Source organism: Rhodanobacter lindaniclasticus (genome assembly GCF_004799035.1).
Lineage (GTDB): Bacteria > Pseudomonadota > Gammaproteobacteria > Xanthomonadales > Rhodanobacteraceae > Rhodanobacter > Rhodanobacter lindaniclasticus.
Genome location: NZ_MWIO01000027.1, coordinates 54601 through 111624, shown reverse-complemented (window position 1 = coordinate 111624; position 57024 = coordinate 54601). Strand labels below are relative to the sequence as shown.

The following is a 57024-nucleotide window of genomic DNA, read 5'->3' as shown; positions in this document are numbered from 1 at the left end:
GCGGGCGGCCAGGCCGCGCAGGATCGGTCCCTTGAACTTGCCGATGTCGGCCCACTTGCCGGTGAGCATCGCCAGGCCGGGGTCGGTGGTGCGCACCACCTCGCCGGTGCTGTAGCGGGTCAGCGTGTACAGCGGCAGATCCGGCGTGCGCCGGCTGGCGTCGGCAATGCCGATGTTGACCGGCAACGCCACCGAGTGGTTGCCGATGTTCGGTGCGTTGTGGCAACTGCTGCAGCTGCCGTGGATGACCGGCACGCCGGTGACGTCGTTGAGACCGGCCACGCCGCTGATGTCGATCGGCATGTGGTTGAACAACTGCTCGCCGCGGGCGATTGCGGCGCGTGCGCGATCACGCGGGTCGCGGCTCAGTGACGCGCGCGGATCGTTCCAGCTGTCGAACAACCGCATGGCGCGCGGGTCGAACGGCTCGCCGGTGGGATCGTTGTCGAGCGTGTCGTTGATGCCGACCCAGAAGCGCTGCTGGGCAAGAATGCTGGCTCCGCCCATGCCGCCATCCTCGTTGAGCTGTCCGGCCTGCCGGTCGACCATTTGCGCGGTGAACAGGTGCGATTCGAACTCGACGATCCGGTCGATGACGGAGGCATCCGGCACCTTGCCCGCCTGCTCGTGACCGAGGATCGCATCGCGCGCTTGCGAGGCCAGACTGGCGTCGATGTCGCCGATGTCGATGCCGGCATCCATCGGTGGCTTGAACGGCGCGAAGGTCTCGCGTCCGTCCCACATCACTGCGGTGTCCCAGATCAGATTGGTGGCCGGCAGCGGGCGACGGAACAGCGACAACTCGCGCGCGCTGGCGTAGCCATAGGGATCGTCCACGGCAGTGAGTTTGAACTCGGCGTGCGCCGGCATCGGCATGCCGATGCGCAACACGCCGCGCTTGAGCAGCATGGCGTAGGCGATGCGCCGCGCGTAGACGCTGGAAACATCCGCCAGCGGGGAGACCGCGCCGTCGACCAGGGCGAAGATCGGGTCGGTGCCGTTGCTCTGCCGGAAGCGCTCGCGTACCTCGGCGGCGGAGATGGTCCAGCCCTCGGCCTGGCGGTGGCAGGAGTCGCACGAGCGTCCGTTGCTGCCGAGGCTGGCGAAGAACGGATTGCCGGTGTCGATGCGGCCGCTGGGCGTGCTGGTCTGCAGCCAGCCGGACGGATTGGCAGTGACGGCGCTGTCTGCTGCAGCCGGCGGCGGGCGGTCGCCATGGGCCGAGGCCGGGCCGGCAAACGCCAGCAGCAGGAGTGCGGCCACGGCAGCCAGCCGCGCGCCCGCGTGAATCGCGTGATGGTGAAACATGAGGGTCAACCTCCCTGGTTGGTCGTGCGCACGCGCGCCCCTTGCGCGAGTGGACACTGCGCAGAACACCGAGGCGGCGGGAATTGCGACATGCGCCAGGCCAGGCGCGCAAACCAAGTGGACCGCAGGTTGCCGAGGGGACGACGGGTTTCCCGTCAGTTCGGCAAGGCGACGCAAGAGGCGATGGATTGACGCAGCATTGCCTGCGGGCCGGCGAACCTGGGATGGGCGGCAAGCCGGTTCGCTTCGATGACCGTGCTGGCCGCTCGTGCCCTGACCGATGCCGCGGCGCAATCGCCCGTGCGCGCCGTTGCAACGGCGAGCCACAGTTGCGCGGCGAGCTGGCGTGGATGGGCCGGCGGCAGTTCGCGGGCGGCGTTGGCGATTGCGGTGGCCAGCTCGGTCCTGGCCAGCTCCGGTTTGCCACGCAGCATGGCGACCCGGGCGCGAAGCGTATGCGCCCACAGCAGCTGCGGATCATGGCGCGAAGCGGCGGTGGCCAGGTCGCGATCGACGCTGGCCTGGAGATCATCGGGACATTCCGCGCCCGGAGCCAAGGTGCAGGCGAGCAGCAACCGCGTCTCGGCGATCAGCGGAGGCATCGGCCAGGAACGCGTGCGCAGACCGGCGATCGCCGCGGGCAGCAACGCGCGGGCCTGTTCGGGATGGCCTTCCAGCAAGTCGATGCCGGCCAGTTCGCTGTCGACGCGGCCGATCCGCATGCGATTGGCCGGGTTGTCGCCGTAGCGTTGGCGCGCGGCGGCGAACAACTGGCGCGCGCCGGCCAGGTCGCCGGCTTCCTCCAGGCCGAACGCGGTGGCTTCGAGCGAATCGCCATGCAGCGCACTGGCTTCCCCGAAGCCGCCCGCCGACCACGCCTGCGCCTGGCGGCAACGCTCCTGCGCAGCGGCACGATCGGCGCGCAATCCCTCCAGCACGCAGGCCTTCTGCGCCGCGTACACCTGGGTGAGTTGCGGCTGGCCGCCATGGCTTGCGTAGATGGCAAGTGCCTGCGTGAAATGCCGGTGCGCCTGCGTCCATTCGCCGGCGCGATATTCGGACGAGGCCAGGCCGGCCAGCGCCAGCGTTGATTCGTTGCTGGACGGACCGAAATGCGCGAGTTCGAACTGCAGGGTCTTGCGCCACATCGGGATCGCCTCGTCGTAGCGCGCCAGGCCTTCCAGCGCGGACGCGACGTCGTTGTAGCCGATGCCGATGCGGGCATCGCCCGGCCCCCAGGCGGCGATCCGCTCGGCCAGGGCTTCGCGGGAAAGTAGCAGCGCGGCGTCGCCGTGCCCTTCGCTGTTTTCGACCGCGGCCAGCGGGCCGAGCAGGTGGATCAGGTCGTCGCCATGGATATCTTGCGTGCGCATGCGCTGGCGGGCCAGGCGCAGGTCGGCACCGCCAGCTGCAAAATCCTCCATGCGCACCTCGGCGTAACCGCGTGCGGTGAGCGCGCGTATCGCCTCGATGTCGGTGGGCGCCAGCGTGCGCGCGGACAGGGCAACGGCCCGGTCTGCCAGCCTGCGCGACTGCGCGGGGGCGCCGAGGTTTTCGTACAGGCGCGAGAACATCGCCAGCAAGTCCACGTGACTGGCGGCGTCCAGTTGCGGCGAGTGGTCGAGCTTCACCACGCCGCGGGCCAGCAGTTCGCCGAGGCTGGGCTGCTTCGCGGCGGTGACTCCGTACTGGATTGGTGCGAACAGGTCCTCGACGAAGTCCCGCATCATGGTGGCGCGGGTGGCTTGCCGGCGTGCGACGTGCGCCTGCCACAGCGCGGTGGACAGGGAAACGAGCACGGCCAGCACCAGCATTGCCGTGATCGCCACGCCGCCGCGGTGCCGGTCGATGAACTTGCCCGCTCGATACCAGCGCGAGGGCGGATGCGCCAGCACCGGCTGCTGGTCGAGGTGGCGTTCGATGTCGTCCGCCAGCGTACCGGCCGAGGCGTAGCGGCGATCCGCATCGATGGCGGTGGCCTTGAGCACGATGTTGTCGAGGTCGCCACGCAGCCGGCGCCGCCACGCCCGGGCAGTGGACGTGTTGCTGCCGTGCGCGATCGTGCCCAGACGTGCGGATGGCGGACCGGTCTCGCCGGCCGAGCGTCGCCGCCCCACCAGCAGTTCGTCGAGCAGGACGCCGAGCGCATACACATCGGTGGCCGTGGTCACCGGTTCACGGGAGAACTGCTCCGGCGCGGCGTAGGCTGGCGTGAGCGCGCGGTGCTGGGTGCGGGTGGCGTCGTCGGTGCGGTCGTCGAGCAGCTTGGCGATGCCGAAATCGAGCAGCTTCACCTCGCCGTCGGTGGTGACCAGCACGTTGGAAGGCTTCAGATCGCGATGCACGATCAACGCGCGATGCGCCGCGGCCACGGCGCGGCATACCTTCAGGAACAGCAGCAGGCGGGGGCGCAGCGGCAGGCGGCAATCGCGCGCGTAGTCGGTGATCGGCACGCCGTCGACCAGTTCCAGCACGATGTAGGCCAGTCCCTGTTCGGTGATGCCGCCCTCGATCAGCCGTGCGATGCCCGGATGACGCAAGCGCGCCAGCGCCTCGCGCTCGCGCCGGAACTGGTCGCGCGCGGAGGGCGTGTACAGGCCGCGGGCCAGCAGTTTGAGGGCGACTTCCTGGCGCACGCCAGCCTCCTGGCGCGCGGCGCGGAACACGGTGGAGGAGCCGCCTTCGCCGAGCACCTCGATCAGTTCGAAGGCGTTGATCCGGCTGCCCGGCGGCATCGCCGCAGCGACACCGGTCTCGCCGATCGCGCGCGCCGCGTCGACGGCGTCGCCGGGCAGCCAGCCGTCGTCGGCGCTGTCGGCGCTGAGCATGCGTTCGATCTCCTCGCGCTGGTGCGGGTCGAGGCAGTGCGCGGCGAGCCAGTCCACGCGCGCGGCGCCGCTCAACTGCAGCGCCGTTTCGAACAACTCGCGCAATGTCGGTGTGGAGTCCATGTAAAGCGCCCCTGCCGGGTGACCTGCCTGTGATTAACCCCGCTGCCCGCCCGATTGCGACGCGACCGGCTCAATCCATGTGCGCCTTGAGGAAGGCGCGGGCGAAGCGCCAGTCTCGGTCGATCGTGCGTCGCGCCAGGCCGAGGGTGTCGGCGATCTGCTGCAGGCCGAGTCCGGCGAAATAGTGCAGTTCCACCACGCGGGCGGCGCGCGCATCGGCCTGCTCCAGCGCGTTCAGCGCGGCGTCCAGGGCCAGCGCCTGGGCGGCCGTGTCCAGCGCGAGCCGGACATCGTCCTCGTCCAGCGTGACCTTCATCCACTGACCACCGGCGCGCAGGCGCAAGCGGTCACGGGCACGGTTGGCCAACAGGTGGCGCATGGCACGCGCGGCATAACTGAAGAACTGCGCCGGGTGTTCGAAGTGCAGCGCTTCGTTCTCGCCGATGCGCAGGTACAGCTCATGCACCAGTTCGGTGGTGTCCAGAGTGGCGCCATGACGGCGATTCAATTGCCGGGCAGCCATCGCCTTGAGACGCGCGTAGACCGCGGCGAACAAGGCGTCCGTCGAACCTTCGGCAAAGGATGAACCGGTCCCCGTCATGCTCTTGCACGCACCGCCCCGATACGGAGCTGGTCGGGCCGATGGTACGCCTGTGCGGGCCGGACAAGAAAAAGGCCGGCACCCGCTGCTGCGGACGGTCCGGCCTCTTGCATGACGTGGTGGAGCGGATGGGGATCGAACCCACGACCTCTACGATGCGAACGTAGCGCTCTCCCAGCTGAGCTACCGCCCCACGCGAGCGGCGAATGTTAGCAGCGTGCAGGGCAGTTCGCCAAGGGTTTGGATCAGGCGGCGCAGCGTGGCCGCCCCACCGCGGTCGAGGGGGAAGTCGTGCCGTTCTGCTAATCTTGAGGGCTGCCGTCGCGCGGTGGTTCGGCGGCGGCCCGTCCCAAAGTCAGCAGAGGATTCCATGGCGCTTACCCCGGCCCGCACCATGCCCGGCGTGCTCGAGCTGTTGCCGCTCGACCAGATCGCGTTCCAGCGCATGCTCGACGTGATCCGTCGCAACTACGAACGTTTCGGCTTCCTTGCCATCGAGACGCCGGTGATCGAGTACTCCGACGTGCTGCTGACCAAGAGCGGCGGCGAGACCGAGCGGCAGGTGTATTTCGTGCAGTCCACCGGCGCGCTGGGCAAGGCCGACGAAGGCACCCCCGAACTGGCGCTGCGCTTCGACCTCACCGTGCCGCTGGCACGCTACGTGGCCGAGCACGAGCGCGATCTCAGCTTCCCGTTCCGCCGCTACCAGATGCAGAAGGTGTACCGCGGCGAACGCGCCCAGCGCGGGCGCTTCCGCGAGTTCTACCAGTGCGACATCGACGTGATCGGCAAGGACGCGCTTTCGGTGCGCTACGACGCCGAGATCCCGGCGGTGATCTACAGCGTGTTCCGCGAACTGGCGATCGGCCCATTCACCATCCAGCTCAACAACCGCAAGCTGATGCGCGGCTACTTCGAGAGCCTCGGCATCCTCGACGGCGAACAGCAGATGCTGGTGCTGCGCGAGGTGGACAAGCTGGACAAGCGTGGCGCCGACTATGTGCGCGACACGCTGACCGGCGAGGCGTTCGGCCTGAGCATCGAGGTGGCGCAGAAGATCCTCGCGTTCGTGCAGGTGCGCTCCACCTCGCTGCAGGATGCACTGGACAAGCTCGATGCACTGGGCGCGGGCCCGGAGGCGATGGAGCAGGGCCGCAACGAGCTGAAGGAAGTGCTGGGCCTCATCCACGCGTTTGGCGTGCCGGAAACCCACTACGCACTCAACCTGTCGATCGCCCGCGGCCTCGACTATTACACCGGTACCGTCTACGAGACCACGTTGAACGACCATCCGCAGATCGGCTCGATCTGCTCCGGCGGTCGTTACGAGAATCTGGCCGGTCAGTACACCAAGTCGCACCTGCCCGGCGTCGGTATCTCGATCGGCCTGACCCGTCTGTACTGGCAGCTGCGCGACGCCGGCCTGATCGACACGGCCAGGAGCACCGTCGACGTGCTGGTGACCCAGATGGACGAGGCGCAACTGCCCGCCTATCTCGCCCTGGCCGGCGAACTGCGCGGCGCCGGCATCGCCACCGAGGTGGTGCTGGAAGGCGGCAAGCTCGGCAAGCAGTTCAAGTACGCCGACCGCGCCGGCATCCGCTTCGTGGTGGTGCTGGGCGAGGACGAACTCGCCCGCGGTGTGGTGACGGTGAAGGACTTGCGCCGCGAAGACCAGTTCGAGGTCGCGCGTGGCGAGCTGGTCAAGACGCTGCGCGTAGAGCTGGAGCAGGCTGCGGCAATGGGGTGAGGGCGCTATTGCCTTTGACGCCGTCATTCCCGTGTTGGCGGGAATGACGGCAACAACGTGGAGCATGACTGCGGTGAGTGAAACGATTCTTCTCGACGGCAGCAGCCTGACGCGCGCGCAACTGGTGGCGGTGGCGCGGCAGGGCGCATCGGTAGCGCTGGATCAGGCACAGCTCAAGCACGTGCAGCGCGCCGCCGATTTCCTGGCCGACAAGGTCAACTGCGGCGAGCCGACCTACGGCGTGACGACCGGCTTCGGCAGCAACGCCGACAAGCTGCTGGGCGCGCACCGTGTGCGCGACGAACTGCCGGGGCATCAGCCCGCCGAAGGCACGCTGATGGAGGAGTTGCAGCACAACCTGATCATCACGCACGCCGTCTGCGTCGGCAAGCCGTTTGCAGCGGAGGTGGTGCGCGCGATGCTGGTGATCCGCATCAACACCTTGATGCGCGGTCATTCGGGCATCCGCGTGAGCACGCTGGAAGCGCTCGCCGCGATGCTCAATGCCGGCGTGGTGCCGGTGGTGCCGGAGAAGGGCTCGGTCGGCGCCAGCGGCGACCTGGCGCCGCTGTCGCATCTGGCGATCGTGTTGCTCGGCGGCGGAGAAGCGTTCCACGAGGGCGAGCGCATGCCTGGCGCGCAGGCGCTGGAGCGCGCCGGCCTCAAGCCGATCCGGCTGTCGTTCAAGGAGGGTCTGGCGCTTAACAACGGCACCGCGCAGATGCTTGCCACCGGCGCACTGGCGCTGGACGTGCTGGGCGATCTGCTGGACGTCGCCGACCTTGCCGCGGCGATGACGCTGGATGCCTTCGCCGGGCGCAGCGGCGCCTTGCGACCGGAGGTGCATGCGCTGCGGCCGCACCCGGGGCAGGTCGATACCGCGGCGCACGTGCGCGAACTGCTGGACGGTTCCACCTTGCTCGACATCCCGTATCACCTGGTGCCGCGCTTCAAGCCGTGGAGCGCCGATGCGTGGAGCGAGCCGGACGACCAGGCGCTGAGTTTCGACATCGGCTGGGACTGGGTGCCGGCCAGCCAGCGCCACGGCCGCGAGGCGTTCTACCAGCGCTTCCTGCCGTTCAAGGGTGGCAAGAAGCACCAGCCGCAGGATGCCTACAGCCTGCGCTGCATGCCGCAGGTACACGGCGCGGTGCGCGATGCCTGGGCGCAGGCCTGCCGCGTGTTCGACATCGAGCTCAATTCGGTCACCGACAACCCGCTGATCTTCCCGGACCACGCGGACGCGCAGTTCATCGAGGAGCAGGTGGTCTCGGCCGGCCACTTCCACGGCATGCCGCTGGCGCTGGCGATGAGCTACGTGAAGGCGGCGATCCCGGTGCTGGCGTCGATTTCCGAGCGTCGCCTCAACAAGCTGGTCGACCCGGCCAACAACGACGGCCTGCCGGCCTTCCTCACCGGCAACGAGGACGGCACCGACTCCGGTTTCATGATCGTGCAGTACACCGCCGCGGCACTGGTCAACGACCTCGCCACGCGCGCGCATCCGGCCAGCGTGTATTCGGTGCCGACCAGCGCGAACGCCGAGGATCATGTCTCGATGGGCGCGAACGAAGCCCGCCACGTGCTGGACATGGTGGAGGACCTGGGCCACGCGCTGGCGCTGGAGTTGTACACGGCGGCGCAGGCGCTCGACTATCGCCAGGAGATGCTCAACGCCGCACGCCGGTTGGCACGACGCGGCGGATGGCAGGCGCTGGCGGCCAAGGTGGCCAATGCGCCGCGGGAAGGCCAGCCGCACCGTGAGCAGTTCGTGGCCGAGGTGCGGCAGCTCGCCGACGCGCTGTGCACCGCCGACGACTTCCATGCCGGTAGCCGGGTGCGCCAGGCGCACGCGATCCTGCGCCAGCACATCGCCTTCCTGCACCGTGACCGCGCGCTGGACGGCGACGTGGCCGCTGTCTGCGCGTTGGTCCAACAGGGCGGCTTCCGCGCCGCGGTTTGAAGCAACTTCCAAGGAGCCGAACATGAGCCTGATCCAGACCCCCGTTTCCTATGGCGAACTGATCGACAAGATCACCATCCTCGAGATCAAGTCGCGGCGGATGACCGACGAAGCCAAGCTGGCCAACGTGCGCAATGAACTGGACCTGCTCAATGCCACCTGGGCCAACGACGCGGCGTCGCGGACCGACATCGGTGAAGAACGCGCCAGCCTGCTGGCCGTCAACGAGGCGTTGTGGGACATCGAGGACCGCATCCGGCTCAAGGAGCGCGCGCAGGAGTTCGACCGGGACTTCATCGAACTGGCCCGCTCGGTGTACTTCCGCAACGACGAGCGCGCCGCGTTCAAGCGTGCGATCAACCTCAAGCTCGGCTCGCAGCTGGTCGAGGAAAAGTCGTACCAGGATTACCGCGCGGGCTGACCGATCGGTTGGGTGCCGGCCGGGCGGACGCTTCACGAAAAACGGCGCCCGCAGGCGCCGTTTTCGTTTGAATGGGGGGCAGGTCAGTGGGGCAGGAATTCGTCCAGCGCCTTGACCAGTTCCTCTTCCTTGATCGGTTTGGTCACGTAGGCCTTGGCGCCCTGGCGCATGCCCCAGACCTTGTCGGTTTCCTGGTCCTTGGTGGTGACCAGGATGATCGGGATGTGCGCGGTGTCGGCGTTCTTGCTGATCGTGCGGGTGGCCTGGAAACCGTTGAGGTTGGGCATGACCACATCCATCAGGATCAGGTCGGGCAACTCGGCCTTGGCCACCTCGACGCCCGCGGCACCATCTTCCGCCGACAACGTCTCATGCCCGAGTTTCTCGACGATCCGCTTGATGCCCAGCAACTGGGAGGGGGAGTCGTCGACGATCAGGATGCGTGCCATGGGTTGGGGGTTCCCTGCGGGTTTCGATGAGTCTAAGGCGTGATGATGGTACTTCCAAGCACGTCGCTGTCAAACCGGATGGTCGACGTGCACCAGCGTGCGCCCGAAGGACTCGCCGGCAAGCATGCGCTCGAACACCTGAGGCAACTCCTCCAGCGCGATGTCGCGCGTGGCGATGCGCTCCAGATGCCGCGGCTTCCAGTCGCTGGCGAGGCGCCGCCAGATCTCGTCGCGAATATCCCGCGCGGTGCCGGCCGAAGCCACGCCGAGCAGGCTCGTGCCGCGGATGATGAAAGGCATCACCGTGCTGTCGAACACGATGCCGCCGGCGTTGCCGCACAGTGCCACGTTGCCGTAGGGCACGATGAGCGGCAGCAGGCCGGCGAGCATGCCGCCGCCGACGTTGTCCAGCGCGCCGCCGAAGCGGGCGGAGTCCATCGGCTTGCCGCTGAAGGCGAGCTGGTGGCGGTCGATGCAGTCCGTGGCGCCGAGGCTGCGCAGGAAGTCGAAGTGGTCCGCCTTGCCGCTGATCGCATGCACTTCGTAACCGGCGCGACTGAAGATGTCGATCGCCAGCTGGCCGACGCCACCGCTGGCGCCGCTGACCGCGATCGGGCCCAGCGCGGGTGTCTGCCGGTTGTCCTGCATGCGCAGCAGCGCGAGGGCCGCGGTGAAACCGGCGGTGCCGATGATCATGCTTTCGCGCAGGCTGAGACCGGCCGGCAGCGGGATGGTCCAGCGCGCGTCCAGCCGTGCGTATTGCGCATAGCCGCCGTCGCGCGTTTCGGACAGGCCGCTGCCGGTGCACAGCACGGCATCGCCTTCCTTGAATGCGGGATCGGTCGAGGCGACCACATGACCGGCCACGTCGATACCGCCGTTGAGGGGATAGGTGCGCAGGATCCGGCCCTTGCCGGTGCCGGCCAGCGCGTCCTTGTAGTTGACCGAGGAGTACGCGACCTTGACCAGCACCTCGCCGGGCGACAGCGCGCCAGTGTCCATGGTTTCGATGCCGGCGCGGTAGCCGGACTCGTCGTTGTGGATGCGGAAAGCGCGGAAACGGGTCATTTCGACCTCCTGCGGAATCAGGCGTCGACGCTGCGGGAGGAAATCCACTTGGGCGTGTAGCTGCCTTCGTAGTCCCGCATCCAGTCGAACAATGCGGCGATGTCGTCGCCGAACCAGATGCTGTCGCGCTGCGCCGCCTTCACGAAGGATTCGTCGACCATGTGCTCCATCAGCGTGCGCAGGTCGCGGTAGTAGCCGCGCACGTCGAGGAAGGCGCAGGGATAGCGGTGCAGGCCGAGCTGGGCCCAGGTCAACATCTCGAACATCTCGTCCATCGTGCCGAAGCCGCCGGGCAGGGCGACGAAGGCGTCGGACAGCTCGTACATGCGCGTCTTGCGCTGGTGCATGGTCTCGACGACCACCAGCTCGCTCAGGCCCGGGTGCGCCACCTCCAGCTCCACCAGCTGGCGCGGAATCACCCCGATCACCCTGCCGCCGCCGGCGAGCACCGCGTCGGCCACCACGCCCATCAGGCCGACCTTGCCGCCGCCGTAGACCAGCGCGATGCCACGTCGGGCCATCTCGCTGCCGAAGGCGTGCGCCTGTTCGGCGTACTCGGGATGCCGGCCGCTGTTGGAACCGCAATAGACGCAGATGGCAGTGGGTTGGGGCATGCGTATTCCTTTTCGTAGGAGCCCGCTTGCGGGCGATGCCGTTGCTTTTGTGAGTCCCGTTGCTCGATTCCCGACAGAAAAGCATCGCCCGCAAGCGGGCTCCTACGGGCAGATGGCAGACGAAGCGGCCCACCCATGTCGCCACGAGCGGGCCGCGTGGATCCCGTGCCGTCGGCCATTCATGGCCTGCACGGAATGAGCCATCCTGCGCTCAGTTGCCCTTGTGGATGGCGCGCTTGTCGACCGACAAGGCGGCTTCGTGCACGGCTTCCGACAAGGTCGGATGCGCGTGGACGATACGCGCCAGGTCCTCGGAGGAGCCCTTGAACTCCATCGCCACCACGCACTCGGCGATCAGCTCGGACACGCCCGGGCCGACCATGTGCACGCCCAGGATGCGGTCGGTCTCGGCGTGGGCAATCATCTTCACCTGGCCCACCGCCTCGTTCATCGCCACGGCGCGGCCGATGGCGGCGAACGGGAAGCTGCCGACCTTGTACGGCACGCCTTCGTCCTTGAGCTGCTTCTCGGTCTTGCCGGCCCAGGCGATTTCCGGCTCGGTGTAGATCACCCACGGGATCGTGTCGTAACTGACGTGCCCGGCCTTGCCGGCGATCCACTCGGCGACCGCCATGCCTTCCTCGAAACCCTTGTGCGCGAGCATCGGGCCGCGTACCGCGTCACCCACGGCCCACACGCCGTCCACGCCGGTGTGGCAATGTTCGTCGACGATGATGCGGCCGCGCTCGTCCAGCTTCACGCCGGTGTCGTCGGCCAGCAGCCCGGCGGTATAGGCGCGGCGGCCCACGGCGACCAGCAGTTTGTCGACGACGAGCTTCTGCTCGCCGTCCTTGTCGGTGTAGACCAGGTGCACGCCGTCCTTCTTCACCTCGGCCTTGCCGAGCTTGGCGTTGAGCCTGATGTCCAGGCCCTGCTTGGCGAACTCCCTCGCCGCGACCTTGGCGACGTCCGCGTCGGCGACGGAGAGGAACTCCGGCAGCGCCTCGATCACGGTGACTTCGGCGCCGAGCCGGCGCCATACGCTGCCCAGCTCCAGGCCGATCACGCCGGCGCCGATCACGCCAAGGCGCTTCGGCACGGCGTCGAGCTCCAGCGCACCGGCGTTGTCGATGATGTTCTTGCCGTCGAATTTCGCGAACGGCAACTCGATCGGCACCGAACCGGAAGCCAGGATCACGTTGGTGGCGGCGATGGTCTGCTTGCTGCCATCGTTGCCGGTGATCTCGACCTGGTTGTCCTTCAACAGCTTGCCGGTGCCGAAGTAGCTGGTGATCTTGTTGGCCTTGAATAACTGGGCCACGCCGCCGGTGAACTGCTTGACGATCTTTTCCTTGCGTCCGATGAAGGTCTTGAGGTCGACCTTGGCATTCTCGACGGTGATGCCGTGCACGGGAAGATTGTGCGCGAGGTTGTAGAACTGCTTGGAGGAATCGAGTAGCGCCTTCGACGGGATGCAGCCCACGTTGAGGCAGGTGCCGCCCAGCGCCTGCTTGCCGTCCTTGCCGACAAAGGCGTCGATGCAGGCCGTCTTCAGGCCCAGCTGCGCGGCGCGGATCGCGGCGTGGTAACCGGCAGGGCCTCCGCCGATGACGATGACATCGTATTTTTCGCTCATGGTTTTCCTCTTTGCTCTTTCCTTCTCCCAGCGGGAGAAGATGGCGCGAAGCGCCGGATGAGGGTGCGGGCGGAGCGAGGCGTTGCGGTATCACCGAACCCTCGCCCCCAACCCTCTCCTGGCGGGAGAGGGGCTCGGGCGGTTACAGCCCCAGCAACATCTTGTGCGGATTCTCCAGCTGGTTCTTGATGTCGACCAGGAACAGCACCGCGTCCTTGCCGTCGATGATGCGGTGGTCGTAGCTGAGCGCGATGTACATCATCGGCGCGGCGACGATCTGGCCGTTCTCGACGATCGGGCGTTCCTTGATCGTGTGCATGCCGAGGATCGCGCTCTGCGGCGGGTTCACGATCGGGGTGGACAGCAGCGAGCCGAAGGTGCCGCCGTTGGTGATGGTGAAGGTGCCGCCCTGCAGGTCGTCCAGCGACAGCTTGTTGGCGCGCGCCTTGACGGCGTAGTCGGCGATGCCTTTCTCGACATCGGCGAAGCTCATGTCCTGCACGTCGCGCAGCACCGGCGTGACCAGGCCCTTGTCGGTGGACACGGCGATCGAGATGTCCTGGTAGCCGTGGTATACCACGTCGTTGCCGTCGACCGAGGCGTTGACGAACGGATAACGCTTCAGCGCCTTGGCAGCGGCCTTGACGAAGAAGCTCATGAAGCCGAGCTTGATGCCGTGTTCCTTCTGGAACGCCTCGCCCAGCGTCTTGCGCATCTTCGACACTTCGCTCAGGTTCACTTCGTTGAACGAGGTGAGCATGGCGATCGAGTTCTTCGACTGCATCAGGCGCTCGGCGATGCGCGCGCGCATGCGGGTCATCGGTACGCGCTCTTCCGGACGCGCGCCCGGGGTCGGCTTCGCCGCCGGCACGGCGGGAGCCGCGGCAGGACGCGAGCCGGCGTTGACCACGTCTTCCTTGATGATGCGGCCGTCGCGGCCGGTGCCGGCGATGGCGGAAGTGTCGACCTTGTTCTCGGTGGCAACGCGCTGCGCGGCGGGCGAAAGCTCGGCGGCGGCCTTCGATGCGGCGGGGGCGGGCGCCGCGGCGGCGGGCGCCGGAGCCGCGGCAGCCGGAGCAGCAGCCGGCGCCGGTGCAGCTGCCACGGCACCTTCCTCGATGATCGCGATGACCTGCTCGCTGTTCACCGTGTCGCCGACCTCGTGCCGGATCTCCTTCAGCACGCCATCGACCGGCGCGGGCACTTCCAGCACCACCTTGTCGGTTTCCAGATCCACCAGGTTCTCGTCGCGCTTCACCGCGTCACCGGCCTTCTTGTGCCAGCTGGCGATGGTGGCGTCGGAGACGGACTCGGGCAGCACGGGGACTTTCAGTTCGATGGACATAAGAGGCTCTTGGGTTTGTGCGACTGTCGATGGACACAAGTAGCTGGGACGGCCAATCGCGGCCATCCCGTTCGAAATGGATTACTCGGCGGCGTGGTCGCTGGCGACCGGCGCGACCAGCGCCTGTTCGACCAGCGCGGTCTGTTCGGCGACGTGCGTGTTGTGGTGGCCGGCGGCCGGCGCCGGCGAGCGCGCGCGACCGGCGTACGACAGGCTGTGCTTGCTGCCCGTGCAGGCTTGCAGGTGATGGCGGATCTGGAACCAGGCACCCTGGTTCATCGGCTCCTCCTGGCACCAGATCACTTCCTTCGCCGACGGATACTTGTCCAGTTCGGCGCTGACCTCCACGCGGGGGAACGGATACAGCTGCTCGACGCGCACGATCGCCACGTCGGCCAGCTCGCGCTTCTCGGCTTCCTCCAGCAGGTCGTAGTAGACCTTGCCCGAGCACAGCACCACGCGCTTGACCTTCTTCGCCGCCAGCTTGCGATGCTCGCCGATCACCAGCTGGAAACTGCCGTTGGCCAGCTCGTCCATGCTCGATACCGCCAGCTTGTGGCGCAGCAGCGACTTCGGCGTCATCACGATCAGCGGCTTGCGCGCGGCGCGCAGCATCTGTCGGCGGATCATGTGGAAATCCTGCGCCGGGGTGGTCGGCACGCAGACCTGCATGTTGTCCATCGCGCACAGTTGCAGGAAGCGTTCCAGCCGGGCGGAGGAGTGCTCCGGCCCCTGGCCCTCGTAGCCGTGGGGCAGCAGCAGCACCAGGCCGCACAGCCGGTTCCACTTCGATTCGCCGGAGCTGATGAACTGGTCGATCACGACCTGCGCACCGTTGGCGAAGTCGCCGAACTGCGCTTCCCAGATGTTGAGCGTGTCCGGGTCGGTGGTGGAGTGGCCGTACTCGAACGCCATCACCGCTTCTTCGCTGAGCAGCGAGTCGATCACCTCGACATCGGCGGTGGCGCGCACTTCGGCCAGCGGCATGTAGGTGTGGCCGTCCTTCTGGTCATGCAGCACCGCATGACGGTGGAAGAACGTGCCGCGGCCGGAATCCTGGCCGACCAGGCGCATGTCGAAACCGCCGTCGACCAGGGTGGCGTAGGCGAGGTTCTCGGCGAAGCCCCAGTCGGCGGGCTGCTCGCCGGCGGCCATCTTGCGGCGGTCGTCGTAGATCTTGGCCACGCGGCCTTGCAGGGTGAGGTCGGCGGGCAGGGTGAGGATCTTGCTGGCCAGTTCCTGCAGCTTCTGCTTGGGCACCGTGGTATCGGTGGGCAGCGACAGCTTGCCGCCGATGAAGCGCGCCCAGTCGACGTGGCCGTCGCGGACGGGGCTCGGGTCGAGGTCGGTCATCGGCGCACCGGCTTCCAGGCGCGCGCGATAGGCGTCGAACTGCTTGGCTGCCTCGCCCTCGGCCAGCACGCCGGCCTTCACCAGCTGCTGCTGGTACAGGTCGCGCGCGGTCGGGCGCTTCTTGATGATCTGGTACATCACCGGCTGGGTCGCGGCCGGCTCGTCGGCCTCGTTGTGGCCGTGGCGGCGGTAGCAGACCAGGTCGATCACCGCGTCGCGGCGGAACCGCTTGCGGAAGTCGTAGGCCAGCCGGGTTACCAGGATCACCGCTTCCGGGTCGTCGCCGTTCACGTGCAGCACCGGCGCGTTGACCATCTTGGCCAGGTCGGTGCAGTACATGGTGGAACGCGCGTCCTCCGGATTGGAGGTGGTGAAGCCGACCTGGTTGTTGACCACGATGTGCAGGCTGCCGCCGATCTTGAAGCCGCGCGCCTGCGACATGTTGAACAGTTCCATGTTCACGCCCTGGCCGGCGAACGCGGCGTCGCCGTGGATCAGCACCGCCATCGACTGCGTGTGCGCCGTGTCGCGGCGACGGGTCTGGCGCGCATGCACCGAGCCGGTCACCACCGGGTTGACGATTTCCAGGTGCGAGGGGTTGAACGCCAGCGCCACGTGCACGCCACCCTTGGGCGTCTTGACGTCGGCGGAGAAACCCATGTGGTACTTGACGTCGCCGGAGTGGGCCGGGTCGTCGGGGTGTTCGAACTTGCCTTCGAACTCGTCGAACAGTGTCTTCGGCGGCTTGCCCAGGATGTTGACCAGCACGTTGAGGCGGCCGCGGTGGGCCATGCCGATCACCAGCTCCTTGACGCCGTTGTCGCCAGCCGCGCGTACCACGTCGTCGAGCATCGGGATCAGGCTGTCGCCGCCTTCCAGCGAGAAGCGCTTCTGGCCGACGTACTTGGTGTGCAGGTAGCGCTCCAGCCCTTCGGCCGCGGTAAGACCGTCCAGCACGCGCTGCTGGCCGGCCTTGTCCAGGCCGCTCTGGCCGGCGGATTGTTCGAGCCGGCTGTAGATCCAGTTGCGCTGCTCGTGGTTGCTGATGTGCATGAATTCCGCGCCGATCGAGCTGGCGTAGGTCTTCTTCAGCCGGTCGAGCAGGTCGCGCAGTTTCAGCCGCTGGCCACCACCGGCGTAATTGCCGGTGTCGAATTCGGTATCCAGGTCGGCGTCGGACAGGCCGTGGAAGGCCAGGCCGAGGTCGGGGGCCGGCATCTTGTCGGCGAGGCCCAGCGGGTCCAGGTCGGCGGCGAGGTGGCCGCGCGAGCGGTAGGCGGTGAGCAGGCGCAGCACGCCGGCCTGCTTGCGCGCGTACTCGTCGCTCATCGGTACGGCGGCGGCGCCGTTGCGGCCCTGCCTCTGCGCCGCCTCGATCCGCGCAATGGCGGCGCCGTGCGGGACGTCGCCCGATTCGCGGCCCTTGAACGTCTCGAAATAACCTGCCCATTCGGCGGGAACGGCCGTGGGGTCGGCCAGCCATGCGTCGTACAGCGATTCCACGTAATCGGCGTTGCCGCCAGCGAGTTGGGAGGATTCGTAGAACTCGCGGATCAGGTTTGTACTCACGTCACCACCGGCAGAAAAAGAGGCTTGCAGCCATCCATGTGAGCTGAACGTCGCGGCTTGCGACCGGTTTTCAAGTCCGACCGGTGGCTCGTGCGGATGACTGGTATCAATCTGCGTGATTATACCCTTCGCCCGCCACGGCACGGCAACCCGTGAAATGGTCGCAGACGGCCTGCGGCGCGGCTCCGCGGCCATGATGCACGGCCGCAAACGCGCAAGGGGTGTGGCCCGGTCGCGTTGTGCATCGTCGCGGACGCGGATGGCCACGAGCCAGCTGCGGTTCAGTCCGCGCGGCCGTCTCGCTCAGATATCCAGCCGCTGCAGCGCCGTGGCGCGCTCGGAGCGCTCCCACACCTCGTCGAATTGCTGCTGCAGCGGCGCGGCGCCGGCGCGGTCGTCGCGCGCCGCGCGTCCGGGCGGACGCTCCGCCGCCGGCAGGAACAGGTAACCGCCGACGTCGTTGAGCAGGCAGGCCGAAGGCCAGGCCAGGTCGACGTCGTCGACCGGCACGCGGATCTGGAACGCGCTGGACAGGCGCTGGGCCAGGCCGATCAGTGGATGGTCGGCCTGCAGCGCGGCCTGCGGCTCGTGCAGCAGCACGCGGATCAGCGCACTGCGGCCGGAGGTGGCGATGCGCCGCAACTCGGCCAGTTGTTCCGCATCGGCGAAGGTGTCGGCAGTGAGCGCGGGCAGGCGCACGGCCAGCTGATGACGCGCATCACGCAGCAGTTGCAGCCGCGCCTGCACGCATTCGACCGCCGTGCCGGTCGCCAGCCGGCCGGGGTCGCGACCGGGCGGATGCTCGATCGTCGCGTCCCGCTCGAACACCAGCCGCATGGCGCGGTGTGCCAGGCCCGCGTCCTCGAACTCCTCGCCGTACGCGACGAAGCCGGCGCGGGTGTAGAAGCCGATCGCGCTGACCTGGGCGTCCAGTGCCACCTCGCTCCAGCCCTGCGCGCGGGCCAGGCCCAGCAGCTCGCGCAGCAAGGCTGCACCCACGCCCTGGCCGCGCCAGTCCGGCAGCACCGCCATGCGGCCGATCTTGTGCTGCGGCGTGAGCCGGCCGCAGCCGATCGGATGGCCGGCGTCGTCGCGTGCCAGCACGTGCCAGCAGTCGACGTCGAGCCCGTCGCGTTCGCGCTGCTCGCTCACGCCCTGTTCCTGGATGAACACCGTGGCACGCAGGTCGAGCAGGGCGGCGCGCTGGTCGTCACGCGACCAGTCGGCGATCTCGACGTGGAAGTGCTGCAGTTTCATCGGCGTCGGCGCGCGGGGCGCAGCAACAGGTGGCCGTCGTTGACCAGGGCGAGCAGGAGTTCGCGGTCGGCGGCAGAAGGCGTGCGATCGAAGGCCAGTTCGCGCTCGGCGCACAGTCGCTGCGCCAGTTCCGGCGATGCGCCATAGGCCTGGCCGCATACGTAAAGGACGCAACCGCTCTTGCCGTCCGCCCAGGCCATGCGCGCCCAGGGGTGGCGCAGCAGCCGGGCGCCGGCGGCGAGGCGCCCGGCGAACCGCTCCTCGCTCAGTGGACGCTCCGGCGCCACCGGCACCTGCGCGTTGCGGTAGCGGGTGATGAAGCGGCCGAACCAGTCGCGCAGCAGGTCGTCGCGCAGCGCGGCGGCGAACGGCAGGGCCGCCTTGAGCCGCTCCAGCACGGCGCGGTCGATTTCGCCGGCATGCCTGGCCGGGGCCAGGTCGGGATCGGCGTAACGCAATTCGTCGGGAAGCTGCTCGGCGATGTAGTCGGCCAGGTCGCCGGTCAGTTCGGCCTGCGAGGGCGCGCGCATGCCGACGGAGAACGTCATGCACGGACCGCCGAAGGCCACGCCGTCGTGCGGCACGCCCGGTGGCAGGTAGAGCATGTCGCCCGGGTCGAGCAGCCATTCGTGGGTCGGCTCGAACTGCACCAGTTGCTTCAGCTCGATGTCGGGCCGGAACGCCTTTGGCGCCAGCGGATCGTCGCTGATCGCCCAATGGCGCTGGCCCAGGCCCTGCAGCAGGAACACGTCGTACTGATCGATGTGCGCGCCGACTCCGCCGCCGGGTTCGGCGTAGGACACCATCACGTCGTCCATGCGCCAGCTCGGCAGGAACCGGAAGTGCTGCAGCAGGCTGGCCACGTCGGCGTCCCACTTGTCCACGTCCTGCACCAGCAAGGTCCAGTCGCGTGGTGGCGTGGCGGCGAAATCGGCCTCCTCCAGCGGACTCGACTTGACCCGCCAGCGGTCGCGCGCCTCGTCGTGCACGATCAGCCGCGCCAGCGCGGTGGGTTCGCAGGCCAGACCGGCGAGGTCGTCCGGTTGCAGCGGCGGGCGGAAGCCGGGAAACGCGTTGCGGATCAGCAGCGGGCGTTTCTGCCAGTAGTCGCGCAGGAAGCGCGCCGGGCTCATGCCCAGCGGGCGCGTGGCGCTGCCGCGCACTTCGATCGGAAAAGTCGGGAGGGGTTTCATCCGGCCATTGTAGTAGCCGGCTCAGGTGAACAGGTGCACCGTGTTGTTGAGGCCCAGTGCCAGCACCGCCAGCCCGGCCAGCGCGGTGGCGACGCGCGCCGGCACGCGTCGCACGAACACGGCGCCGAACGGCGCGGCCAGGGCCCCGCCGATGATCAACCCGGCCACGGCAGCGGCGTGGCTGACGCCGATGGTGAACAGGAAGCTGAAGCTGGCGGCCACGCTGACCACGCACTTGGCCAGGTGCACGCTGCCGATCACCGCCCGTGGCTGCAGGCCGCGCGCCAGCAGCGTGGTGACCGTGATCGCGCTCCAGCCGCCGCCGCCGATCGCGTCGACCAGCCCGGCGATGCCGCCGGTGACGCCGGTGCCGCGCGGTACGTCCAGGCGCGTGCCGGCCGGTCGTCGGCAACGCAGCAACAGGAAGCCGCCCATGCCCAGCAGGTAAGGCGCCAGCATGGCGCGCAGCCAGGAAGGTGGCACGTGCACCGCGATCCACACGCCGATCAGCGCGCCCAGCACGCCGGGAATGACCAGCGCCAGGAACAGCGCGCGACGCACGTTGCCGGCCAGCAGGTGGCTGAGGCCGGAAGCACCGCAGGTGAAGGCCTCCGCATAGTGCACGCTGGCGCTGGCCGCCACCGGCGGCAAGCCGAGGGCCAGCAGCAGGCCGGACGAGGTGACCCCGAAAGCCATGCCCAGCGCGCCGTCGACCAGCTGGGCGAGGGCGCCCACGACCATGAATGCAAGCAGTTCGCTCAAGCGTGTCGGCAACCACATCGGGTGGATGCGCAGTATACGGCGCGCCGGGTCGTGCGCAGGAAATGAGCAGCGGACATAACGACATGCCGACAGATGTTTTCCCCGAGCCGACGCAGGCGCCTAACATTCACATGTGGACGTAAAGACGTCCAAAAGGAATGGTCGTGAATGCTGCGCTGAAATCGCTGTCACCCGCACCGACGCTCGACCCGGACAAGCTTGCGCTGCTGGTCCGCCTGACCCATGGCCTGGCTCCGGCCGACCTGTACTGGGTCGCGGCGTACAGCGCTGCGGCCGCGGCCGCAGCCGGCGGCGCGGCACCTGCCGGCCTGGTGGCGATGGGCGAGCCGGCAGCGAACGCCACCGAGCGGTTGACCATCGTCTACGGCAGCCAGACCGGCAACTCGCGCCGCGTCGCCGAGCAACTGGAGGCCCGCGCCGAGGCCGCCGGCCTGCCGGTGCGATTGCTGCGCGCCGGCGCCTACCCGCTGCGCGAGCTGGCGCAGGAGCGCCTCCTGAGCGTGGTGATCAGCAGCCAGGGCGATGGCGACCCGCCGGACGATGCGATCGGCTTCGTCGAGTTCATCGCCGGCAAACGCGCACCGAAGCTGCCGCAGCTGAAGTTCGCCGTGCTCGGCCTGGGCGATTCGAGTTACCCGAAGTACTGCGCTGTCAGCCAGGCGCTGGATGCGCGGCTGGCCGAGCTGGGCGGCCAGCGCCTTGCCGAGCTGGGTGAGGCCGACGTGGATTTCGAGGCCGCGGCAGCGAGCTGGTCCGCAGCCGCCGTGGCCGCCGCCCGAGAGACGCTGGCCGTGCCCGCGACGGCCCCGCGTCAGGGCGCGGCACTGCACGCGGTGCGCACGGTGGCGACGCACTCGCGTGAGCAGCCGTTCGCGGCCGCCGTGCTGGAGAACCAGCGCATAGTGTCGCGCGACAGCGAGCGCGATGTGCGGCATGTCGAACTGTCGCTGGAAGGTTCGGGCCTGCGTTACGAAGCCGGTGACGCGGTCGGTGTGTGGCCGCGCAACCCGCCGGTGCTGGTCGAGCAGTGGCTGGCGGCCTTGCGGCTGGATGGCGCCGCCGAGGTGGAGCACGGCGGCAAGCGCCTGCCGCTGGCGCGCTGGCTGGGCGAGCAGCGCGAGATCACCCGGTTGACCCGTCCGCTGGTGGCGGCGCAGGCCGCGGCCACGAGACATGCCGGCCTGCAGCGCCTGCTGGAACCGGAGCAACGCGCCGAATTCGCTGCCTTGCTGGAAAGCCACCAGCCGATCGACCTGCTGCGCGAATTTCCGGCAGCGTGGGACGCCACCGAGCTGGTGGCGACGCTGCGTCCGCTCACACCGCGGTTGTATTCGATCGCCTCCAGCCCGAAGGCGGTGGGGCCGGAGGAGGTGCACCTGACGGTGGCGGTGGTGGAGTACGCCGCGCATGGCAGCGTCCACTACGGCGCGGCGTCCAGCTTCCTCGCCAACGCCGGCGACGAGGCGACGGTGCCGGTCTTCATCGAGCCGAACGAACGCTTCCGTCTGCCGGCCGACGGCAGCCGCGACGTGATCATGATCGGCCCCGGTACCGGCATCGCCCCGTTTCGTGCCTTCGTGCAGGAACGCGAGGCGATGGCCGCCAGCGGCCGCAACTGGCTGTTCTTCGGCAACCGGTACTTCGCGCGCGATTTCCTCTATCAGGTCGAGTGGCAGGACGCCTTGCGCCGCGGCAACCTGAGCCGCCTCGACCTGGCCTTTTCCCGTGACGGTGTGGCTCGTTCCGAGAGTCCGCACAAGGACGCGCGGGGTGTTGCGAGGGACTCGCACAAAGTCTACGTGCAGCAGCGCCTGCGCGAGAACGGTCGCGAACTGTATGCGTGGCTGCGCGAGGGCGCACACCTGTATGTCTGCGGCGATTCCGCGCACATGGCCAGGGACGTGCACGAGGCCTTGCTGGAGATCGTCGCCACTCACGGCGATCTGTCTGCCGACGATGCCCGCGCCTGGCTGGCCGACCTGCTGCAACAGGGCCGTTATGCACGCGATGTGTATTGACTGCCTTTATTTCTGCGTTCATCCATGAACGCCAGGATCAAAAAGCGGCCATCCATGGCCGCACTCTTCAGAACAACATTCCCATGCCTTCCCATCTCGAGCACATCAAGACCGAAAGCCGCTTCCTGCGCGGCACCATCGCGGAAGGACTGGCCGATGCGGTGACCGGCGCGATCGCCGAAAGCGACACCAAGCTGCTCAAGTTCCACGGCAGCTACATGCAGGACGATCGCGACATCCGCGACGAACGCCGTCGCCAGAAACTGGAGCCGGCGTATGCCTTCATGGTGCGCGCGCGTCTGCCTGGTGGCGTGATGAATCCAAAGCAGTGGCTGGCCTTCGACCGGATCGCCAGCGACTATGCCTCCAGCGGACTGCGCATCACCACGCGGCAGACGTTCCAGTGGCACGGCATCATCAAGCGCGACCTGAAGGCGGCCATCGCCGCGATCAACGCGGCCATGGCCAGCACGATCGCCGCCTGCGGCGACGTCAACCGCAACGTGGTGTGCAATACCAACCCGGTCGAGTCGCCGGCGCACGAGGCGGCGTACGCGTGGGCGGTGCGCCTTTCCGAGCACCTCAAGCCGAAGACCCGCGCCTACCACGAGCTCTGGCTCGACGGCGAAAAGCTGGTGGGCGAGGAAGCCGCCGCCGAGAGCGAACCGCTGTACGGCGCCACCTACCTGCCGCGCAAGTTCAAGATCGGGCTGGCCATTCCGCCGCAGAACGACGTCGACGTGTTCGCCCAGGACCTGGCCCTGATCGCCATCATCGAATGCGGCGAGCTGGTCGGTTTCAACGTCGGCATCGGCGGCGGCATGGGCGCCACCCATGGCGACCCGGCCACCTATCCGCGGCTGGCCGAGGTGATCGGTTTCGTGCGGCCGCCGCAGCTCATCGCGCTGGCGGAAGCCGTCGTCGCCGTGCAGCGCGACTGGGGCGACCGGGAAGAACGCAAACATGCGCGGCTGAAGTACACCATCGACACGCACGGCCTCGATGCGGTCAAGGCCGAGGTCGAGCAGCGCCTGGGCTTCGCGCTGGAGCCGGCGCGCGCGTTCCGCTTCGACAGCAACGGCGATCGCTACGGCTGGGTCGAAGGCCACGCCGGTCGCTGGCACCTGACCTTGCAGGTCGAGTCCGGCCGCCTGCTCGACAGCGAGGCGCACACCTGGCTCAGCGGCATGCGCGAACTGGCCGGCATGCACACCGGCGACATCCGGCTCACCTGCAACCAGAGCCTGATCATCGCCAACGTGGCCGCCGAAGATCGCGCCGCGATCGACGCGCTGGTGGCCCGCCACGGCATGGACGGCTACCGGCGGCACAGCGCGATCCGCCAGCATGCGATCGCCTGCGTGGCGTTGCCCACCTGCGGCCTGGCGATGGCCGAGAGCGAACGCTACCTGCCGACGCTGCTGCCGAAACTGGAAGCCCTGCTGGACCGGCACGGCCTGCTCGACGCACCGATCCTGCTGCGCCTGTCCGGTTGCCCCAACGGTTGCTCGCGCCCGTACCTGGGCGAGATCGCCCTGGTCGGTCGCGCCCCGGGGCGTTACGACCTGCGCCTGGGTGCTGATTTCCGCGGCCAGCGCTTGAACCAGGCCTGGCGCGAGAACGTCGACGAGGGCACGATCCTCGATGCGCTCGATCCGCTGTTCGCGCGCTATGCCGCCGAGCGCGAGGCCGGCGAGGGCTTTGGCGATTTCCTGCTGCGCGCGGCGATCCTTGCGGCACCGCCGTCACGGCGGATCGCCGCCACGGTGACGGCATGACCCGGCTCGACACCGACATGGAACCGGATCCGCGGCAGCTGGCCGAGCTCAATGCGACGCTGGCGTCGATCAGCGCCGAACAGCGCGTGGCCTGGGCACTCGCGCATCTGCCCGGCGAACATGTGCTGTCATCCAGCTTCGGGGTACAGGCGGCGGTGTCGCTGCACCTGGTCACCCGACAGCGGCCGGATATTCCCGTGCTGCTGATCGACACCGGCTACCTGTTTCCCGAGACCTACCGCTTCGTCGACGCCCTGACCGAGCGGCTGGACCTGAATCTCAAGGTCTATCAATCGCCGCTCAGCCCGGCGCGGATGGAGGCACGCGATGGCCGGCTGTGGGAGCAGGGCGTGCCGGGGCTCGATCGCTACAACCAGCTGCGCAAGGTGGAACCGATGCAGCGGGCGCTGGACGAACTGTACGTAGGCAGCTGGATCGCCGGCCTGCGCCGGCAGCAATCGCGCAGCCGCGCTGCGATCCCGTTCCTCGAACGTCGCCATGGCCGCTGGAAACTGTATCCGCTGGCCGACTGGAGCGACCGCGACGTCGGCCACTACCTGAGTCGCCATCGGTTGCCCTATCACCCGTTGTGGGAGCAGGGCTACGTCTCGGTCGGCGATCGCCACACCAGTCGCCGCTGGGAACCGGGCATGGACCCGGAGGACACGCGCTTCTTCGGCCTCAAGCGCGAGTGCGGGTTGCACGGCATCGCGTGATGCCCGTGTAGGGCGGGCACCGCCCGCCGCTCCTGGTGGGTGCGTTGAAGAGCTGGCGGGCAGTGCCCGCCCTACGTCACTGCGCTGTCTTCGCCTCACGCACGGGGATGTCGACGCTGCACAGGCCGACCTTGCCGGACGACACCTTGTAGAACGCATCGTGCCGATGGCGCTGCGCGTCGAGCAGGGCGGCGAAGGTGGCGCTGTCGGTGCGCAGCACCTGCACGGCCGGGCGCTGCGCCGGCGGCAGTTCGGAGGCCAGTCGCACGGATTCGATCGGCGTGCGCTGCGCGGGCTTGTCGTAGAAACCCATCGGGCCGGCACCGCGCGGCAAGGCGGACAGCAACGGCATGCCTTGCAGCACGCGGCCGGCGATCGCCAGGTTGCGGTCGAGCCGGCGCGGGGATTGGCCGATCACCACGTACAGCTCGCTGCCGCTACCCGTTTCCGGGCCGATGTCGCGGCCCACGCCGACCATGCCGTAGCAGTGGGTCAGCCACTGCTCGCCGCTGGCCGGGTCGCGCGCGGCGGGGAAGCCTTCGCTGAAGCCGACCTCGGGCGCGTAGACGTCGCCGTCGGGCAGCGGCGTCCACTCCAGTTTCGGGTCGATCGGCCGCGTGTATTCCGGCGGCAGCGTGGCCTGCGCCTTGCCCAGCGAACGCGGCTTGCTGGCGGGATCGTCGTCGTCGGCCGCCGGGTCGCCCCATTGCGTGACGAAGTTGTCCTGCACCCGCACGATCGCCAGGCCGTCGTAATAGTGCTGGCGCGCCATGGTGCGGATATTCGCCGCGTGCAGCGGGGTGAAATCCGGGGCCAGCTCGATCAGCACCCGGCCGGTCGGCAACTGCATCACCAGCAGGTTGTGCGGATCGGGGGTACGCCATTCGCCGGCGCCGGACCGGGCCAGCAGTTCCGCACGGGTCGGCGTGGCGGTCTGGCTGTTTGCGGCGAAGGCCGGCACGGCCAGCAGGCCAGCCAGCAGCGCCACGGCCGCGAGTTGTCGATGTGCATGCATGGATCTTTCCCCCAGGGCGCGCGATGACGGAATGCGCAAACTAGCAGAGCCGGCCGCGCCCGGGTGCGGCGTGACTTCAGGCACTGTGCTATTCACAAGTAAACACTATGATTCAGTCAACGGCATAAGGCGACGGGCGGACGACGTGGACGAGGATCTCCAGCTCAGGAAGTTCCACAAGGAGTTGTCCAGCGGCACGGTATCGCTGGTCCTGCTGGCCGTGCTCGGGCAGTCGCGCCAGCCGATGTACGGCTACCAGATCGCCAAGCGGCTGGAGCAGGTGGGCGAGGGCGTGCTGGCCGGCAAGCAGAGCGCGCTGTACCCGGTGCTGCGCAATCTCGAAGCTGCAGGCCTGCTCGCCAGCGAGGTCGAGCCGTCGACCAGCGGCCCGCCACGACGGTATTACCGCATCACCAGACCCGGACGCGAGGCGTTGCGCGCATGGACGCACGCGTGGAACGCCACCCGCGATTCGGTCGACAAAGTTCTGCAAGGGGAGCTGTGATGGGCAAGCCACGCACGATCAACGAATATCTCGACCAGCTGCGCGCCGCGCTGCGCGGCGCCGATCCGGCACTGGTCCAGGATGCGCTGTACGACGCCGAGGAACACCTGCGCGCCGAGCTGTACGAGCGGCCTGGTCGCGACGAGGCTTCGATGCTCGAGCAGGTAGTGGAGAGCTATGGCGCGCCGGACGAGGTGGCCGAGATCTACCGCGACCAGGAGATCCGGATCCAGCGTGCGATCCGCCCGCCGCCGCCACCACCGCGGCGCTCGCTGGTCGGGCGCTTCTTCGGGGTGGCGACCGACCTGCACACCTGGGGTGCGCTGTTCTACATCCTGCTGGGGTCGGCCACGGGCATCGCCTATTTCACCTTGGCCTTGGGCGGCATCGCGCTGTCGGCAGGCCTGTCCGTGCTGATCATCGGCCTGCCGTTCATCGTGCTGTTCATCGGCAGCGTGCGGGGGCTCTCGCTGCTCGAAGGGCGCATCGTGGAAGCGCTGCTGGGCGTGCGCATGCCGCGGCGGCCGCCATACCCGCAACGCGGCGTGCCGCTGCTGGGGCGGATCGGCGCCATGTTCACCGACCCGCGCACCTGGACCACGCTGTTCTACATGGTGCTGATGTTGCCGCTGGGCATCGCGTACTTCATCGTCACGGCCGTCCTGCTGGCCATCGCGCTGGGCCTGCTGGGCCTGCCGGTGGCGATGCTGTTTGACCACGACTGGCTGCAGGGCCTGTACGTGGATCGCACGATCCTGCTGGACTGGGGTTCCGGCCCGCACGTGCCGGGTTGGGGCGAGGTGCTGGCGATGTTCCTGCTCGGCGCGGTGTTGCTGTTCGCCACCCTGCACCTGGTACGCGGAATCGGCCGTTTGCACGGCGCCATGGCCAAGCACCTGCTGGTGCGCGGCACGACTCGGAGTGCGTCGTGATGGACGATCTGCTGGCCCGTTTCGATGGCGCATGGGAAGGCGAAGAAGCCATCGCCACGACCCGCTGGGGCGAGGGTGGCCCGGCGCTCGCGCAGATCACCGCGGGGTTGGCGCTGGGCGGCAAGGTGCTGCTGATGGATTACCGCGAAACGCGCGACGGCCAACCCGCACTGCAGGCGCACGCGGTATTCGCTGATGGCGCCAGTCCCGGCGACTTCGCGCTGCACTGGTTCGACAGCTACGGATTCACTCCCGCGCAGCCAGCGCCCGGCCATCGCGATGGCGATCGGCTGGTGTTCCTGCGCAGCTCGCCGCGCGGGCAGACACGACATGTCTACCACTGGCTGGACAACGATGAGTTCACCCTGGTGCTGGAAAGCTCGTTCGACGGCGGTGCAAGCTGGGAGGAGGTCATGCAGGGTAGCTACCGCCGCGTCCCGTAGCCCCGGTGCGCCCGGGTGACCGGCGTCGTCGCGGCTTTCAGAAGTCGTCCACGAACTCGATGCCCGCACCGCGTTCGCTGGCCAGCGCCTCGGCGCCCACGCGCACGTCATCGGCCAGGCTGTCGCTGGCTGCGCCCACTTCGATGAGATAGGTGTGTGCGTCGCTGTCGCTGGCCGAATCGAGCGAGCTGGAGTCGTCGCGGATACCCAGCGTGGGGTCGTCGATCTCTTCGATGTGCTCGATCCCGTCGATGCCGTGCAGGCCGATGATGAGGGTGTCGGCGTCGGCGCGACTGCCGATCAGGCGAAAGCGGATCATGGGCATGGGGACGGCTCCGGGATGTCGGGGATGGGGCAGGGCGAGCATCGCAAGCGAAACGCATGCGAAAGGTGATGCCGCGCGGGACTACCATGGGCGCCTTTCGTGAACACCTGCCAGGCCCATGCCCAAGACCTACGACCGCAGCTATTTCGACAAGTGGTATCGCGACCCAAGCCATGCGGTGGGCTCGCCGGCCGAGTTGCGGCGCAAGGTGGCGATGGCGGTGGCGCAGACCGAGTACTACCTGGGCCGCACGATCCGCAACGTGCTGGACGTGGGCTGCGGCGAAGCCGCGTGGCGGGCGCCGCTGCGCGCGCTGCGGCCCGGCGTGGAGTATCGCGGGCTGGACGCCAGCGAATACGTGGTGGCGCGCTACGGTCGCAGCCGCCAGATCGGCCTGGCGCGTTTCGGCCAGCTCGAACAGTTGCGTTTTGACACCCGCTTCGACCTGATCGTGTGCAGCGACGTGCTGCACTACCTCAAGCCCGCCGAGATCCGCGCCGGCCTGCACGGCGTCGGCGAGATGCTCGACGGCGTGGCCTTCCTGGAAGTGTTCACCAGCCGCGACGACGTGGCAGGCGACCGCCAGGGTTTCGTCGCCCGCGTACCCGCCTGGTACCTGCGCGAATTCGGCCGCGTCGGCCTGCTGCCGTGCGGGTCGCATTGCTATCTCGGACCGCGGCTTGAGCAGCATGTGGCCGCGCTGGAGCGCGCGCAGCTGCCTGGCTGACGAAAGCCGGCGTATCGCCGGGCGGCGATTCCGCGCTATCGTGCGCGGCAGTTTTCATCGGGGGAGACCACCGAAGTGACCCAGCCAGCCTTGTCCAGCTCGCCGCGCCGCGAACTCACCCTCCGCGGCGTCATCATCGGCATCGTGATCACCGTGGTGTTCACCGCCGCCAACGTGTTCTTCGGTCTCAAGGCCGGACTCACCTTCGCCACCTCGATCCCCGCCGCGGTGATCTCGATGGCGGTCCTGCGCGCGTTGAAAAACTCCACCGTGCAGGAGAACAACATCGTGCAGACGGTGGCCTCGGCCGCCGGCACGCTCTCGGCGATCATCTTCGTGCTGCCGGGCCTGGTGATCCTGGGTTACTGGAACGGCTTTCCGTTCTGGATGAGCTTCGGCATCTGCGCCACCGGCGGCATCCTCGGCGTGATGTACACCATCCCGCTGCGCCGGGCGCTGGTCACCGACTCGGACCTGCCCTATCCGGAGGGCGTGGCCTGCGCCGAGGTGCTCAAGGTGGGTTCGGGCGACACGGAGGAGGCTGCCGAGTCGGTGGAATCCGGCGGCGCGGGACTGAAGGCGGTGGTGGTGGGCTCGATCGTCTCGGCGGCGTTCTACATCGTGGTGCAGACCAAGATCTTCGCCGCCGCGGTATCCAGCTATTTCCGCATCGGTGACCGGGGCGCGGCCACCGGTTTCGACTTCGGCCTCTCGTTCGCCTTGTTCGCGGTCGGGCACCTGGTGGGCCTGTGGGTGGGCGTGGCGATGCTGCTGGGCGCGATCATCGGCTGGGGCTGGGCGGTGCCGCACTTCCTGCTGCTGCACCCCGAAGGTGGCGCGGTGGCGGAAGCGGCCCAGGCGACCTGGAGTCATTACGTGCGCTTCGTGGGCGCCGGCACCATCGGCGTGGCGGCGATCTGGACGCTGGCCAAGCTGGTCAAGCCGGTGATCGGCGGCCTGGCCGGCGCGATGCGCGCCTCCAGGGCGCGCAAGGCGGGCACGCTGCACTCGCTGCCGCGTACCGAGCACGACATGCCGATCGGCCAGGTCGGCATCATCACCTTGCTATGCCTGATCCCGGTGGCGTGGCTGCTCGGCCACTTCGCCAACATCAGCGGGCTGGGCGAGCACATGGCGCTGCTGGTGATCGGCGGGGTGGTGTTCGTGATCATCCTGAGCTTCCTGGTGTCGGCGGTGTGCGGCTACATGGCGGGCTTGATCGGTTCGTCCAACAGCCCGCTGTCGGGCGTGGGCATCCTGGTGGTGATCATCGCCGCGCTGCTGCTGGTGCTCGGCGTGAAGTCGCTGGTGCCGGAGGAGGCCGGCAAGGCGCTGGTGGCCTTCGCGCTGTTCATCACCTCGATCGTGTTCGCGGTGGCTTCCATCGCCAACAACAATTTGCAGGATCTGAAGACCGGCCAGCTGGTCGACGCCACGCCTTCGCTGCAGCAATGGGCGCTGGTGATCGGCGTGATCGCCGGCGCGCTGGTGATTCCGCCGGTGCTGGACCTGCTCAACCAGGCCTACGGCTTCCTCGGCGCGCCGGGCGTGGATCCCGCGCGCGCGCTGCCGGCGCCGCAGGCCGGACTGATCTCGGCGCTGGCGCAGGGCGTGATCACCGGCAACATCGACTGGAGCCTGATCGCCATCGGCGGCGGCATCGGCGCGGTACTGATCGTGGTCGACGAAGTGCTGGGCAAGACCGGCAAGTCGATGCGGCTGCCGCCGCTGGCGGTGGGCCTGGGCATCTACCTGCCGACCTCGACCACGCTGATGGTGGTGGTCGGCGCGCTGGTCGGCGCCTGGTTCGACAAGCGTGCCGAGCGCGGCCCCAAGGCGGAGCCGACCAAACAGCTGGGCGTGCTGCTGGCGTCCGGGCTGATCGTGGGCGAGAGCCTGCTCGGCGTGATCGTGGCCGCGGCGGTGGCGCTGTCCGGCAACCAGTCGCCGCTGGCCGTGGTGGGCGACAGTTTCGCCACCCCGGCGATCTGGATCGGCGGACTCGCCTTCACCGCGACGGTCGTGGTGATGTACCGCTGGATCGCGCGGATGGGGCAGGGCGGCTGACGCAAAAATGCCGCGTGGCTGCCGTTCAGCGGCTGCCACGCGACTGGCCCTAAACTGGCGGCCTTTCCGGGGGGATGCGAGCCGCGTGGTGCAGGAACAAGTCGAACGGGCGCCGCGCGCGGGCGGGATTCTCGATGGCCCCAGCCAGCGGGCTGCATGGCTGCGCCGTGCCGCCGGCCCGCTGTTCTCGGTGGGCATGCTGTGCTTGGCGCTGTTTGCCCTGCATCTGCTGGCGCGCGAGGTGAACTACCACCAAGTACGCCAGTACGTGCAGAGTCTGTCGCACCAGCGCCTGGGGCTGGCAGTGCTGTTCACCCTGGCCGGCTATGCGGTGATGACACTGTACGATCGGTTGGCGCTGGCCTCGATCGGACGTCGGCTGCCGTGGCGGCGGGTCGGCCTGATTTCCTTCATCAGCTATGCCTTCAGCAATGCGGTGGGCATGTCGCTGCTGGTGTCCGGCTCGATCCGCTATCGCTTCTACCTGCAGAACGGGTTGGGCAACGGCGAGATCGCCCGCGTGGTGCTGTTCTGCACCAGCAGCTTCTGGCTGGGCCTGCTGGCGCTCACCGGCACCACCTTGTTGTGGGTGCCGCTGCCGCCGGAGTTGCCGCTGGCCGGCCTGAGCCAGCCGGTGGGCGCGGTGCTGGTTGCGCTGCCGCTGGCCTGGCTGGCGGGCGGGTTGATCCATCGCCCGCTGCGCATCTGGCGTTGGCGCGTGACGCTGCCTTCCGTGGGCACCGCGTTGAAGCAGATCCTGGTCGGGGCGTGCGACTGGGGCCTCGCCGCCGCGGTGCTTTACGTGCTGATGCCGGATGCGCTGAACAACGGCTTCGGGCATTTCCTGGCGATCTTCGTGATCGCCCAGATCATCGGCCTGGTCAGCCACGTGCCCGGCGGGCTGGGAGTGTTCGAGGCGGTGATGCTGGCCGGCTTCGGTGCCACCGGCAACGCCCAGCTGACTGCACCGATCCTCGGTGCGCTGGCCGCGTACCGCGTGATCTATTACCTGCTGCCGCTGTGCACCGCCGCCCTGCTGGTGCTGCAGCGCGAGGCGCAGGGCTGGCGTCGCAAGGCCGTGCTGGCACCGTGGCTCACCGGCTTGCTGCCATCGTTCTTCGCGGGGCTGACCCTGGTCTGCGGGGCTGTGCTGCTGTTCTCCGGTGCCACCCGCGCATTGCCCGTGCGCATGGCGATCCTGGGCGAGTTGTTGCCGCTGTCGGTGCTGGAGGTTTCGCACCTGCTGGCCAGCGTGATCGGCATGCTGCTGCTGATCCTGGCGCGCGGCCTGCAACGGCGGCTGGATGCCGCCTATTGGCTGACCCTGGTGTTGCTGCTGGCCGGCGCGGTGTTCTCGCTGCTCAAGGGCATCGACTACGAGGAGGCCGCGCTGATGACCTTGCTGGCACTGGCGCTGGCGCCGGCCCACCGGTTGTTCCATCGGCGCGCGTCGCTGTTCAGCACCAGCTTCGGTGTGGGCTGGATCGTGGCGATCGTGGCTACGCTGGGCTGCGCGGCGTGGCTGGTGGTGTTCAGCTACAAGCACGTCGATTACAGCGCCGACCTGTGGTGGCAGTTCAGCCTGCAGCACGGCGGCGCGCCGCGAGCGCTGCGCGCGCTGGTGGCCGCGGTCGTCACCGGCATGCTGTTCGCGGCGGCCAGCCTGATCCGTCCGCAGAAGCTGCAGCGCGAACGACCCGACGAGGCCGAGTTGGCGCAGGTGCTGCCGTTGATCAAGCAGTTTCCCTCGGCGCAGGCACACCTGGCGCTGATGGGCGACAAGAGCCTGCTGTTCGACGATGAGCACAAAGCTTTCGTGATGTTCGACACGATCGGGCGCAGTTGGGTCGCGATGGGCGATCCGGTGGGGACCGACGAGGTCGCACGGCGCGAGCTGGTGTGGACTTTCCTCGAACAATGCGAACGCGCCGGTGGCTGGCCGGTGTTCTACCAGGTCAGCCCGGCCAACCTCGACCTGTACCTGGAGGTGGGCCTGAACCTGTTGAAGATCGGCGAGGAGGCGCGGGTGCGGTTGCAGGACTTCAACCTGGACGGCAAGTCGCGCAAGGTGTTGCGCAACACGGTAAACAAGCTGCACCGCGAGGGCTTGCGCCTGGAGATACTTCCCGCTGAAGCCGTGGCCGGCCTGCTGCCGGAGCTGCGCGACGTGTCCGACGCCTGGCTGGCCGACAAGCAGGTGCGCGAGAAACGGTTCTCGCTCGGGGCCTTCGATCCGCGCTATCTCTCGCGCACGCCGCTGGCGGTGGCATGGCAGGACGGGCGACTGGTGGCGTTCGCCAATCTGCTGCTCAACGACACGCGCGAGGAGGCCTCGGTTGACCTGATGCGCCATCGCCCGGATGCGCCGGCCGGCATCATGGATTTCCTGTTCGTGGAACTGATGCAGTGGGCGCGCGCGGAAGGCTATCGCTGGTTCAACCTGGGCATGGCGCCGCTGGCCGGCCTGCACAGCCGGCGCCATGCGCCGTGGTGGAACCGCTTCGGCGCGATGGTGTTCGGCCGCGGCGAGCGCTTCTACAACTTCCGCGGCCTGCAGCGCTACAAGCAGAAATTCGATCCGCAGTGGGAGCCGCGCTACATGGCGGTGCCACGCGGCATCGCCTTGCCGATGATCCTGGCCAACGTGGCCAGCCTGATCGCGGGCGGCCTGGGCGGAGTGGTGCGTCGATGAAACGATGGAAGACCTGGTTGGCCGGCGTGCTGGTGCTTGGCCTGCTCGGCGCCTTGCTGGCGTGGCGGCCGTGGTCCTCGGTCAGCCTGGCCGATGCCACCGTGGTCTGGCCGGTGGCCGCGCGTGCCGTCCCGCCGCCGGCGGGCAAGGACGACGTGATGGCGGTGATCGTCTCCGGCGACGGCGGCTGGGCCGACCTGGATCGGCGCCTAGGCATCGCCCTGATCGACCGCGGCGTGCCGGTGCTCGGCATCAACTCGTTCAAGTACTACTGGCGCGGACACGACCCGCGGCAGACCGCGCGCGAACTGGACGCGTTGATGACGAAGCACCTCGATGCCTGGGGCAAGCGGCGGATCTGGCTGATCGGCTTCTCGTTCGGTGCCGACGTGCTGCCCACCATCACCGACCAGCTCAGCGCCCGGAACCGCGCGCGGATCACCCAGATGGTGCTGCTCTCGCCCAGCCGCGACGTGACCTTCGAGATCGAACTGCAGGGTTACATGATCGAACAGGGCTGGTTCAAGGAGCGCCTCAAGGACGCGTTGCAGTGGGTCAACCCGATCGACCATCACGACCCGCTGCCACCGCTGCTGGCGCTGCACGGCCAGCCGCCAGTGGTGTGCTACTACGGTCTGGACGATGCGGCCGACAGTCTGTGCGACCAGCCCGGTCTGCCGACGTGGGTTGCCGTGCACGCCAAGCGGGGCGGCCATCATTTCGACGAAGGCTACGGCCCGCTGGCGCAACAGATGCTGGACGAATTGCCGGCGTCACCGGATACCGCCGCACAGCCTTGAGCACCGTGCAGGCGGCAGGCGCGCAAAGGCGCCGCGATACACTGCGCGCCTGTTTCCCGGATCAGGACATCGAGTGAGCATGGCGGGAGTATTCGCGGCACCGGCCGCGGCGCTGGCGGCGTTGTTCGTGCCGTTCGAGACGGCGCGGCTGGCACGACCGGCGGATGGCCGGGTGCTGTTTTTGCGCGCGCGCGCCGATGTGCGCCTGCGCGAGCTGGCGCAGCCGGGCTGGTTGTGCGAGCAGAGTTTCCTGCCGTTCGCCGAGGAGCTTTCGCGCCACGGGCTGCGCGTGGGCGAGCCGGCGGTGGACGAGCGTTTCGCGCTGGTGCTGGTGCTGCCGCCGCGCCAGCGTGACGAGGCGCGCGCACTGTTCGCCCGGGCGCTGCAGCACGCCGCGCCGGGCGGCATCGTGCTGGCGGCGATGGCCAATGCCGAGGGCGCGAAATCGGGCGAAGCGGATCTGCAGAAACTCGCCGGTCCCGTGCAGCAGTTGTCCAAGCACAAGTGTCGCGTGTTCTGGGCCACGCGGGACGAAGCTGCCATCGACCAGGCGCTGCTGGAGACATGGCTGGCGCTGGATGCACCACGCGAGATTGCCGGCGGCTACGTCAGCCGGCCGGGGCTGTTCGCCTGGGACCGCGTCGATTGCGCCTCGGCGCTGCTAGCCGAACATCTGCCGGCGGACCTGCACGGTCGCGTGGCGGACCTCGGTGCCGGTTACGGCTATCTCGCCTGCCAGCTGATCGCACGCTGCCCGCGGATCGACGCGATCGACCTGTACGAGGCCGAGGCGCGCGCGCTGGAGCCGGCCCGCGCCAACCTGGCGCGGGCGCAACGCGAAGCTGGTCGCGAGCTGGCGGCGAACGTGCATTGGCACGACGTGACCCGCGGCTTGCCCGAACGCTACGATGCGGTCGTCAGCAATCCGCCGTTCCACCTGGGCCGCGCGGACCTGCCGGAGCTGGGCCGCGCCTTCATCACCAGTGCGGCGGATGCACTGGTACCGCATGGCCGCCTGCTGCTGGTGGCGAATCGTCACCTGCCGTACGAGGCGCACCTGGGTCAGCGCTTCGAGACCGTGCGTACGTTGGCGACGCAGGATGGGTTCAAGGTGATCGAGGCCACCGGAGTGCGCGCATGAAACTGGTCAAATTGATCGCCAACCTCGGTTACGGCAGCCGCAAGGACGTGACCCAGCTGTTCCGCAGCGGCCGCATCACCGACGCCGCTGGCGAGGTGCTCTACGCCGACGACGTGGTGCCGCTGGAGACCATCCGCGTCGACGACGAACCGCTGGACCCGCCGCCTGGCCTGGTGCTGATGTTGAACAAGCCGCTGGGCGTCACCTGCTCGCGCAAGGACCCGGGCCGCATCGTCTATGACCTGCTGCCGCCGCGTTACAGCGTGCGCTCCCCCGCGCTGTCCACCGTCGGCCGGCTCGATCGCGATACCTCGGGCCTGTTGCTGTTCACCGACGATGGCGCGCTGCTGCACCGGATCATTTCGCCCAAGGCGCAGGTGGCCAAGGTCTACGAGGCCACGCTGGCGCAGGACCTGCGTGGCGACGAGGGCGCGCTGTTCGCCAGTGGCACGCTGTTGCTGGAATCGGAGAAGGAGCCGCTGGCGCCCGCGGCGCTTGACGTGCTGGGGCCGCGGCATGTGCGCCTCACCGTCACCGAAGGCCGTTATCACCAGGTGCGCCGGATGTTCGCCGCCGCAGGCAATCACGTGGAGACGTTGCAGCGCATCTCGGTCGGCGCACTTCCCCTGGGCGAGCTGCCGTCCGGCGAATGGCGCCCACTCGATGCCGCCGAGGTCGCGCTGATCTTCGCGTAGGAGCGCCGGCTTTGTCGTCGCAACCCGATGGCGGACGGTGCCCGACCTACAGCACGTGCACGGCCGTGGGGATGGCGTTGCCGAACCACTTGTGCCGTTCGTCGCGGCAGCTCGGGCTGCCCATGGCGAACTGGCGGCAGATGGCGGGGCGATCCTCGTAGATGGTGCAGCCGAAGGTGTTCGGGTTCACCGCGGCACACCAGCCCTCTTCGCCCTTGGCGAGAATCGCCATGCCGTGCTCGTCATGGTCGACGAGCCACGCGGGTATGTGATCCTCGGGCATCAGCACCACGGTCAGGCGACAACACACGGCTTCGCAGGTCGAACACTGCACGCCGGGGTCGATGCTTTCGCTGCAGGGGGCCGGGATATTTTTCACGCGTCAGCATGGCACGCCGGACATGAATGCCATGTTGTGGCGCAAACTCGCGGTGCACCTTGCAAAGCTCCTGACACCGCGCATATTGGCGTGAGCCGTGCGCGATGCTTTCGCGGCGCGTGGCGAAAGCATCGCACTGAGGGTGCGTTCCTGCATTGGGCCAGGTGTATCCATGTTCAACCTGCGTTTCGACAACACGTTCGTGCATGAGCTTCCCGGTGATGCGGAGCCGGGCGGGCAGTTGCGCCAGGTCGAGGGCGCGCTTTACTCGCGGGTCGACCCCACGCCGGTGGCGGCACCGCGCGTGCTGGCGCACTCGGCGGAGATGGCTGCGACACTCGGCTTCAGCGAGGCGGAGGTGGTCAGCGCCGAGTTCGCCCAGGTGTTCGGCGGCAATGCCTTGCTCGAAGGCATGTGGCCGTGGGCGGCGAATTACGGCGGCCACCAGTTTGGCCAGTGGGCCGGCCAGCTGGGCGACGGCCGCGCCATCTCGCTGGGCGAGCTGGTCAACGCGGCGGGCGAGCGCTGGGAGCTGCAGTTGAAGGGGGCAGGCCGAACCCCGTATTCACGCGGCGCCGATGGCCGCGCGGTGCTGCGTTCGTCGGTGCGCGAGTTCCTGTGCAGCGAGGCGATGCATCACCTCGGCGTGCCGACCACGCGCGCCCTGTGCCTGCTCGAAACCGGTGAACCGGTGCTGCGCGACATGTTCTACGACGGCCATGCCGCGCCCGAGTCCGGCGCGATCGTCTGTCGCGCGGCGCCCTCGTTCATCCGCTTCGGCAACTTCGAGCTGCCGGCCTCGCGCGGCGACGTCACGCTGCTGCGGCAACTGGTCGATTTCACCATCCGCCGCGACTTTCCGGAACTGTCGGGGCAGGGCGAAGCGCTTTATGCCGAATGGTTCGCCCAGGTCTGCGAACGCACCGCCACGATGATCGCGCACTGGATGCGCGTGGGTTTCGTGCATGGCGTGATGAACACCGACAACATGTCGATCCTCGGCCTCACCATCGACTACGGCCCCTACGGCTGGATCGACAACTTCGACCCGGACTGGACGCCGAACACCACCGACGCCCAGCGCCGCCGTTACCGCTTCGGCCAGCAGCCGAACGTGGCGTGGTGGAACCTGAGCCGGCTGGCCGGGGCGCTGGCGCCGCTGTTCGACGACGTGGCGCCGTTGCAGGCCGGGCTCGACCGCTACGCCGAGGTCTATGCCGCCGCGGATCGCGTCAATATCGCGCGCAAGCTCGGGCTTGCCGAGTGCCGTGATGCGGATGTGGTGCTGATGCAGGACCTGCACGGGCTGATGGCATCGGCCGAAATCGACATGACACTGTGGTTTCGCGCGCTGGCCGAGCTCGATCCATTGGCGCCGACCCTGCAGCCAATGGACGATGCTTTCTACGATGAGGCGAAACAGCGCGGTGCCGAACCCGCGCTCATGGACTGGCTGACGCGCTATGCCACCCGCCTCGTCGACGATCCGCTTTCGGCCGACGCGCGCCGCGCGCGCATGCGGGCGGCCAATCCATGCCATGTCCTGCGCAACTACCTTGCACAGCAGGCAATCGACCAGGCGAGCGCGGGCGACCCTTCCGGCATCCACGAGCTGCTCGACGTGATGCGACATCCGTACGATGACCAGCCGGGCCGCGAAGCGTTTGCTTCGAGGCGGCCGGACTGGGCGCGGCACAAGGCGGGTTGCTCGATGCTCTCGTGCAGTTCGTGAAACGCACAAGGGCCGGCATGGCCGACCCTTGCGTTCGCTGCGATTGGTGCCCCCGAGACGATTCGAACGTCCGACCTGTCCCTTAGGAGGGGACCGCTCTATCCGACTGAGCTACGAGGGCGGGGTGGCGATTTTCGCATGGATCGCGCGGTCTTGCTCCTCCCCCTGCTTGCAGGGGGAGGCGGGGAGGGGTTGCGCAGGGTCGCTGAGAACCAGGATCAAGAGCCCCCACCCCAACCCTCCCCTGCGAGCAGGGGAGGAAGCCTTTCTCGCCACCCTGTTAGAATGGCCAATTGCCTATTTCATCCACGGCGCCGGCGGGCGCCGCACGACCAGGAGTCACGTATGTCGCATGCCATCCTCAAGTCGCTCGGTATCGGTACCGAACATTCTGGTACCTATCTCGGCCAGGGCGAGTGGTCCGAGACCACCGACGCCGGCGCGCTGCAGCCGGTGAACCCGGCCACCGGCGAGGTGATTGCCACCGTGCATGCCTCCAGCGCCGCCGACTACGAGACCATCGTCAAGCGCGCCCAGGAAGCATTCAAGGTGTGGCGTACCACGCCGGCGCCGCAGCGCGGCGAGGCGGTGCGTCTGTGTGGCGAGGCGCTGCGCAAGCACAAGGACGCGCTGGGCTCGCTGGTCGCGCTGGAGATGGGCAAGATCAAGCCCGAGGGCGACGGCGAAGTGCAGGAGATGATCGACATCGCCGATTTCGCCGTCGGCCAGAGCCGCATGCTGTACGGCTACACCATGCATTCGGAGCGCCCCGGCCACCGCATGTACGAGCAGTATCACCCGCTGGGCATCGTCGGCATCATCAGCGCGTTCAACTTCCCGGTCGCGGTGTGGGCGTGGAACGCGATGCTGGCTGCCGCCTGCGGTGACATCTGCATCTGGAAGCCGTCGCCGAAGACGCCGCTGTCGGCCATCGCCGCGATCAAGATCTGCAACGAGGCGCTGAAAAACGGCGGCTATCCGGATCTGTTCTTCCTGTTCAACGACGCCGGCAGCGACCTGGCGCAGGCCTTCGTCGACGACAGGCGCATCCCGCTGATCAGCTTCACCGGCTCGACCAAGGTCGGCCGCATGGTCGGCGAGCGCGTGGCGCAGCGCATGGGCCGCTCGCTGCTGGAGCTGGGCGGCAACAACGCGATCATCCTGGACGAAACGGCCGACCTGAAGCTGGCTGTGCCGGGCATCGTGTTCGGCGCGGTCGGCACCGCCGGCCAGCGCTGCACCAGCACGCGCCGCCTGTTCGTGCACGAGTCCATCCACGACAGCGTGCTCGACACCCTGGTCAAGGCCTACAAGCAGGTCGAGGGCAAGATCGGCGATCCCACGCTCGCCACCACGCTGATGGGCCCGCTGAACAGCCAGGACGCCGTGAAGGGTTATCTCGCCGCGATCGAGAAGGCGAAGGCGGCCGGCGGCACGGTGGCCACCGGCGGTGCGGCGCTGACCGACCGCAAGGGCAACTTCGTGCTGCCGACCATCATCACCGGCTTGAAGAACGCCGATGAAGTCGTGCAGACCGAAACCTTCGCGCCGATCCTCTACGTGATGAAGTTCAAGGATCTCGACGAGGCGATCGCAGCGCAGAACGACGTGCCGCAGGGACTGTCCTCGGCGATCTTCACGCAGAACCTGAAATCGGCCGAGAAGTATCTCTCCGCGGCAGGTTCGGACTGCGGCATCGCCAACGTCAACATCGGCACCTCCGGCGCCGAAATCGGCGGCGCGTTCGGCGGCGAGAAGGAAACCGGCGGTGGCCGCGAGTCCGGCTCCGACGCGTGGAAGGTCTACATGCGCCGCCAGACCAACACCATCAACTACTCCGATTCGCTGCCGCTGGCGCAGGGCATCAAGTTCGATCTGTAAGTGCCGGCAACAGGCCCGCGGCCGGTTCGCCGGCCGCGGGCGATCACGTTACGATGCTCTCGGCGCCAACCCGGCGCATTTCCGCGAGCAAGCCGATGAACGATCCCGTGTCCTATCGTGCCGCCGCTCCGACCAGCACGCTGGCGGTGGTGAGCCTGGTGTTCGGCATCCTGGCCTGGTGCGTGCTGCCGTTCGTCGGCGCGCTGGTGGCCATCGTCTGCGGCCACCTCGCGCGCAGCGAGATCCGCAGCAGCCACCCGGAACACCGCCCCGAAGGCGACGGCCTGGCGATCGCCGGGCTGGTGCTCGGCTATGTGCAGCTGCTGCTGTCGGTGCTGTTCGTGTTCGTGGTGATCGCGGTACTGTTCTTCGGTTTCGCGCTCGGCGGCTGGCACGGATGGTGAATTCGCTGCCGCCGTTCGATTTTCGTGGCTGGCGCGTGCTGGTGGCCGGCGGCAGCCGCGGCATCGGCCGCAGCATCGCGCTGGGTTTCGCCCAGGCCGGTGCCGCGGTGTCGATTTGCGCGCGCGGCGCGGCGGCGCTGGAGGAAACCCGCGCGCAGATCGCCGCCCACGGCGTGGTGGCGCACGCGCTACCCACCGACCTGGCGCAGCCGGAAGCAATCCAGGCCTGGGTGGCGGGAGCGGCGGACGCGCTGGGCGGCATCGACGTGCTGGTCAACAACGCCAGCGGCTACGGCTTCCACGACGAGGACGAGGACTGGCTGGCCAACTTCAACGTGGACCTGATGGCGGCCGTGCGCGCCTCGCGGGCCGCGCTGCCGCACCTGGCCGGTTCGGCGCATCCGTGCATCCTGCACACCAGTTCGATCTCGGCGCTGCGCCCGCGTCCGGGTGGGTCGTCGTATGCCGCCTTGAAGGCCGCGTTGAGCCATTACACGACATCCCAGGCGCAGGCACTGGCGCCCCGGCGCATCCGCGTCAACGCGATCGCGCCGGGCTCGATCGAGTTTCCCTGCGGCCTGTGGGATCAATGCCGCAAGGACGATCCGACGCGCTACGCCGAGGTGCGGGCGAAGATTCCGTTCGGCCGCTACGGCACGCCGGAGGAGGTCGCGCACGCGGCCCTGTTCCTCGCCTCGCCATGGGCCGGCTGGATCACCGGCCAGACCCTCGTGGTGGACGGCGGCCAGTTGCTGGCCGGCTGAGCGTGACCCGGCCACCTTCGACGCGCTGTCCGGCACGCTAAACTGCGCGACATTCCACGACTGCCGGCGTTATCGACTTGGCCCTCTATGACATCCTGCGTCCGCTGCTGTTCTCGCTCGAGGCGGAGTCGGCCCACCGGCTGACCCTGTACGGCCTGGGTGTGGCCCAGCGCAGCGGTTTCGCCCATCGCTTCGCCACCGTGCCGGCCGACCTGCCGGTGCGCGCGTTCGGCATCGAGTTTCCCAACCCGGTCGGGCTCGCCGCGGGCCTGGACAAGAACGCCGAGCATCTCGACGCGCTGAACACGCTGGGTTTCGGTTTCATCGAGGTGGGCACGGTCACGCCGCTGCCGCAGCCGGGCAACGCCAAGCCGCGCCTGTTCCGGCTGCCCGCGCACGAGGCGATCATCAACCGCATGGGCTTCAACAACGACGGCGTGGATGTGCTGGTGCGCAACGTGCAGCAGTCGAGCTACCACGGCGTGCTCGGCATCAACATCGGCAAGAACAAGGACACGCCGAACGACAAGGCAGTCAACGACTACCTGACCTGCCTGGCCAAGGTGCACGAGCTGGCCAGCTACGTCACCGTGAACATCTCCTCGCCCAACACGCAGGGCCTGCGCGACCTGCAGGAGCAGGCCACGCTGCACAAGTTCATCTCCATCCTGCGCGCGGCGCAGGAGCGGCTGGGCTCGCAGCATGGGAAGCGCAAGCCGATGCTGCTGAAGATCGCGCCGGATCTCTCCGGGGTCGAGCTCGACGCGATGGCCGAGGTGCTGCTGCGCACCGGCATCGACGGCGTGATCTGCACCAACACCACGACCGACCGCGAGGCGGTGGCGGGCGATCCGCGCAGCGGCGAGGCCGGCGGGCTTTCCGGCAAGCCGCTGTTCGAGCGCTCCACTGCCGTGCTGGCCGGCCTGCGCCAGCGCCTGGGCGAGCGCATCCCGCTGATCGGCGTGGGCGGCATCCTCGACGGCAGCGACGCGGTGGAAAAGCTCGACGCCGGCGCCTCACTGGTGCAGCTCTACTCGGGCCTGATCTATCGCGGCCCGCACCTGGTGGCCGAGTGCGTCAACGAAATCCGCCGCCGCGAGGCCCCGGCCGATGGCGTCTGAGCGCGTGGACATGGGCGGCTACACGCTCGCCGAGAACGCGTCGCTGGCGCATCTCAACACCTTGCGCGTCGATGCGCGGGCGAATCTGCTGGCGGACATCCGCGATGCCGCCAAGTTGCCCGAGCTGCTGGATTTTCCGGCGATCCGCCAGGGTCGGCTGCTGGTGCTGGGCGAGGGCAGCAACGTGCTGTTCACCGACGATTTCCACGGCACCGTGCTGCGCATGTCGACGCGCGGCGTGCAAGTTGAAAGCGACGGCGACAGCGCGCGCATCGCGGTGGCCGCGGGCGAGCGCTGGGACGACTTCGTGCGCTGGACGCTGGGGCAGGGCTACGCCGGGCTGGAGAACCTGATCCTGATCCCCGGCACGGTCGGCGCCGCGCCGATCCAGAACATCGGCGCCTACGGCTGCGAGGTGGCCGAGTTCATCGAAAGCGTGGAAGCCTGGGACCTGCGCGAGCGGCGCGTGGTGATGCTGGACCACGCCACCTGCGCGTTCGCCTATCGCGATTCGCTGTTCAAGCACGAGCCGGGCCGCTACATCGTCACCGCCGTGCGCTTCGTGCTGCCGCGCAGCCGCGCGCTGCGCACCGACTACGCCGGCATCGACGAGGAGCTGGCGCGGATGGGCGTGGACAAGCCCGCGCCGTTCCACGTCGCCGAAGCGGTCGTGCGCCTGCGCACGCGCAAGCTGCCCGACCCGGCGGTGATCGGCAACGCCGGCAGCTTCTTCAAGAACCCGATCGTCGAGGCCGCCACGGCCGAGGCGCTCCAGCGCGAACACGCCGGCTTGCCTGCGTGGCCGCAGGGCGACGGCCGCTGCAAGATTTCCGCCGGCTGGATGATCGAGGCGGCCGGCTTCAAGGGTGTGCGCGAGGGCGACGCCGGCATCTCCAATCGCCACGCGCTGGTGCTGGTCAACCACGGCCAGGCCAGCGGCCCGCAGCTGTGGGCGCTGGCGCAGCAGGTGATGGCCGGCGTGCAGGCCAGGTTCGGCGTGCGGCTGGAGCCGGAACCGGTGGTGGTCGGCGCCGGCTGAGTCTCCGTCGCGTTTGTGCTTCGCGCGCGGAACGCACAGACTCCGAGCCGTCACCCCTGTGTGGAGACCCTGATGACATCCGCCCCGGTCGCGCCTTCATGGCACGTCACGCGCTGGTTCAACAGCGCACCGCTGACCCTCGGCGACCTGCGCGGCAAGGTGGTCGTGGCCCACGCGTTCCAGATGCTGTGCCCCGGCTGCGCCATGCAGGCGCTGCCGCAGATGAAACGCGTGCAGCACATGTTCCCGCCGGAGCGCCTGGCGGTGATCGGCCTGCATACCGTGTTCGAGCATCACCAGGCGCAAGGGCCGCAGGCGCTGGAAGCGTTCCTGCACGAGTACCGCTACACCTTCCCCGTAGGGGTGGATGAACACGCCCAGGGCGATCCGCTGCCGCTCACCATGCGCGCCTACGCCATGCAGGGCACGCCCACCTTGCTCCTGATCGACGCCCAAGGCCGCCTGCGCGAGCAGCACTTCGGCGTGCTGGAGGATCTGGCGTTGGGGACCGCGTTGGGCGGCTTGCTGGCGGAAGCGGACGGCTTGCCACCCGCTCGCTGACGGCGCATCGCGCGCCGGAGGTTTCAGGGCGATGACGCCGGCGCCGCCGCGGGGCAGGCCGGTGCGTCCGACACCGGAGCGTGCTGCGTGGCCATGTTTCGCCGTACCGATTGCTCCGGCGTCAGCCACAGCAGGCCGCGCGCCGCGCAGTCGGCGGCGTAATCGTAGAGCGCCTGCATCTGCGCCTGGTCGAAGTCGATGAAATTGGCCTGCGGATAGTCCACCGGGATCTCGGTGAGGCGGAACTGCATGCCGAGCCGGTGCGAGGCGGCGATGTTGTCGACGACCGCCTCGCGGGTCTTGTAGGTGAGCTCGGCAGCCAGGGCGTTGGCGAGGATGTCGACCGTGTTGTAACGCGTGGTCCGCGGCGTGCGCGCGAGCTGCCCGTTGACGATCATGTACAGGTGCGCGCCGCGCAGCAGCGGCAGGTCGGTGGACTGGATGCCGGCGATCAGGGGCGTGCTGAACACCGAGGTGGTGACGCCGCCATCCACGTGCATTTCGTCGTACTCCTCGCCGCCTTCGCGCACGCGAATCAGCGCCGGCGGGAATACGCCCGGCACGCTGGCCGAGGCAACCAGCACGTCGCGGAACAGCGCGCGCGCCTTCTCGCCGCCATGCCGGGCGATCTCGCCCAGATCCCACAGCACCGTCTCATGCTTGTCCAGGTCGGTGGTCGCCACCACCAGCCGGCGCCCGCTGGCCGCCTCGCGCGCTACGGCCACGATCATTTGCGGGGAGACGAAGTGGTCGACCAGCTTGAACAATGCGTTGTGGTGCGGCAAGCCGCGCGGCGAAAGCAGTCGCGACAGGATGTTGCGGGCAGGCGAGCGAAGCAGTTCCGCGCTGCGCTCGCCAGTGAAGGCGTCATGCATGCGCGCGTCCCAGTCCGGGCCGAGGAACGCGAACGGCGCCAGCAATGCGCCGGCGCTCACCCCGGTCACCATCTCGAAGCGCGGCCGCGCATGCGCCCGCGTCATCCCGGCCAGCGCGCCGGCGCCGTAGGCGCCGCCCGAACCGCCGCCGGACAGGGCGAGGATGTCCAGGCTGCCGTCGGTTGCCACGGCGTCGCGCAAGCCGCTGAAGAACGCCGGCGCCAGCACGGCGAAATTCTTCTGGTCGGTGGTGACCAACCGCACGCTGGCAGGGAAACCCGCCGGAGCGGCCGTGCCGATCAGGTCGGGCGGCGCGGGCCGTCGCGGCGCCGTCTGGCATCCGGCCAGCAGCAAACCCAGACACAGCAGCGCGAGCAAATTGCGCATCGTCGGCCCTCGTGTGGCTTCCCGCAGTATGCGACGCGATCCGGGGCGCTGAACAGGTGTCGATACGGAGTTTTCGATGCGGATGAAATCCCGGATATCGAAGCGTATTCAATCTGCCCAGCTGCCGCTGCACCACTGGCTTTCGCAGGGAACGCCGTCGCCATCGCCATCCATCTGCGTGCCCGGGCATTGCTTGATGAAGTAGGTGGCCTCGGCGCACGAGGTCATTTGCGAGCAGCGGGTGCGCCCGTCGCAGTGGTAAAGCGGATTGGATGCCGCAGGTGGCGCCTGCGTGGCGCGCGTGGACGGCATGACGGCGCTGGCGCGGTGAGTAGTGACGTACGAGTAGCCGAACCACCCGACGATTGCCAGCAGGAATAGGCCGGCCACCACGGCCACCGGGCCTTGTCGCGTCGTCGCGGCGGATGAGCGGCGTGCATGTCGCGCGGACGACTGGCTGCCGGGGCGCATCACGCGCACGGCACGCTTGCGGCCGTCGCCGCCCTGGTCGGGTTCGAACGAGACGAGTTCGCCTATACGCGGTCGCACGCCGTCGTGCGGGAAGGCCGAGATGTGGACGAAAATTTCCTCGCGGCCAGCCCCCGTCTCGATGAAGCCGAAGCCGCGTTCATCGTTCCACTTGATCAGTTTGCCGTGGGTGCGCATTGGCAGGACTTCCGGGTCTCGGGATGGCGCTCGGCCAGTCGCCTGATGCTAACGCTGGCGGGGAAGGCCGCCAACACGGTTGACTACGGTGTCGGCGATCTGCCCACGTGTCCGTCATGCTTGACGACTTCTGCCGGTCGTTTCAATCAACCCATGTTGCGCATGGACGGATGAGCTGCCATTTTGACCCGGACGACGGGTCTCCCCAACCGCAGTTTGATTCGATCATGGAGGTTGAACATGAAGGTGTCGTTGAGTTGGCCCGGTCGCGTGTCGTGGATGCTGGGAGCGATCCTGGTTGGCGGCTGCAGTACGCAAGAGGAGCGCAACTCGAGCGGGGAGCCTCGCACCAGTTACGCGGAGATGGCGGCGCCAGCGGGTGCAGCGCATTACACCTTGCAACCTGGCGAGACGGCAGTGAAACCCGTCCTGGACAAGCGGGTTTCACCCGTGTATCCGCCCACTCTGGTTCACCCCGGTGCCGCACCGGTCACTGTGGTGGCGCAACTGGTGATGGACGAGAATGGCCACGTCCGCGCCGTGCATCCGCAGGCCAGCACCGCGGATGGTCCGGGTCGTGCCCTGTTCGATGACGCGGTCGAGCAGGCGGCGATGAAATGGACGTTCACGCCGATGTACGTGCAGCACCCGCGGGGCGACGGCACCTATGAAATGACGCAGAAGCCTTTCAGCCTCCTGTACGTTTTCGATTTCAGAATGGTGGATGGCAAACCAGTCGTCGAATCGGCCGGGCGCTGATCCTCGACTGATGCGCGCGCGGGCGAGGCAATGGGTTCGCGTCATCGCGCATCGTCTCAGGCTTCCTGCAAGGTCGCCATGTGCAGCAACACCCCAGCCAGGCTTTTCAGGTCCTGCGCGTTGTGCGCGGCCACGCGGCGCAGGTTGCGGGCGGAGCCGCCGCGCAGGTAGGTGAGCCAGGCGGCGGGGGCTTCCGCGCCGGGCAGGTCATCCTCGCGCACCACGCCGAGCAGTTGTCGTTCGGCGGTGGCGAGGCGGCAGTTCGGCCATTGGTGCTTCCAGTGGCGACGCACCGGATGCAGCAGGTCCAGGTGGCCGCGGCCGGCCAGCGGATTGGGCAGGCGGGCGAGGCGGTAGCGAGTGGCCAGCAGCGGTGCGTCGTAGCATTTGCCGTTGTAGCTGACGAGCACGGTGTCTTCGTCCAGCCATTCGGCGAAGGCGCGCAGCATGGCGGCCTCCGCCGCCATGGTGGTGATGGTGAGCTGGCGGATGCGCAGGCGACCCTCTTGCCAATCAGCCGCGCCGATCATGAAGGCGCGGGTGCCGGTGCCGCCGGCCAGGCCGGTGGTTTCGGTGTCGAAGTGCAGCAGGCGATCGTGGTGGACGGGGTCCATGCGGGCGAAGCCGGCGTCGATGATCCGCGGTGGCACGAGCCAGTCGGCGAAGGCCTCGGTGTAGCGCAGGCCAGGTGACAGTTCGATGCCGGGAACGTCGCGGTCGCACGATGACGGAACCATGGTGAGGCCGCGTTTGAGCTGGGCGTGGCGCTGGAGCAGACGGCGCAGTTCGGGCGGCATTGCGGGGACGGACTGCGCGCCAGCCGGGCCCTTCGACTTCCTCGCTCCCCAGGGCTGCGGCCATCCATGGCCGCTCTCCGCGTGCGTTTCGCTACGCTCAGGGTGAACGGTCAGGGGAGTGGGGGAGCTGGCATGGGAGGCGTGCCCCGCTTCAGTCCGAAGCTGGCGCAGTTTCGCGAGCAATGGGTTCACAGCGCCACCAGCAGTGCGAGCACGCGCAGGGCCAGGGCTTTCGGTGTGGTGGCGTCAAGGCCGTCTGGCGATGCGCTGGGGAGTGATGGCGCGCTTTCGTCGGCAGCCAGCACCGGGCCGACGCAGGCGGGGCAGCCGGCGCGGCAGTCGCAGCGTTCGATCAGGCTCACCGATTGCGCCAGCAGATCTTCGCGGCGCCGGAACAGCGGTTCGCTGTGGCCGATGCCGCCGGGGAAGGCGTCGTACAGGTAGACGGTGGGCGTGAATGGCGCGCCCGGTGCCAGCGCGGCGGGCTGGCCGTCGCTGCCGCGCAGCTGGCCGCGACCACGAAGGTCGGTGCTGGCGAACCACGCGCCGTCGCCCGAGCCCACGGCTTTCTGCAGGTCGCGCGCCTCGGCCATCACCGCCACGGTGGCAACGATGTGCAGCGCGCAGGCCGCGCCGAGAAAACCATCGAGCGCCTGCTGGCGCTGTTCGAACGCGGCCTCCAGCACCATCTGCGGCAACTGCCACCACACCGCCGTGGTGTGCAGTTCCTGGTCGGGCAGGTTGACCGGGCCGTAGCCGATGTTCTCGTGCGAGTAGAAGCGGATCTTCTTGTAGCCGGGCACGCGGCGTACCACGTGCACCTCGCCGTGGTGGGCGTGGCCGCAGCCGGCGTGCGAACTGTCGAAGCAGTCCAGCACCTTGAGTTTGGTGTAGTCGATGGCGTCGGTGTAGTAGTCGGCGTTGGTGCGCGTGACATAGGCCTTGCGGCCTTCCCAATCCAGTTTCTCGACCTGGTAGGGCAGCGACTGCACCATGTGGATGGCGCCTTCATACAGCGTCACCGCGGCGGCGGAGTAGTCGACTTCGGCGATGATGGTCTGGCGGCCGTCGGTGCGGTCGACCACCACGAAGTTGCCGTCGGCCACCGAGCGCAGCGACACCGCGATGGCCGGATAGCTGTCGGCGATCCATTCCCAGCGATCACCTTCGCGATGCAGCACGCCTTCCTCGGCCAGCAGGTCGAGCCAGGGCGTGGCGACCTCGGTGCCGAACATCTCGTCGCCGGTGAACGGCAGCTCGAATGCGGCGCAGCGGATGTGGTCGAGCAGGATCAGCGGCTGGTCGGGCTGGATGCGGGCGTGCTCGGGCGTGGCACCCTGGAAGAATTCCGGGTGGCGCACCAGGTACTGGTCCAGCGGATCGGAGCTGGCCACCAGCACGCCCAGCGCGGATTGCTGGCGGCGGCCGGCACGGCCGAAGCGCTGCCATGTTGCGGCGACCGAGCCGGGGTAGCCGTTCAACACCACCGCGTCGAGGCTGCCGATGTCCACGCCCAGCTCCAGCGCCGAGGTGCTGACGATGCCGTCGATGCTGCCCTCGCGCATCGCGCGTTCGGCGGCGCGGCGCTCCTTCGGCAGGTAACCGCCGCGGTAGGCGCGGATGCGCGGGCGCTTGCGCGGATCGTGGTCGAACACGTCCTTGAGGTATTTGGTGAGCACCTCGACCATGCTGCGCGACTGGGCGAACACCAGCGTCTTCATGCCCGACTTGATCGCCAGCCGCGCGATGCGGTTGGTCTGCGAGCGGGCGGACGCGCGCAGGCCGAGGTCGGGGTTCACGACCGGCGGGTTCCACAGCAGCACGTGCTTGTCGCCGGTAGGTGCGCCGCTTTCGGTGATCGCGGTGACCGCGTCCTCGATCAGCGCCTCGGCATGCTCCTGCGGATTGCCGATGGTGGCCGAGCACAGGATGAACTGCGGGTTGACGCCGTAGAACGCGCAGACGCGTTTCAGGCGGCGGATCACGTTGGCCACGTGCGAGCCGAACACGCCGCGATAGGTATGCACCTCGTCGATCACCACGTAGCGCAGGTTCTCGAAAAACTGCGCCCACTTGGTGTGATGCGGCAGGATGCCCTGGTGCAGCATGTCCGGGTTGCTGACCACGATGTCGCCATGCAGGCGGATCGCCTGCCGCGCATCGCCGGGCGTGTCGCCGTCGAAGGTGAACGCCTTCACGCCCAGCGCGCCGGCCTGGTTCAGCTCCAGCAGCTCGGCCACCTGGTCCTGCGCCAGCGCCTTGGTCGGGAACAGGTACAGCGCCTTGGCGTGATCCTGCATGGCTGCGGCGACCACCGGCAGCGTGTAGCACAGCGACTTGCCCGAGGCGGTGGGGGTGACGATGGCCACGTGCGCGCCTGCGCGCGTCGCTTGCCACGCTTCGGCCTGGTGACTGTAGAGCTGGTCGATGCCCCGCGCGCGCAGCGCGCCGGCCAGCGCATCGGGGAGATCGTCGGGCAGCGGCGCGAACCTGCCCTCCCGACCGGGGACCACGAAGGCGCCGGTGATCCGCGCGGCGTAGCGCTTCGACAACCGCCGAGCCAGGTTGCGGCCATCGCCCGGCTCGCCCAGCACGAGGTCGTCGCTGGCGTAGCGGTCGGGTAGTGCGTTCATCGGCAGGCTCCGCGCGAGGGTCGGCGGATTAGGCCGCGGGCGCGTCTCACCGACTGAGATGGCGGAGCGTGCAATGTCGCGCGATCACACCCATGACTTGAAGCACGTTGCGCACTGCGCAGGCAGACGATAGCCTGCACATCCTTCCCATCCACCTGACGCGTCTGGAGGTCGCTGCCGTGATTCATTCCTCGATTTCCGCCGGGTTGGCGCTGCGCTGAGACACGCGCCCCGGATGGCCGTTTGCCGGCCCATCCATCCTTTTTGTCCGCGAGCCTGATCGCAGGCGTTGACCCCGGTGTTTCCGTTCGACCTCCCGTCAGGGCGGTCGCCACGTATCGTCATCGTCCGGGGTTCCACACATGTCTGTTCAGTTTCCCACCCTGTCCCAGCTCGGCTGGCGGCCGGGCCTCTCGCAACACCTCACCTTGCAGGATTTCGAAGCCGGTTATCCGGCCCGCGTGATCGATGTGCATCGCGGCGGGATGTCCGTGCTGTCCTCGCGTGGCGCGACCGTGCTGCCGTTGCCGCCCGGCGAGGCGCCCGCGCCCGTCGTCGGCGACTGGCTGCTGCTCGAGATGGATGCACCGCACGTGTTGTGCCGGATCGAACCGCACAGCGCGCTCGCCGGCAGCGCGGCCAACCTGGACAGCCTGTTCGTGGTCGACTCCTGCGGCGACGACCTCGACCTGCCACGGCTGGAGCGCTACCTGGCGCTCGCGTTCGCGGCGGGCGTGGAACCGGTGATCGTGCTGACCCGGGCGGATCTCTGCGCGCAGATCCCTTCCTGCATTCGTTCCGTGCAGGCGGTCGCACCGGGTGTCGCGTGCATCGCCGTGGATGCCACCACGGCCTCGACGACGAAGCCTCTGCAGGCATGGCTGGATAGTGGTCAGACGGTGGCCTTCGTCGGAGCCCCCGGCGTCGGCAAGTCGAGTTTGATCGATACGCTCGCCGGTGATGCGCCACGGCATGCCGGCATGTTCCAGCTGTCCGGTGGCGCGTGGGTGATCGACACCCCCGAGCTGCGCGAGCTGCGGGCGGACGAGGTGGACACCGACCTGCAGGCGCTCGACATCGAACCGGCCTGACCGCCCGGTTCGATCGCCGGGCAGGGCGTCAGGCGACCCGCGCCGTCGCCCATGCCCCGCGTTCGCGCCAGTGCGGCACCTCGGCCCAGCCGTCCTGCGGCGGCTCGCCGGCCAGTGCGCGGCGCAGTTCATGGCGCCCGAGGTGGGGTGCGAACTGGTGGATGAAGGCCAGCGTGTACTCGCGCGGCACACTGTCCCGGCGCAGCACCACCCAGGTCGTGCACGGCGCGAACAACGCATCGGCGGGCAGCGCGTGCAGATCCGCGTCGTCCTGCTGCATGGCCATTTCGGCGAGGATGCCCACGCCCATGCCGGCGCGCACGTAGGTCTTGATCAGGTCGGCATCGCCGGCCGTCATCGCGATCTGCGGCGACAGTCCCGCTTCCTCGAACGCGCGGCGCAGTGAAGATTCGGGCCGCAGCGAGGAGTCGTAGCTGACCAGCGGCAGCGTCGCCAGCTCGGCCAGCGTGGGTGGCTTGGCGCGCAGGGCCAGCGGATGGTCGCGCGGGGTGACGATCACCCGTTGCCAGCGGTAGGCGGCAAACGCCATGCCCGCCGTGGGTGCCGCGCCGGCGCTGCTGATGATGGCCAGGTCGACCTGGCCGGCTTCCAGCCGGGCCAGCACGTCGGCGTCGCGGGTCGGCTCCAGGTGCACGCTGACCTGGGGAAAGCTGGCATTGAGCGCGGCGATCGCCGCGGGCAGGGCGAAGCGCGCCTGGGTATGCGTGGTGGCGATGCGCAGCTCGCCGCGGGCCTCGTTGCGCAGGTTGGCGGCGATCGCGCGGATGTTGGCCGCCTCGCTCAGCATGATCCGCGCCCGTTCGATCACCTGCTCGCCCGCGTGGGTCACCGCGTCCAGGCTCTTGCCCTTGCGCACGAACAGCTGGAAGCCCAGTTCGTCCTCAAGCTGGCGCAGCTGCTTGCTGAGCCCGGGCTGGGTGGCGTGCACGCGCTCGGCGGCCAGGGTGATGTTGAGGCCGGAATCGGCGATGGCGATGAGATGGCGCAGCTGGGTGAGCGTCATGGGCGGGAATCCGTGCGCGATGGTCGGGGGATGGATGGGCGCTGCAACTGCGCATACATCGTGCAATCCCCCGGCCGCGGGCACCATGGATACCTGGATCGGTCGGATGACGTACTTTCATATTGGACGTCTATACGTCCATTCGTTTCACATGTCAATCGTGACAGCGGTCATGCCGCAACGGCATAAGCACCAAGGTACAAATCATTTGTCGCGCCGGTGGCCGCTTCGTAGCGTAGGCGAACCCTTTGTTCCGGCCAGTCCTGCGCATGAAGCTCTATCCGATCTTTGCCTCGTTGTCGCAGCGCGCCGTGCTGGTGGTCGGCGGCGGCGCGGTGGCCGAGCGCAAGGTGGCGGCACTGCTGGAGGCGCAGGCACAGGTGACCGTGAACGCGCCCAGCCTCACGCCGCGCCTGCAGCGCTGGGCGCGGCAGGGTCGCATCGCCCATCGCACCGATCCGTTCCGCGAAAGCTGGCTGGAGCGCGTGTGGCTGGTGGTGGCGGCCACGCCCGATCGCGAGATCAACGCGCTGGTGGCGAGCCTGGGCGAGTTGCGCCGGATCTTCGTCAACGTGGTCGACGATGCGGCACTGTCCAGCTTCCATGTGCCGGCGGTGATCGACCGCGCGCCGCTGACCATCGCGATCTCCAGCGGCGGCCAGGCGCCGATGATTTCGCGCCTGCTGCGCGAGCGGCTGGAGGCGCTGCTGGATGATTCGCTGGGCGCACTGGCGCGGCTGATGGCGCGCCTGCGCCCGCGCATTCGTGCCCGCTTTCCCGCACCGGCGGCGCGACGCGCCTTCTACGAAAACCTGCTGGCCGGACCGGTAGCGCAGTTGCTGCGCCAGCAGCGCCACGGCGAAGCGCAGGCGGTGGCGGAACAGACCCTCGCCGACGCGCCGCTGCCGGCGGTCGGATCGGTGGTGCTGGTGGGCGCCGGTCCCGGCGATCCGGGCCTGCTGACCTTGCGCGCGTTGCGCGCGCTCAACGAGGCCGACGTGATCCTGCACGACCGGCTGGTCGGCGCCGGCGTGCTGGCGCTGGCTCGCCGCGATGCCGAGCAGATCGAAGTCGGCAAGCAAGGCGGGCGACATCACACCACGCAGGAAACGATTCATGCCTTGCTGCTGGAACATGCGCGCGCCGGCCGCCGCGTGGTGCGGCTGAAAGGCGGCGACCCGTTCGTGTTCGGACGCGGCGGCGAAGAGCTGGAGTTCCTGCGCGCCCACGCGATTCCTTTCGAAGTGGTGCCGGGCATCACCGCTGCCGTGGCGTGCGCGGCGTTCTCCGGGGTGCCGTTGACGCATCGCGACCATGCCCAGTCGGTGCGTTTCGTCACGGCGCACTGCCGGGACTCGCGCGACACGCTCGACTGGGCCGCGCTGGCGCAGGAGCGGCAGACCCTGGCGATCTACATGGGCGTCAGCGAGCTGGCGACCCTGCAGGCACGCCTGATCGAGCACGGCCGCGACGCCACCACGCCGTTCGCCCTGGTTGAAAACGGCTCGCTGCCCGATCAGCGCGTGGTCTGCGGCGTGCTGGGCAACCTCGCCGAGCGTGCCGCGGCCCACGCCGTGGGCTCACCGGCGCTGCTGATCCTGGGCGAGGTGGCTGCGTTGGCCCCGTCGCTGGCCTGGTTCGGTGCCGCGCCGCTGGGCGCGACCGTGCACGCCTTGCGCACCCCCGTCGCCGCGCGCGACGACGTGCTCGAAGCCATTCATCGGGCAGCCTGTTGACCGATTCCGAATCGGCGCATGATCGGCTTTCGCCCATGCGTCCGTTGCCTCATGTCCGATTCCCCGAGGAGACCCCCATGATCTACGACAACATCCTGGACACCATCGGCCGCACGCCGATCGTGAAGCTGCACCGCCTGGCGCCCGAGCACGTCAGCATCTACGTGAAGATCGAGGCGTTCAACCCGGCCGGTTCGGTGAAGGACCGGCTCGCGCTGGCGATCATCCTGGATGCCGAGCAGCGCGGCACGCTCAAGCCCGGCCAGACCGTGGTGGAGGCCACTTCCGGCAATACCGGTGTGGCGCTGGCCGCGGTGTGCGCGGCGCGCGGCTATCCGTTCGTGGCGGTGATGTCCGACACGTTCTCGCTGGAGCGGCGCAAGCTGATCCGGGCCTACGGCGGCAAGGTGGTGCTCACCCCCGGCGCCGCGCGCGGCACCGGCATGGTGGAGAAGGCCGTCGAACTGGCGAAACAGCACGGTTGGTTCCTCGCCGACCAGTTCGAGAATCCGGCCAACCCGGCTTACCACCGCCAGACCACGGCAGCCGAAGTGCTCGGCGACTTCGCCGGCCGGCGACTGGACTACTTTGTCAGCGGCTGGGGCACCGGTGGCACCCTCACCGGCGTGGGCGAGGTGATGAAGGTGGCGCGGCCCGAGGTCAAGGTGATCGGTGCGGAGCCGGCGGTCGCCTCGCTGCTCGGCGGCAAGGAGTGGCAGCCGCACAAGATCCAGGGCTGGACGCCGGATTTCGTGCCCGCCGTGCTCAACGCCAAGGTGGTCGACCGGATCGTCACCGTCGACGACGTCGTCGCGCGCGACACCGCGCGGGAACTGGCCCGGCGCGAGGGCATCTTCACCGGGCTGTCCTCCGGCGGCACCCTGGCCGCCGCGCTTGAAGTGGCGAAGGACGCGCCGGCCGGATCGGTTCTGCTCGCGATGCTGCCCGACACTGGCGAACGCTACCTGTCGACCTTCCTGTTCGAGGGCGTCAACGAGGGTTCCGACGAAGTCTGAGTGTCGTCGGGCGGTTGCCGTCAGCCGTCCTGCTCGATGTCGGTGATATGCGCCGTGGTTCCGATATCGCCTTCACGCGGGTCCAGGCCATGCACGAAGAACGGCTGCTGTCCGCGGGTGACGAAGCCCTCCGCCCGCCACGCCCCGAGCGCCGCGGGCGCGGCGGTCAGGCGCATTTCGATGGCGTCGTAACCGGCCGCATAGCCCATGCGGCCGAGCTCGCGGATGGCGCGGCGGTCGGCATTGTGCGCGCCGCCGGCGAACCAGGCGTCGGTCACCGTCATGAAACGTGGCGCGCGCACATTGGTTTCGCACACGAACCAGGCCAGCAGTGGCGCGCCGGGTGCGGGCGCCACCAGCAGAAAACGGCGGTCGATCGCGGGCAGGTCGAGAAAGCGCCAGCGCAACATGCTGGTGGTGCGCACGGTGCTGAAGCCGTCACCCCGTTCGGAGCGTTCCCACATCTGCTGCATGCGTGGATCAATGGTATCGCTCCAATGCGCATGCAGGCCGGTGCGTCGCAGCGGCTTGCCGAGCTGGCGCCCCGCCGCAAGCGCACTATCGAGCAGGCTGCCGCCCAGGCGGCCAAGCGGGCCCGGCAGCAAGCGCGTGGCGTAACCACGATAGCGCAGCGGTTTCACGTGCCGCTGCAGCTGGGTCGGAACCGCAAGGCCGGCGCGCTTGCACACAGCACCACCGCGTTCGTTGGACATGCCATAGACGAAGGGGAATCGCTGCAGGCTGGTCTCCAGCAGGCTGCGCAGCAATGCCACCGCGGGCTTGAGCGAGCGGTGCTCGCGACGCACGACGAAATGGCTGGCGCAACCGACCACCTGTTCGCTGCCACGCCACAGCACGGCGCGCGCACCCATGCCGACGGTACCCACGATCTCGTTGCTGGCACGGTGACGGAGCAGCTGAAGCAGCGGCTTCTCGTACGGACAGTTCAGGTAGAACACGTCGTACATGCGGTCAAGCTGGTCCTGCCAGCCGATGTTGCCGCGCCACAGGCCGAGCACGGTTTCGCGATCGCGCTCGAGGTGGCCCTCGATCGTTTCGTAGCGGTCGTCGGGAGTGGTTTCAGTCGCTTCCATGAAGGAAGTATCCAGCGCTGCGGCCAACGGCGATTCTGCGTTGCCCACCCTGGTTTGGGCAAGCGATTCGGGCCTGCCCGCCGGACTGTTGCCCTGGCCTCGAAGAGGCCGCGCCAGAGGTGACGCACGCCGCCCCGACAGGTGGCGTTGCCCACGCGACGGCTCGCATCGGGATGCGGCAGGCTGGATACTCGCACCCTGGCTTCCGCAACGGCGAGACCCATGCACAAGAACCGACTCGAGGCCTTCAGCGACGGCGTGCTCGCCATCATCATCACCATCATGGTGCTGGAGATGAAGGTGCCGCACGGCGAGACGCTGGCCGCGCTGCTGCCGATGACGCCGGTGTTCCTCAGTTACGTGCTGAGCTTCGTCTACGTCGGCATCTACTGGAACAACCACCACCACATGCTGCAACTGGCCGGCCCGGTCAGCGGCGGAGTGTTGTGGGCCAACCTGCACCTGCTGTTCTGGCTGTCGCTGCTGCCGTTCGCTACCGGCTGGATGGGTGAAAACCACTTCGCGCAGGGGCCGACCGCGTTGTATGGCGTGGTGTTGCTGATGGCGGCGCTGGCGTACTGGATGCTGCAGCGCTCGCTGATCCGCGCCGAGGGCGGGACCTCCGCGCTGGCCCGCGCCGTCGGCGGGGACTGGAAGGGCAAGTTGTCGCCGCTGATCTACGCCGGTGCCATCCTCTTCTCGTTCCACGCCGCGTGGATCGCGCAGCTGCTCTACGCCGTGGCCGCCTTGCTGTGGCTGGTGCCGGACCGGCGCATCGAGCGGATGGTGGGCCACGCGCCGCGCTGAGCAGTTGTGCCGGGTGTCGATCTTCGAGGCCCGGCGTGCGTTCGCGCGCCAGCTACCGCCCGGACTCGCCAGACGCCACCTCCGGCCGATACTTCACGTGGTCGATGAACGCGCGCAGCTTCGGCGTCAGCTGGCGGCGGCCG

49 protein-coding genes and 2 tRNA genes (2 of these 51 cut by a window edge) are annotated in these 57024 nt (G+C 68.5%); 27 read left to right on the top strand and 24 right to left on the bottom strand.

Going from position 1 to position 57024, the window contains the following annotated elements; genetic code table 11:
- The 4 genes from B1991_RS10020 to B1991_RS10005 all read right to left on the bottom strand — a co-directional run.
- Positions 1-1308, bottom strand: partial view of a cytochrome c peroxidase gene (locus tag B1991_RS10020; protein WP_136258588.1) — the 5' portion only. 129 nt of this gene lie to the left of the window's left edge; 1308 of the gene's 1437 nt are visible here — the first part of the coding sequence; it begins with the start codon at positions 1306-1308; its stop codon lies beyond the left edge, outside the window.
- Positions 1309-1463: 155 nt separating this feature from the next.
- Positions 1464-4259 carry a serine/threonine-protein kinase gene (locus B1991_RS10015; RefSeq protein ID WP_136258587.1) on the bottom strand — a complete coding sequence of 932 codons (2796 nt, stop codon included), beginning with the start codon at positions 4257-4259 and terminating at the stop codon, positions 1464-1466.
- Between the two features lie 70 nt (positions 4260-4329).
- Complete coding sequence (locus tag B1991_RS10010; RefSeq protein ID WP_136258586.1) at positions 4330-4860, bottom strand: ECF-type sigma factor; 531 nt, start codon at positions 4858-4860, stop codon at positions 4330-4332.
- A gap of 117 nt (positions 4861-4977) precedes the next feature.
- Positions 4978-5053, bottom strand: a tRNA-Ala gene (locus tag B1991_RS10005).
- 177 nt (positions 5054-5230) lie between these two features.
- Here B1991_RS10005 and hisS point away from each other — a divergent pair.
- The 3 genes from hisS to B1991_RS09990 all read left to right on the top strand — a co-directional run bounded on the left by hisS (position 5231) and on the right by B1991_RS09990 (position 8994).
- Positions 5231-6610, top strand: a complete 1380-nt coding sequence (gene hisS, locus B1991_RS10000) for a histidine--tRNA ligase (protein WP_136258585.1) — start codon at positions 5231-5233, stop codon at positions 6608-6610.
- 64 nt (positions 6611-6674) lie between these two features.
- Entirely contained in the window at positions 6675-8573 is a 1899-nt protein-coding gene (locus B1991_RS09995) for an HAL/PAL/TAL family ammonia-lyase (RefSeq protein ID WP_136258584.1), read from the top strand.
- A 22-nt stretch (positions 8574-8595) separates the two neighbouring features.
- The gene (locus tag B1991_RS09990) at positions 8596-8994 is read left to right on the top strand and encodes a DUF6165 family protein (protein WP_136258583.1); all 399 of its coding nucleotides are present in this window, start codon (positions 8596-8598) and stop codon (positions 8992-8994) included.
- An 83-nt stretch (positions 8995-9077) separates the two neighbouring features.
- On the opposite strand, the gene pilH is transcribed toward B1991_RS09990, so the two are convergent.
- From pilH to B1991_RS09945, 9 genes are all read right to left on the bottom strand, one after another.
- Positions 9078-9443, bottom strand: a complete 366-nt coding sequence (gene pilH / locus B1991_RS09985; protein WP_136258582.1) for a twitching motility response regulator PilH — start codon at positions 9441-9443, stop codon at positions 9078-9080.
- Positions 9444-9512: 69 nt separating this feature from the next.
- A complete protein-coding gene (locus B1991_RS09980; RefSeq protein WP_136258581.1) occupies positions 9513-10511 on the bottom strand; it encodes an oxidoreductase in 999 nt (332 codons plus the stop codon).
- Between the two features lie 17 nt (positions 10512-10528).
- Positions 10529-11125: an LOG family protein gene (locus B1991_RS09975; protein ID WP_136258580.1), complete on the bottom strand. Its 597-nt coding sequence runs from the start codon at positions 11123-11125 to the stop codon at positions 10529-10531.
- Positions 11126-11336: 211 nt separating this feature from the next.
- Positions 11337-12761, bottom strand: a complete 1425-nt coding sequence (gene lpdA, locus B1991_RS09970) for a dihydrolipoyl dehydrogenase (RefSeq protein ID WP_136258579.1) — start codon at positions 12759-12761, stop codon at positions 11337-11339.
- Between the two features lie 142 nt (positions 12762-12903).
- Positions 12904-14106 (bottom strand): 2-oxoglutarate dehydrogenase complex dihydrolipoyllysine-residue succinyltransferase, encoded by a 1203-nt coding sequence (gene odhB / locus B1991_RS09965; protein ID WP_136258578.1) that lies wholly within the window; start codon positions 14104-14106, stop codon positions 12904-12906.
- An 81-nt stretch (positions 14107-14187) separates the two neighbouring features.
- Entirely contained in the window at positions 14188-17028 is a 2841-nt protein-coding gene (locus B1991_RS09960; protein ID WP_136258577.1) for a 2-oxoglutarate dehydrogenase E1 component, read from the bottom strand.
- A gap of 303 nt (positions 17029-17331) precedes the next feature.
- Positions 17332-18285 (bottom strand): GNAT family N-acetyltransferase, encoded by a 954-nt coding sequence (locus B1991_RS09955; RefSeq protein ID WP_136258576.1) that lies wholly within the window; start codon positions 18283-18285, stop codon positions 17332-17334.
- Positions 18282-19478 (bottom strand): cupin domain-containing protein, encoded by a 1197-nt coding sequence (locus B1991_RS09950; protein WP_136258575.1) that lies wholly within the window; start codon positions 19476-19478, stop codon positions 18282-18284. The genes B1991_RS09955 and B1991_RS09950 overlap by 4 nt, the downstream gene beginning before the upstream one ends.
- Before the next feature lie 21 nt (positions 19479-19499).
- Positions 19500-20240, bottom strand: coding sequence for a sulfite exporter TauE/SafE family protein (locus B1991_RS09945; protein ID WP_342773771.1), 741 nt, complete (start codon positions 20238-20240; stop codon positions 19500-19502).
- A 164-nt stretch (positions 20241-20404) separates the two neighbouring features.
- Between B1991_RS09945 and B1991_RS09940 the strand changes: the two genes are divergently transcribed.
- From B1991_RS09940 to B1991_RS09930, 3 genes are all read left to right on the top strand, one after another.
- Positions 20405-22279 (top strand): assimilatory sulfite reductase (NADPH) flavoprotein subunit, encoded by a 1875-nt coding sequence (locus B1991_RS09940; RefSeq protein WP_168709616.1) that lies wholly within the window; start codon positions 20405-20407, stop codon positions 22277-22279.
- An 83-nt stretch (positions 22280-22362) separates the two neighbouring features.
- Positions 22363-24057 (top strand): assimilatory sulfite reductase (NADPH) hemoprotein subunit, encoded by a 1695-nt coding sequence (gene cysI / locus B1991_RS09935; RefSeq protein ID WP_136258573.1) that lies wholly within the window; start codon positions 22363-22365, stop codon positions 24055-24057.
- On the top strand, positions 24054-24773 hold the full coding sequence (locus tag B1991_RS09930) for a phosphoadenylyl-sulfate reductase (RefSeq protein ID WP_136258572.1): 720 nt from the start codon (positions 24054-24056) through the stop codon (positions 24771-24773). Before cysI ends, B1991_RS09930 begins: the two co-directional genes overlap by 4 nt.
- Before the next feature lie 76 nt (positions 24774-24849).
- On the opposite strand, the gene B1991_RS09925 is transcribed toward B1991_RS09930, so the two are convergent.
- Entirely contained in the window at positions 24850-25788 is a 939-nt protein-coding gene (locus tag B1991_RS09925) for a peptidylprolyl isomerase (RefSeq protein ID WP_136258571.1), read from the bottom strand.
- 145 nt (positions 25789-25933) lie between these two features.
- Between B1991_RS09925 and B1991_RS09920 the strand changes: the two genes are divergently transcribed.
- From B1991_RS09920 to B1991_RS09910, 3 genes are read left to right on the top strand one after another with little or no spacing between them, the layout of a single operon-like run.
- Positions 25934-26293, top strand: coding sequence for a PadR family transcriptional regulator (locus B1991_RS09920; protein WP_136258570.1), 360 nt, complete (start codon positions 25934-25936; stop codon positions 26291-26293).
- Complete coding sequence (locus B1991_RS09915) at positions 26293-27225, top strand: sensor domain-containing protein (RefSeq protein ID WP_136258569.1); 933 nt, start codon at positions 26293-26295, stop codon at positions 27223-27225. Before B1991_RS09920 ends, B1991_RS09915 begins: the two co-directional genes overlap by 1 nt.
- On the top strand, positions 27225-27668 hold the full coding sequence (locus B1991_RS09910) for a DUF1579 family protein (protein ID WP_136258568.1): 444 nt from the start codon (positions 27225-27227) through the stop codon (positions 27666-27668). The genes B1991_RS09915 and B1991_RS09910 overlap by 1 nt, the downstream gene beginning before the upstream one ends.
- A gap of 37 nt (positions 27669-27705) precedes the next feature.
- Here the strand turns inward: B1991_RS09910 and B1991_RS09905 are convergent, their stop codons facing one another.
- Entirely contained in the window at positions 27706-27993 is a 288-nt protein-coding gene (locus B1991_RS09905; RefSeq protein WP_136258567.1) for a hypothetical protein, read from the bottom strand.
- Between the two features lie 118 nt (positions 27994-28111).
- Here B1991_RS09905 and B1991_RS09900 point away from each other — a divergent pair, with 118 nt between their 5' ends.
- The 6 genes from B1991_RS09900 (at position 28112) to B1991_RS09875 (ending at position 36115) form a co-directional block, all read left to right on the top strand.
- On the top strand, positions 28112-28720 hold the full coding sequence (locus tag B1991_RS09900; RefSeq protein ID WP_136258566.1) for a methyltransferase: 609 nt from the start codon (positions 28112-28114) through the stop codon (positions 28718-28720).
- A 75-nt stretch (positions 28721-28795) separates the two neighbouring features.
- Positions 28796-30787, top strand: coding sequence for an OPT family oligopeptide transporter (locus B1991_RS09895; RefSeq protein ID WP_136258565.1), 1992 nt, complete (start codon positions 28796-28798; stop codon positions 30785-30787).
- An 85-nt stretch (positions 30788-30872) separates the two neighbouring features.
- Complete coding sequence (gene mprF, locus B1991_RS09890; protein WP_246031127.1) at positions 30873-33479, top strand: bifunctional lysylphosphatidylglycerol flippase/synthetase MprF; 2607 nt, start codon at positions 30873-30875, stop codon at positions 33477-33479.
- Positions 33476-34279 carry an AcvB/VirJ family lysyl-phosphatidylglycerol hydrolase gene (locus B1991_RS09885; RefSeq protein WP_136258563.1) on the top strand — a complete coding sequence of 268 codons (804 nt, stop codon included), beginning with the start codon at positions 33476-33478 and terminating at the stop codon, positions 34277-34279. The genes mprF and B1991_RS09885 overlap by 4 nt, the downstream gene beginning before the upstream one ends.
- Positions 34280-34358: 79 nt before the next feature.
- A complete protein-coding gene (locus tag B1991_RS09880; RefSeq protein ID WP_425466670.1) occupies positions 34359-35420 on the top strand; it encodes a class I SAM-dependent methyltransferase in 1062 nt (353 codons plus the stop codon).
- Positions 35417-36115: a pseudouridine synthase gene (locus tag B1991_RS09875; RefSeq protein ID WP_136258561.1), complete on the top strand. Its 699-nt coding sequence runs from the start codon at positions 35417-35419 to the stop codon at positions 36113-36115. The genes B1991_RS09880 and B1991_RS09875 overlap by 4 nt, the downstream gene beginning before the upstream one ends.
- Before the next feature lie 46 nt (positions 36116-36161).
- Here B1991_RS09875 and B1991_RS09870 read toward each other — a convergent pair whose 3' ends face one another.
- Positions 36162-36494: a YkgJ family cysteine cluster protein gene (locus B1991_RS09870; protein WP_136258560.1), complete on the bottom strand. Its 333-nt coding sequence runs from the start codon at positions 36492-36494 to the stop codon at positions 36162-36164.
- 172 nt (positions 36495-36666) lie between these two features.
- On the opposite strand from B1991_RS09870, the gene B1991_RS09865 reads away from it, so the two are divergent.
- Positions 36667-38226 (top strand): protein adenylyltransferase SelO, encoded by a 1560-nt coding sequence (locus B1991_RS09865; protein WP_136258559.1) that lies wholly within the window; start codon positions 36667-36669, stop codon positions 38224-38226.
- Between the two features lie 44 nt (positions 38227-38270).
- Here the strand turns inward: B1991_RS09865 and B1991_RS09860 are convergent.
- A tRNA-Arg gene (locus B1991_RS09860) sits at positions 38271-38347 on the bottom strand.
- Positions 38348-38571: 224 nt separating this feature from the next.
- Between B1991_RS09860 and amaB the strand changes: the two genes are divergently transcribed.
- From amaB to B1991_RS09830, 6 genes are all read left to right on the top strand, one after another.
- Positions 38572-40107: an L-piperidine-6-carboxylate dehydrogenase gene (amaB, locus tag B1991_RS09855; RefSeq protein WP_136258558.1), complete on the top strand. Its 1536-nt coding sequence runs from the start codon at positions 38572-38574 to the stop codon at positions 40105-40107.
- Positions 40108-40202: 95 nt separating this feature from the next.
- Positions 40203-40511: a DUF4190 domain-containing protein gene (locus tag B1991_RS09850; RefSeq protein ID WP_136258557.1), complete on the top strand. Its 309-nt coding sequence runs from the start codon at positions 40203-40205 to the stop codon at positions 40509-40511.
- On the top strand, positions 40505-41275 hold the full coding sequence (locus B1991_RS09845; RefSeq protein WP_136258556.1) for an SDR family NAD(P)-dependent oxidoreductase: 771 nt from the start codon (positions 40505-40507) through the stop codon (positions 41273-41275). Before B1991_RS09850 ends, B1991_RS09845 begins: the two co-directional genes overlap by 7 nt.
- Before the next feature lie 77 nt (positions 41276-41352).
- The gene (locus tag B1991_RS09840) at positions 41353-42396 is read left to right on the top strand and encodes a quinone-dependent dihydroorotate dehydrogenase (protein ID WP_136258555.1); all 1044 of its coding nucleotides are present in this window, start codon (positions 41353-41355) and stop codon (positions 42394-42396) included.
- 10 nt (positions 42397-42406) lie between these two features.
- On the top strand, positions 42407-43435 hold the full coding sequence (gene murB / locus B1991_RS09835; protein WP_136258630.1) for a UDP-N-acetylmuramate dehydrogenase: 1029 nt from the start codon (positions 42407-42409) through the stop codon (positions 43433-43435).
- A gap of 72 nt (positions 43436-43507) precedes the next feature.
- Positions 43508-43996 carry a redoxin domain-containing protein gene (locus B1991_RS09830; protein WP_136258554.1) on the top strand — a complete coding sequence of 163 codons (489 nt, stop codon included), beginning with the start codon at positions 43508-43510 and terminating at the stop codon, positions 43994-43996.
- A gap of 23 nt (positions 43997-44019) precedes the next feature.
- Here the strand turns inward: B1991_RS09830 and B1991_RS09825 are convergent, their stop codons facing one another.
- Together B1991_RS09825 and B1991_RS09820 are read right to left on the bottom strand one after the other, a co-directional pair.
- Positions 44020-45258 carry a patatin-like phospholipase family protein gene (locus B1991_RS09825; RefSeq protein WP_136258553.1) on the bottom strand — a complete coding sequence of 413 codons (1239 nt, stop codon included), beginning with the start codon at positions 45256-45258 and terminating at the stop codon, positions 44020-44022.
- Between the two features lie 108 nt (positions 45259-45366).
- Positions 45367-45924, bottom strand: coding sequence for a cold shock domain-containing protein (locus tag B1991_RS09820; RefSeq protein WP_136258552.1), 558 nt, complete (start codon positions 45922-45924; stop codon positions 45367-45369).
- Between the two features lie 240 nt (positions 45925-46164).
- On the opposite strand from B1991_RS09820, the gene B1991_RS09815 reads away from it, so the two are divergent.
- Positions 46165-46683, top strand: a complete 519-nt coding sequence (locus tag B1991_RS09815) for an energy transducer TonB (protein WP_136258551.1) — start codon at positions 46165-46167, stop codon at positions 46681-46683.
- Positions 46684-46739: 56 nt separating this feature from the next.
- Here B1991_RS09815 and B1991_RS09810 read toward each other — a convergent pair whose 3' ends face one another.
- Together B1991_RS09810 and B1991_RS09805 are read right to left on the bottom strand one after the other, a co-directional pair.
- Positions 46740-47672, bottom strand: a complete 933-nt coding sequence (locus B1991_RS09810; protein ID WP_168709615.1) for a ribonuclease H-like domain-containing protein — start codon at positions 47670-47672, stop codon at positions 46740-46742.
- Positions 47669-50113, bottom strand: a complete 2445-nt coding sequence (locus B1991_RS09805) for a DEAD/DEAH box helicase (protein ID WP_136258549.1) — start codon at positions 50111-50113, stop codon at positions 47669-47671. Before B1991_RS09805 ends, B1991_RS09810 begins: the two co-directional genes overlap by 4 nt.
- A 362-nt stretch (positions 50114-50475) precedes the next feature.
- Here B1991_RS09805 and rsgA point away from each other — a divergent pair, with 362 nt between their 5' ends.
- Positions 50476-51204 carry a GTPase RsgA gene (gene rsgA, locus B1991_RS09800; protein WP_136258548.1) on the top strand — a complete coding sequence of 243 codons (729 nt, stop codon included), beginning with the start codon at positions 50476-50478 and terminating at the stop codon, positions 51202-51204.
- Positions 51205-51232: 28 nt separating this feature from the next.
- Here rsgA and B1991_RS09795 read toward each other — a convergent pair whose 3' ends face one another.
- Complete coding sequence (locus B1991_RS09795; protein WP_136258547.1) at positions 51233-52228, bottom strand: LysR substrate-binding domain-containing protein; 996 nt, start codon at positions 52226-52228, stop codon at positions 51233-51235.
- A 269-nt stretch (positions 52229-52497) separates the two neighbouring features.
- On the opposite strand from B1991_RS09795, the gene cysG reads away from it, so the two are divergent.
- Both cysG and cysK read left to right on the top strand, forming a co-directional pair.
- Positions 52498-53964, top strand: coding sequence for a siroheme synthase CysG (gene cysG / locus B1991_RS09790; protein ID WP_136258546.1), 1467 nt, complete (start codon positions 52498-52500; stop codon positions 53962-53964).
- Between the two features lie 77 nt (positions 53965-54041).
- Complete coding sequence (gene cysK / locus B1991_RS09785) at positions 54042-54980, top strand: cysteine synthase A (RefSeq protein ID WP_136258545.1); 939 nt, start codon at positions 54042-54044, stop codon at positions 54978-54980.
- Positions 54981-55000: 20 nt separating this feature from the next.
- Here the strand turns inward: cysK and B1991_RS09780 are convergent, their stop codons facing one another.
- Positions 55001-56074 (bottom strand): hypothetical protein, encoded by a 1074-nt coding sequence (locus B1991_RS09780; protein WP_136258544.1) that lies wholly within the window; start codon positions 56072-56074, stop codon positions 55001-55003.
- Positions 56075-56296: 222 nt separating this feature from the next.
- On the opposite strand from B1991_RS09780, the gene B1991_RS09775 reads away from it, so the two are divergent.
- Positions 56297-56881, top strand: coding sequence for a TMEM175 family protein (locus B1991_RS09775; RefSeq protein ID WP_136258543.1), 585 nt, complete (start codon positions 56297-56299; stop codon positions 56879-56881).
- A 52-nt stretch (positions 56882-56933) separates the two neighbouring features.
- Here B1991_RS09775 and B1991_RS09770 read toward each other — a convergent pair whose 3' ends face one another.
- On the bottom strand, positions 56934-57024 hold the 3' end of the coding sequence (locus B1991_RS09770) for a LysR family transcriptional regulator (RefSeq protein ID WP_136258542.1). It continues 845 nt past the right edge of the window; the window shows 91 of its 936 coding nt (coding positions 846-936); its start codon lies off the right edge, out of view — the gene reads right to left on this strand; it ends in the stop codon at positions 56934-56936.

Excerpts from the sequence above, each read along its gene's own strand:
- B1991_RS09795 (WP_136258547.1), bottom strand. The coding sequence starts at position 52,228 with ATGACGCTCACCCAGCTGCGCCATCTCATCGCCATCGCCGATTCCGGC.
- B1991_RS09925 (WP_136258571.1), bottom strand. The coding sequence starts at position 25,788 with ATGCATGCACATCGACAACTCGCGGCCGTGGCGCTGCTGGCTGGCCTG.
- hisS (WP_136258585.1), top strand. The coding sequence starts at position 5,231 with ATGGCGCTTACCCCGGCCCGCACCATGCCCGGCGTGCTCGAGCTGTTG.
- rsgA (WP_136258548.1), top strand. The coding sequence starts at position 50,476 with ATGTCTGTTCAGTTTCCCACCCTGTCCCAGCTCGGCTGGCGGCCGGGC.
- B1991_RS09915 (WP_136258569.1), top strand. The coding sequence starts at position 26,293 with ATGGGCAAGCCACGCACGATCAACGAATATCTCGACCAGCTGCGCGCC.
- B1991_RS09875 (WP_136258561.1), top strand. The coding sequence starts at position 35,417 with ATGAAACTGGTCAAATTGATCGCCAACCTCGGTTACGGCAGCCGCAAG.
- B1991_RS09955 (WP_136258576.1), bottom strand. The coding sequence starts at position 18,285 with ATGAAACTGCAGCACTTCCACGTCGAGATCGCCGACTGGTCGCGTGAC.
- B1991_RS09850 (WP_136258557.1), top strand. The coding sequence starts at position 40,203 with ATGAACGATCCCGTGTCCTATCGTGCCGCCGCTCCGACCAGCACGCTG.
- B1991_RS09995 (WP_136258584.1), top strand. The coding sequence starts at position 6,675 with ATGACTGCGGTGAGTGAAACGATTCTTCTCGACGGCAGCAGCCTGACG.
- B1991_RS09845 (WP_136258556.1), top strand. The coding sequence starts at position 40,505 with ATGGTGAATTCGCTGCCGCCGTTCGATTTTCGTGGCTGGCGCGTGCTG.
- B1991_RS09930 (WP_136258572.1), top strand. The coding sequence starts at position 24,054 with ATGACCCGGCTCGACACCGACATGGAACCGGATCCGCGGCAGCTGGCC.
- cysK (WP_136258545.1), top strand. The coding sequence starts at position 54,042 with ATGATCTACGACAACATCCTGGACACCATCGGCCGCACGCCGATCGTG.
- cysG (WP_136258546.1), top strand. The coding sequence starts at position 52,498 with ATGAAGCTCTATCCGATCTTTGCCTCGTTGTCGCAGCGCGCCGTGCTG.
- cysI (WP_136258573.1), top strand. The coding sequence starts at position 22,363 with ATGCCTTCCCATCTCGAGCACATCAAGACCGAAAGCCGCTTCCTGCGC.
- B1991_RS09910 (WP_136258568.1), top strand. The coding sequence starts at position 27,225 with ATGGACGATCTGCTGGCCCGTTTCGATGGCGCATGGGAAGGCGAAGAA.
- odhB (WP_136258578.1), bottom strand. The coding sequence starts at position 14,106 with ATGTCCATCGAACTGAAAGTCCCCGTGCTGCCCGAGTCCGTCTCCGAC.
- B1991_RS09780 (WP_136258544.1), bottom strand. The coding sequence starts at position 56,074 with ATGGAAGCGACTGAAACCACTCCCGACGACCGCTACGAAACGATCGAG.
- B1991_RS09865 (WP_136258559.1), top strand. The coding sequence starts at position 36,667 with ATGTTCAACCTGCGTTTCGACAACACGTTCGTGCATGAGCTTCCCGGT.
- B1991_RS09805 (WP_136258549.1), bottom strand. The coding sequence starts at position 50,113 with ATGAACGCACTACCCGACCGCTACGCCAGCGACGACCTCGTGCTGGGC.
- B1991_RS09900 (WP_136258566.1), top strand. The coding sequence starts at position 28,112 with ATGCCCAAGACCTACGACCGCAGCTATTTCGACAAGTGGTATCGCGAC.
- B1991_RS09830 (WP_136258554.1), top strand. The coding sequence starts at position 43,508 with ATGACATCCGCCCCGGTCGCGCCTTCATGGCACGTCACGCGCTGGTTC.
- amaB (WP_136258558.1), top strand. The coding sequence starts at position 38,572 with ATGTCGCATGCCATCCTCAAGTCGCTCGGTATCGGTACCGAACATTCT.
- lpdA (WP_136258579.1), bottom strand. The coding sequence starts at position 12,761 with ATGAGCGAAAAATACGATGTCATCGTCATCGGCGGAGGCCCTGCCGGT.
- B1991_RS09905 (WP_136258567.1), bottom strand. The coding sequence starts at position 27,993 with ATGCCCATGATCCGCTTTCGCCTGATCGGCAGTCGCGCCGACGCCGAC.
- B1991_RS09950 (WP_136258575.1), bottom strand. The coding sequence starts at position 19,478 with ATGAAACCCCTCCCGACTTTTCCGATCGAAGTGCGCGGCAGCGCCACG.
- B1991_RS09820 (WP_136258552.1), bottom strand. The coding sequence starts at position 45,924 with ATGCGCACCCACGGCAAACTGATCAAGTGGAACGATGAACGCGGCTTC.
- B1991_RS09880 (WP_425466670.1), top strand. The coding sequence starts at position 34,359 with ATGGCGGGAGTATTCGCGGCACCGGCCGCGGCGCTGGCGGCGTTGTTC.
- B1991_RS10010 (WP_136258586.1), bottom strand. The coding sequence starts at position 4,860 with ATGACGGGGACCGGTTCATCCTTTGCCGAAGGTTCGACGGACGCCTTG.
- pilH (WP_136258582.1), bottom strand. The coding sequence starts at position 9,443 with ATGGCACGCATCCTGATCGTCGACGACTCCCCCTCCCAGTTGCTGGGC.
- murB (WP_136258630.1), top strand. The coding sequence starts at position 42,407 with ATGGGCGGCTACACGCTCGCCGAGAACGCGTCGCTGGCGCATCTCAAC.
- B1991_RS09990 (WP_136258583.1), top strand. The coding sequence starts at position 8,596 with ATGAGCCTGATCCAGACCCCCGTTTCCTATGGCGAACTGATCGACAAG.
- B1991_RS09885 (WP_136258563.1), top strand. The coding sequence starts at position 33,476 with ATGAAACGATGGAAGACCTGGTTGGCCGGCGTGCTGGTGCTTGGCCTG.
- B1991_RS09980 (WP_136258581.1), bottom strand. The coding sequence starts at position 10,511 with ATGACCCGTTTCCGCGCTTTCCGCATCCACAACGACGAGTCCGGCTAC.
- B1991_RS10015 (WP_136258587.1), bottom strand. The coding sequence starts at position 4,259 with ATGGACTCCACACCGACATTGCGCGAGTTGTTCGAAACGGCGCTGCAG.
- B1991_RS09825 (WP_136258553.1), bottom strand. The coding sequence starts at position 45,258 with ATGCGCAATTTGCTCGCGCTGCTGTGTCTGGGTTTGCTGCTGGCCGGA.
- B1991_RS09815 (WP_136258551.1), top strand. The coding sequence starts at position 46,165 with ATGAAGGTGTCGTTGAGTTGGCCCGGTCGCGTGTCGTGGATGCTGGGA.
- B1991_RS09775 (WP_136258543.1), top strand. The coding sequence starts at position 56,297 with ATGCACAAGAACCGACTCGAGGCCTTCAGCGACGGCGTGCTCGCCATC.
- B1991_RS09975 (WP_136258580.1), bottom strand. The coding sequence starts at position 11,125 with ATGCCCCAACCCACTGCCATCTGCGTCTATTGCGGTTCCAACAGCGGC.